The sequence below is a fragment of the Vibrio sp. JZG10 genome, from assembly GCF_054064075.1.
The window spans coordinates 1-57,671 of the sequence record NZ_JBSUGE010000012.1; the positions used below are offsets into that span (position 1 = coordinate 1).

The window sequence follows — 57,671 nt, forward strand, 5'->3', positions numbered from 1 at the left end:
AGTGTAATTTTCATGGTTCGTAGCATGATCCTGATTCTATCGAAAATCAAGCATCTTCAATGATCACGGGTATAGAATGTTACTATTTTAAGTTTATGGGTATTTGTTGATGGTAGCTATCGAGAGTTCAGTTGGTGCTGGTGGAGTTAATAAGAAAAAAGATGTAAAAATTGTTCAGATTTTGCTAAACAGTCAAGCTAAGGCAGGAACGCTAATAACCGATGGTTTGTGTGGTTCAAAGACAATCGGAGCAATATTTTCTTATCAAAGAACTATAATGCCAGGTTGGAAGCCTGATGGTAGAGTTGATCCGAATGGAAGAACTTTTCGCGAGTAATTAATGTATGTGCCTAAAAAAGAAAAGGAAAAACTTAGTAGTTCATTAATTGTACGCAATAAAAATGTTGAAATAGGGTCAAGGAACAAGTTGTCAACTACAGACTATTCTGTTAGCTATAAATCATCACTCTCTAGCGATAAAAGATTAGTAAGTAGTTATTCTATTAATGTTATTAGGTTGGCGTTAGCACAAGCTGGAATGAAGTGTGCGGTAATAACTAGTACATTAAGATTTCCTGAAGAGCAAGCGTCAATAATGTATAGAAACGCTAGAATTGATTTGAAAAAACAAAAACAGCTGTATGGTAAAAATGGCGATGATGTTCTTGATGTTTATAGTAGTAATTCAAAAAAAGATAAACATGAAGTTATAAGATTAATGAAAGAAAAAATAGAACTATTAGCTAGAGATGGTAAAAAGGTTTCAAAGCATTGTACAACTGTTGAGGACTATAAGAAATACAATGTTATTGATATTGGTGTTAATTCTACAAGAGCAGCTAATAGTGAGTTTTTTTCTGTTAAAAAGTTTACTGCTGTTTTGAAAGCATTAACAGAAGACGGATATATCAATAAGTTCATTGATGAAACAGGAAAGTCAAATAAATGTTGGCATATAGAAGTTGTCCCTAATGCAAAAAAAATTACGAGGTTTGATTGATGAGGGTGTCCAGTTGCATACTGATCTTTTGCTTGGCTTTAAGTCCATTTTATTCAAGTGCCAGTGATGAAATCTCTTTCATGCCATTGATCAAAGGCTCTTCTGCATTTTATGTCTATGAAGGGATTGATACAGATAGTGATGAGAAAGTAATAAGGCACTATTACACTTTTAGTGATGGAGACCAGTTAATATTTGAAAATAAATATTGTCTAATGAATAACTATGTGGTTAATTATCAATCAGAAAAGTTAAATTTAGATAAGCTAAAGTCACGAGTTGGTTTAATACTAGATGGTATTAAAGATAAACATCAATTAACAGTTAGCCCAGACTTTTTTTCAATATGGTTCTATGATAGTGAAAAACTTGAACTTGTGGTTGATTCAAAATTCTCGAGTATAGAGGTATCTGGAACACGGGAATATAGTAAAAATTCGGTGTTACATGAAATGATTAGTCTATATGTTGGTGTTGGAGGTGAGCCATAGGGGCATCGTTGGTGCGCATGTAACAAAGCATTTAAGAGTGATTCCCAAGGCTTGGCATTGTTCATTCCATCGTTGGGTTTTGTGTTTACGGTGGTTTGGTTGAGTTTCGTTGTAGCGCTGCTCACACCTTAATGCGGCGTTAGTACGGGTTTAGCATCAAAGGTCATAAGTTTTGGTGTTTATCTGTTTTGGCGTTCGTCTTTACACTTTTCAGTTTGTACCTTTCACGTTCTTTCCGGTGGCACTATATGCGGAGTGTTTGCTTTGATTTCAACGTTTACGGTTTCTAACTCTTAGCCTATTTCTTTAGCGCTTCTTCTCTTTCGTAGTTTTTACTGAGTCAGAATTGCCTTTCTTTGGTGTTGCCGTCGAAGTGCGAGGATCGAATCCTTTTTTAATTTGAAGCAAGTGAAAGTAGGGCAGTTCAGTGCGTTTTTCTTCTAGCCAACTTTCGTCTTTCATTCGGGGTAAAGTTTTGTGGCTGCCCGTCTCACTTCAGTGTTCAAAACCTTTCATATCATGCTACTTTTCAATATCTTGGAGTGCATAAATAGAAGTAGCGTATGTACTAACAAATTGCTTAAGAGTGATTCGTAACGCGTGGCATTCTTACTATGCGGTGGCTTATGGTGATTAAGGCACCGTGCGGTAGCTTTTGTATTGCGTTACTCACACCTTAGCAAGGCGTTAGTTGCCAACGAGAAAAACGGAGCTAAAACAAAATGTTTAGGGCTAAGGTCCAGTGCTTTTTGGCTCGGTTTTCGTATTTCAACTTCTAGTTGTTTGAGTTTGTGAAAACCGAACGTTGGTTTCTTTTGTGGTTGGATTTTCTATTTCAGAAACCGATTTATATGTTGAAAGTTAGCTGTGTAACATTGTCTGTCCAAAGAAGTTTTTTGGTGTTGTTAGCCCGTTTTCTGCGGCGTTGTATGTTCCAAGTGGTTTCAGTAACAGGCGCTTTGAAACTGCGCCTGATTTGAGTTTTACAAAATACGTAAAGGTCGTGTTGGCAAAGTGCTCATAAACTTCAAATCAAAGCCTTGGGTCTGGCAACTAACAAACTGTTCAAGAGGGATTCGCAACGCGTGGCATTTTTGCTATGCGTTGACTTTAGTGTTTAAGGTGGTGTGCGGTGGCTTCGGTACTATGTTGCTCACCCCTTAACAGGGCGTTATGCTCTAGGAGGTAATTTTGCGCGATTTATTCAAGAAAGTGGTTCTAATTAACCTCTCAGCGGCTCTTGTTGTTATCGCTCTAGCCCAGTTTGTTCCATTCTTTGCTACTACTCAGTTGGTCGACTTTCTTTTCTTTGTTGTCATCGTCATATGGGTTTTGGCGAAGCTAATGTGGGAAGGTGGAGTCTATAGTAAGACGACTCGGTTAGATGACCCTAGAACAGACAAAGTCTACAAAATGGTAGAAGGGCATGATTTCGAAAAAGACGAACGCGAGCACTATCAAATGAACTACCAGACAGGATTAGTTTTCTTCATAGCCGGTCTGCCAGCGTTTATTGCTTGTTTAGTCCTTCAATTTCTTTGAGTACGAGCATAACAATAAATTTAAGAGTGATTCACAACGCTTGGCGCTTTCACTTCACTTTAGCTTTGTGTTTACGGCACAATGGCTTAGGTAAGGTGTAAGCGTTGTTCACACCTTAATGCGGCGTTAGGCATGCAATGTTACCTTTAACTTATAGGTCAGATTTATGGGTTGGGCGAAAATAAAAACGATCATTATTATAGTTTTAGTCATCCTCGTATCAGAAGGGATTAGGATTTACACTGGGGTGCCTATAACAATACTTGATGTTGTGATACTACCTATAACATGTTCGCTAGTATATCTAATGAAATATTATAAATTTCCTTTTAGTAAAACATACAAAGATAGGGAGTCTCACCAAACACAAAATGCTTTTCAGCTAATTGGTTCCTTAGTTTTTACAGCTATTTTAGCGGTAATGGGCACGTGGGTAGCTTGGCTTGGAATTCAAGCCCCTCTGCAGTATTTCTCTGGTGTAAAAGTAGCTGCACATGGATATACGTTAATTCAAGTTGGTATTTTAATTACTTTATACAGTATATGGGGGGCACTTATTTTCCTATCCAGGCTAAATAGGCTACGCCATAAGTCTGCCTAACAAACTGTTTAAGAGGGATTCGCAACGCGTGGCATTTTCACTATGCGTTGGTTTAAGTGTTTAAGGTGTTATGCTGCGGCTTAGGTATTGCGTTGCTCACCCCTTAACAGGGCGTTAGCCATACAGTACAAATAGTTAATATTGGAGAACCCTAATGGAGTTAACAGGAAACCTTACATTAAGTCGTTGTCCGCATTGCTCGGTTGCATCGCCTTTACTAAAGTTAAGAGAAATTTTTGAAACGACAGATCAAGCGAATCGAAACGCCCGTACTTGGGGGACATATATATGCTAAAGTTGTGGTGGTGTTGTAACTGCTTGGGCTACGCGTGGGAGTCACACTGTTAGGGATAGTTTTCCTAAAATGCGCTCAATTTCCGACGATATCCCCGAAACTGCGAAAGCATATTTACAGCAGGCATCCGAGAGTCTACATGCGCCAGCGGGTGCAGTAATGCTTTCTGCAAGCGCTGTAGATGCGATGTTAAAAAGTAAAGGTCTCACTAACGGTAGTCTATATACCCGAATTAATACTGCTGCTGAACAGCACATAATTACAGAAGACATGGCAACTTGGGCACATGACGTACGTCTTGACGCTAATGATCAACGGCACGCAGATCAAAACGCTTCCCTACCTACAACAATCGATGCACAAAGGGTATTGGATTTTTCTATGGCTTTAGCTGAAATCTTATACGTGCTGCCTAGTAAGGTCGCACGGGGTATTGCGCAAGCTGAAAGTAGTAATGGCTAACAAACTGCTTAAGAGGGATTCGCAACGCGTGGCATTTTTACTATGCATTGGCTTTAGTGATTAAGATGGTGTGCGGAAGCATCGGTGTTGCGTTGCTCACCCCTTAGCAGGGCGTTATATGTCATTGTAGTTAATCAAAAATATTGGAGTATTATGCCTCAAGTAAATTAACGATTCCCGATACCGAAAGGGTAATTGAAAAAGGTAGCAATAGAGAAGTTATTCATGTGAATGACCCTCATGCATTAGTAAAGGTTGCTGGATATTTGAAGTTTAGTCATGCTTTAACTGACAAAAGTGAAGGCATTTACTTCAGAGGAGAAAGGAAAATTTACGGTTCTCTATCTCCAACAATATTTAGAAATGTCCATCAATCAAAATCAAAAGAGAATCGGATCGTTTCTGTTCGTAATGCTCTCAAGGAATTTAATGATAAGTGTCACATTTTCCAAGGCTTTGGAGAGTATGCTCATGAGCCATTGATTCAACATTACGGCGTTCATACTACATGGGTTGATCTTGTAGATAATTTTTGGATAGCGTTATGGTTTGCGTACCATCGAGCTAAAGGTGCTGGTGAGTGTGGGCAATATCTGCATTTTGAGAGGCGTATACCCTCAGAAGAAGATAAATATGCTTATGTTGTGTTAGTCGGTGTGGATATTCAGAGGCGAGATAAATTTAAGCCGGGTTATTTCCACGGTCCTAACACTGAGATGGTTGATTTACGTATGGCTGCACCATCTGTTTTCTTACGTCCGCACGCACAGCACGGTTTGCTTTTCAGATGTAAAGGTGTCAACAACGAGCGTCCAAATGATTACTCTAAACAAATTAGAGGGATTGTTAGGGTTAAGTTGTCCGACGCTCTTGATTGGTTGGGCGACGGCAAAATGGTTGGAACCCATTCTCTATTCCCGCCTCCGTTCTATGATAGTGGTTACCGTATTCTTATTGAAAGTGGAGCCAAAATCGATAAGCACATTGGTAGTATTGGTCTAGTGGGAGCTTAGACATATAACAATCTGTTTAAGAGTGATTCGCAACGCTTGGCATTTTTGCTATGCGTTGCGTTTAGTGTTTAAGGTGGTATGCGGTAGCTTCGGTATTGCGTTGCTCACACCTTAACAGGGCGTTAGCTTTCATGGCTATTACACACGAGTTTTAACTCCATCGTATATTTAATATCGACAATTAGGTCACTTGTTAGTTCGTAATTAATGTTCAGGTTTTGTTTCATCTGGAGTTAATTATGTTTCCGAAAGATTTTTACATCTTACCCGAAGAACTATTTAGGATTGGTAATAAGGAAACTCCCAAGCTATCGCATGTGAGAGCTAGGGATGTGGACACGATGCAGTTAAACGGTATAACGGTAATTATTGCTAATGGAAAGGGGAGCAGTGTGTTTGACAAGACTGGGATTAACCAATCTAATATGACGGGTTGGGTTTGGAGGTTTCCACCCAACACGCGCCCTCCTCAGGGGCTAAAGCTTGTAAACGATAAGCCACATCATTACGGTATCGCACCTGTCACAAATATGCCTTTAGATAAGTATAAGGGGTTACTGGAAGAGATGGCTTTGAAAGCAACAAGGGTGTTTAAAAAAGAGGGTAAAGTAGTTTGAGACGGATAACTTTAGATTTAGCATCTTCGGATATGAAATTAGTCCTAGAAGGTTTGGAGTCATTGGAAAAGCAATGGGCACATGTTTGTGAGAACTCTGACGATGAGGATGAAATATCAGACTACGGTAACGATCTGATTGAACTGAGGTTGCTCATTAAATCACTACGAAACGATGCTATAAGTGTATTTGGAGATAATGTGGTCAATTTTTCAAGAGACCTTCTCTAAAATAAAGCTAACAAACTGTTTAAGAGTGATTCGCAACGCGTGGCATTTTTACTATGCGTTGCGTCAGGTGTTTAAGGTATTATACGGGAGCATCGGTATTGCGTTGCTCACACCTTAACAGGGCGTTATGTTTACTTGTATTTCAATGGCTTAAATGTCTTAGGCTCTAGTTCTTTGTCCCTCTGGCTGTTCGTCCCTAGTAGACTCAGCAAATCCGCATTGTCGGTCTAAGTTCTTGAATTTCTCAGCTCGTAAAGCATACCAATATTCGTGGGTTGCTTCATTGTCAGGTCGTGGCGGTTGGCTTCGGGTTTAACTGGTTCAAAGTCGCTTTCAGGTTCATAACCAAGCAGCATTTCGGCTTGGCAGTTGCCTCGGCAATTATCCATTATCTTGCGCTTTGGTGGGAAAGATAGGGCGCTTGTTGTTGCTCGGGCGGGTTGCCTCATTGGGCAGGGAAGTGGAATTACTCGTTTTAGGTTGGTCGCCTTTGGTGCTCAAGTTAGTCTCTGCCTTGTGGTTTGCTTCAGAAAACTAGTTAGAAATGGCAGTTCTTTCTCAATTAAGTCAGTAACTTGTGGTAAAACATAACAAACAATTCAACAGTGATTCGCAACGCTTGGCGCTCTCACTTCGGGTTGAGTTTAGTGTTTACGGCGCAGTGTTTAAGTTCAGTGTATGCGCTGCTCACACGTTAATTGGGCGTTAGCTTTCTTTGGGAGAATAAAGTGAGTCAATATTTGATCGAACCAGAAGTTCCTGGGAGTTTGGGTGAAAATACTTTGGCAAATTTCGATTTGCATCCACCGATAATAGAAAAGCTACATTTTCAGTTTGATGGGTGGCTAGGTGATGATTTATTGACTTCATACTACCGAGATAGATATCAGTCTTTAGCGCAAGGTTCACGAAGTGGAGCATCACCACACTTTACTCGATATCACGCATCAGATTGCTAACAAAGCATTTAAGAGTGATTCGCAACGCTTGGCAGTTTCGCTTCGCTCAAGTATAGCCAAGCGTCGCTCACACCTTAATGCGGCGTTAGTTTGCAAGAGGAAAAACGCAGCTATATTGCAAGATCTAGCGGTAAAAGCTCAACGTTTAAATTGTCGTATCGGCGTTCAATTTCAGTGTTAATTAGCGTGGTCAAAATCCCCAATTGATATCGTTTCAACGGTTGATTTGTTCTTTGGTGCGGCGACTTTTGGGCTCACTGAGTCGAATTGTTTTGTTGAAAGTCTGCATTGTGAGATTGGTTTTCCAAAAGTGCTTTTTGGTGTTGTGAGTTCGTTTTCTGCGGCGTTGTTTGTTCCAAGTGGTTTCATTGACTAGCCGCTTTGAGACTACGCCTGACTTAAGTGCATCAAAGCACATAAAGTTTGTTGTTCGCAAAGTTTAAAATAACGTAAAATCAAACTTTTGGGTCTGCAAACTAACAAACTGCTCAAGAGGGATTCACAACGCGTGGCATTTTTACTGTGCGTTGATTTTAGTGATTAAGGTGGTTTGCGGCGGCTTCAGTATTGCGTTGTTCGCCCCTTAGCAGGGCGTTAGTTTGCAAGAGGAAAAACGCAGCTATATCGCAAGATCTAGTGGTAAAAGCTCAAAGTTGAAATTGTCGTATCGGCGTTCAATTTAGGTGTTAACTAGCGTGGTGAAAATTCAGAATTGGCATCGTTTCAACGGTTGATTTGTTTTTTGGTGCGGCGACTTTTGGGTTACCTGAGTCGAACTTTTTTGCTGAAACTCTGCTCGTTGAGTTTGTTGGTACAAAAGCCGATCTACTCGCTGAAATGTCGTTTTCTCTGGTGTGGTAAGTTCAATGTGGTTTCAGTGGCTTTGTTGAAAGTCCGCATTGTGAAATTGGTTTTCCAAAAGCGCTTTTTGGTGTTGTGAGTTCGTTTTCTGCGGCGTTGTTTGTTCCAAGTGGTTTCATTGACTAGCTGCTTTGAAACTACACCTGACTTAAGTGCATCAAAGCACATAATGCTTGCTGTTTGCAAAGTTTAAAATAACGTAAAATCAACTCTTTGGGTTTGCAAACTAACAAACTGCTCAAGAGGGATTCGCAACGCGTGGCATTTTTACTGTGCGTTGAATTTAGTGATTAAGGTGGTTTGCGGCGGCTTCGGTATTGCGTTGCTCACCCCTTAGCAGGGCGTTATAGCGCACGATAAAATTGAATATGGATGGTCATGGATAATATCGAAAAAGAGCTCTATCAAGCAGCAATAGAACTAGTAAATATGCGATATCCTTCTGGTTGGGGTGGAGCTGCGGCTGTTAGAACAGAGTCAGGAAAAATATTAACAAGCATTGCTCCTGATACTAAAAACGATGCTCTTTCACTATGCATGGAGGTGGGAGCGTATTTAGAGGCTCACAAACTCAATGAGCGAGTGACCCACTCATTATGCCTGTGTCGTGAGAGCGAGAACGATGAATTTCTAATCTTGTCACCATGCGGAGTTTGCCAAGAGCGCCTCGTCCATTGGGGTGGGGATGTCAAAGCAGCAATTACGACTCCAGAGAATGCATTGGTTTTCAAGACTATACGAGAATTAATGCCTCATCATTGGTCACTTGTAAACGGCAAAGCGCTATAACAAACTGTTTAAGAGTGATTCGCAACGCGTGGCATTTTTACTATGTGTTGGTTTTAGTGTTTAAGGTGGCATGCGGCGGCATCGGTATTGCGTTGCTCACCCCTTAACAAGGCGTTAGTACGGGATGGGCATCGAAGGTTAAAAGTTCAGCGTTTATTGGTTTCGTTTCCTAGCTTTGCACTTGACCGGGCGCGCCTTTCATGTTCTTTCCGGTGGCACTATATGCGGAGTTTCCGCTTTGGCTTCACCGTTTACGGTTTCTAACTTTTTGGCTATTTCTCTGGCGCGGCTTCTTTTGTGTGGTTAGTTTTTTAATCTTAAATTCAGTACGTTGGTGTGGTTGTCAAAGTTCGGTGACCGAATCCTTTGCTAATTTGAAAATCGCCGAAATAGGGCAGTTTGGTGTGTTTTTCTTATCGCCAACTTGTGTTTTGAGGTTGAGTTCTAGTTTTGCAGTTGTCTGTTTGACTTTAGCGTTTTTGCCTATAGTTTCGTGCTATATTTCAATATCTTGGTGCAAATCAAAAGGTTTAGGAACAGCGTACTAACAAACAATTTAAGAGTGATTCGGCACGCGTGGCATTTTTACTATGCGTCGGTTTTAGTGTTTAAGGTGGTATGCGGTAGCATCGGTATTGCGTGCCTCACACCTTAATTGGGCGTTAGCTTAACATTTAAGTTCTTGAACAAGGTAGTCAGGCAATTATGCTATTTATAAATTGCAATGTTGTGTGAAACTAAACAAAAAAGTAGTAAGCATATTTGTCTTCAAGTTCCAATAATTGTATTAAGCATTATCAAAATCTATATTGGAGGGTTTATGAGAGTACACAAATCAAAAATTGCCGCAGATCCAGTTAAGTACTACACGTATTTGATTGGTATGGAAAAGTACGAAGCTCGTATGAGGCAGGAGCCTAATGCAATTACAATTATTACAGGAATTGTACTTTATAGAGAGTTACCTAAGAACAAACAGTCCGAAGTTTTGAAGCTAATATTGGCTTTGAACGATGGCCAATTGAAAGCTTCACTATATGGTTTAGTTTCTCAAGTGGTTGCAAATCCATACTGGTTCTCATGGTCACTTTCTGATCGGGAGCTCAGAGAATTTTTTGATACCAACAAGGATGTGACTAATATATTGAAAGGTCTTGGCATAGACTTCTCGCTCCCTCTCACAGCAGCAGGTATATCAGCATTTTTGCTTTCATCAGCGCAACAAGGGGTAAAAAGTGCTTCCAAAGAGGTTGCGACTCAGTTGAAAAAGCAAGTTACAAGCTCACCAGTTGCGCAGATTGCAAATAGACTGGGAGTGACCAAACAAGTTGCAGGCAAAGCATCGGCAATCTTGGTCGTAATGGTTAGTGTAATTGCTTATCAAACACACTTAAATGCAAAAGATGCGCGGAAGGAGCTTCTTCGCAGAGGTCTACTTCAACCGGAAGATTTGTAATGCTAGTTTTAATACTAATAGTGATATTGTCATTGGCAACAATTCATTTCTCGCATGTGCTATTGATGCAGTATATGTTCTCTGAAGAAAAGTTATCGCCGAGTACTACTTTTCTTCGTCCATTATCTTTGTGTGTTATGGCTGCATGTGCTCAGTACTATATTCTTTCAATGATAACAGGCTACAATTTACCCGAGGTTGCGGGATTGGCTCTCGTGGCTACGAATGCATTCTTCTTCGTTGGTTTTTATTTTGCGTATAAGGCAAGAGTAAAAAGCCTGGAAAGTAAAAAGCACTCCTGAGTCTATATTAAGCTAACAAAGCATTTAAGAGTGATTCCCAACGCATGGCATTTTTCATTCCATCGTTGGTTTTTTTGTTTACGGTGGTAAGGTTTAGTTTCGTGGTAGCGTTGCTCACACCTTAATGCGGCGTTAGTTTGCAAGAGGAAAAACGCAGCTATATCACAAGATCTAGTGGTTAAAGTTCAAAGTTTAAGTTGTCGTATTAGCTTTCAATTTTAGTGTTAACTAGCGTAGTAAAATCCAAAATTGGCATCGTTTCAACGGTTGATTTGTTCTTTGGTGCGGTGACTTTGGGGTTAACTGAGTCGAAATTTTTTGCTGAAACTCTGCTCGTTGAGTTTGTTGGTACAAAAGCCGATTTACTCGCTGAAATGGCGTTTTCTCTGGTGTGGTAAGTTCATGTGGTTTCAGTGGCTTTGTTGAAAGTCCGCATTGTGAGATTGGTTTTCCAAAAGCGCTTTTTGGTGTTGTGAGTTCGTTTTCTACGGCGTTGCGTGTTCCAAGTGGTTTCAGTGACAAACGCTTTGAAACTGCGCCTGATTTGAGTTTTCCAAAATACGTAAAGCAAGTGTTGGCAAAGCGGTAATGCACTTCAAATCAAAGCTTTAGCTTAGGCAACTAACAAAGCATTCAAGAGGGATTCACAACGCTTGGCAGTTTGGGTTTGAATCGGCTTTAGTGTTTACGGCACAATGGGTTAGGTTGGGTGGCTGTGTTGTTCACCCCTTAATGCGGCGTTAGGCGAGGGAAGTCATGTATAGAATATTATTCCTCTTTTTATTATTGCCATTATGGTCAGTTGCAGCTGTAAATTTACCATCTGATTATGTTGGAATTGAAATATATCAATCTACAATTGATGACGTGTCTAAAAAACTCGGTAAATCTCAACTTCAAAGTATCCCATATGGTGACCATGAAAATGGTTATTGTTATGTTTCTGATAATGGTATTTATGCAGTTTTTAGTTCAGGTCCAATGGGAGCCCAATCCATTATTACCAGAATGAGTATTCATTTGGACAATCCAGGATTGAAATGTAGCGCAAGCAAGCTAGAGTTACCTACTTGCATTGGTGAATTTTGTTTAGGTGTTTCAAAAAATAAATCTGAAAGCCTTTTAGGAGGAGTTTTAGATCTTACAAATGATGGCAGTAATAGTTACGTGAAAAGCTTCTGGTTGACAAGGGAATTGACTGAAGAGGAAAAACAGAAGTTGAATTTATCTGAAGAAATGACTGTTGCTGATATTACCAACAACATTTGGTTCAAACTCGTAAATGAAGAAGCAATAGAAATTGGTGTTATAAAGTTTGAAACGTACTGAGTCGCCTAACAAACAATTTAAGAGTGATTCAGCACGCGTGGCATTTTTGGTATGCGGCGGTTTTGGGTGTTGAAGTGCCATGCGGCGGCTTGGTCATTGCGTGCTTCACACCTTAATTGGGCGTTAGCCGACTATCGTAGTTTCTAGGTATAAAAATGATTCCAATAAATAATTCAATTGTTTCCGGTGTGGCGTTGTCGGAAATTAATGGTGAAACAAAGATGCTTCTAATGAAGCGAGTGAAAGGTGGCTTTTGGTGCCATGTTGCAGGTTCAATGGAAGAAGGCGAGTTGCCTTGGCAAACCATCGTTCGAGAGTTTCAGGAAGAAACCCAGATTGAAGTGGCAGAACTGTACAATGGTCAATTCTTAGAACAGTTTTATGAGTCCTACTCGAACGTTATTGAAGTAATCCCAGTCTTTGTCGTTAAGTGCCGAGCGAATCAAGAGGTCGTTCTTAATCACGAACACACAGATTTTAAATGGTGCAGCTTAGAAGAAGCGTTAGAGTTATCGCCTTTTCCAACACAACATGCAGCATTCAAGCACGTTTGGGAGTATTTTGTAGGCAAGCCTATTAATGAGCTATGTCGTATAAAACTCGGCTAACAAAGCATTTAAGAGTGATTCGCAACGCTTGGCGCTTTCGCTTCGCTCAAGTATAGCTAAGCGTCGCTCACACCTTAATGCGGCGTTAGTTGCCAACGAGAAACTCGCAGCTAAAACAGAGTGTTTAGGTCTAATCGTTCGTGTACTTTACTCGATTCTGCACTTCGAACTTCGGGATCTTGGCTCGTGGGAATTGAGCTTCGATCTTTTCCTAGTTTGGTTTGCCATTTCAGAAGCTGATTTACTTGTTGAAAGTCAGCTTTGTAGCATTGTTTCTCCAAAAGGCCTTTTTGGGTGTTGTCAGTTCGTTTTATACGGTATTGCGTGTTCCAAGTGGTTTCAGTGACAAACGCTTTGAAATTACGCCTGATTTGAGTTTTTCAAAGTACGTAAAAACAGTGTTGGCAAAGCGGCAATTAACTTCAAATCAAAGCTTTAGGCTTGGCAACTAACAAAGCATTCAAGAGGGATTCACAACGCTTGGCAGTTTTGGTTTGAATTGGCTTAAGTGTTTACGGCACAATGGTTTAGTTTGGGTGGAATGCGTTATTCACCCCTTAATGCAGCGTTATGAGGCGTCGCTATTTAGCTTAGAGATTTATGATGAAAAAAGGACTAACTTATCTATTACCTCTGCTTCTCTTTGGCTGCTCAGCGCAAGTTGATAAGCTGAGTTACTTGAAAGTATGGGATGACAAATGGAAAGAGTGCGACAAAATTGGTAAACAAACGATATTAGATTTCCCCAAATCTGAATGGTTTGAAAGCTTGCGCCTGGACGATAAAAAAGAAGTATTCTTATACATTCACTTTCTTAAAGACTATGAGTGCACTCAAGCTGAGGCTAGTAATCTCAAGGCTGTATTAGATGAAGCAGACATCACTACTTTAAATGGAGTTTTAAAAGGCTTTATCCATTTTGACAAGCCAAGTGATTCAAAAATTAAGCATTTAGACCAGCGGCAAGTTGAAGTCATGTCTCGTGAAATCAGTAGTCCTTTTAATGCTTTAGCTACGGCTGAAAAAATGGGACTACTTGAACATCAGTGAGAGCGCACCTCATAACAAATTGTTCAAGAGTGATTCGGCACGCGTGGCATTTTTACTGTGCGTCAGGTTTAGTGGTTAAGGTGGTATGCAGAAGCTTAGGTATTGCGTGCCTCACACCTTAACAAGGCGTTAGCTGCTCACACTATGAGGTAATTTCTCTATAAAAACTATTAAGGAGTATTTGATTTGATCGCGCGTGCAGTGGTTCTTACTACCAATATCTGTTCTGAACTTGAACTCAAGGCTCATGTTCCTTTTGCTTGGCGCTTTTTCACCAATAAAAAAAGATTGATCAAGTACTATAAGAGTGCGTTAAAGACATTGCTTACCAGTCGTAAGGATGAGCTGAAATTTTACGCTCATCAAAAGTCCTTTTCTCATATGACATTATCGGTAGCTTTTTGGCACTATGATTTACATTGTAATGTATGGAGTAAAGAAGGCATGGATTTTGAGCGTCATCCAAATTGTTCTCCTAATCCCTTTATAATTCTCTCCGATTTTGAAGTGGGTAATTCAAATATCTCAAGGTTACGAGATATCTTTGAAGGTTGGTAAGTGCTGGGGTCTCTTGATGAAAGTGATGACGATGACAAAACTGAGTTTTTTATTAACCTTGCTCATGAAGCTCTAGCTGTTGCAATTCAGAGCAGAACGATAAAACCGTTGTTTTTGGAAATCTTTGCCGAAAATTCAAATATTGACGATGCTCTTTTCAACGAAAGAGTCCGAGTTAGAGATGAAGAAGGGCATGTTGATATTAATTTCTTAGATCTTATTCAACAACGCAGCTAACAAACTGTTTAAGAGGGATTTGCAACACGTGGCATTTTCACTATGCGTTGGTTTTAGTGTTTAGGGTGGCATGCGGCGACTTCGGTATTGCGTTGCTCACCCCTTAACAGGGCGTTATGTGAATAAGGGAAACTATGAGTTTTGATATCGCTATTTTAAGTCTTGAAAAACGAGTATCTAATTCGGAAGCTAGTGAAATTTACGCTGAGATACTTCAAGGAAATTGCAGTAATGTTGCTAAAAATACAGCAATAGAAGACCTTTATCGTGATTTAACAGCCAAACATCCTGAAATTGATGATATTCCGGACGACAAAGTTGATGACATTGATTTTTGTCCATGGAGTTGTGAGTTCGATAGATCTGCGGGCCATATAATCATAAGCTCAGTTTGGCCCAAGTCTGATTATGTGTATGAGTTTGTTCAATCACTCGCTGTTAAACATGAACTTGCCCTTTTTAACCCACAAGCAGAAGTAGTTGTATATCCTGATGGGTCTGATGGTGAGGAAGTTAAAAAGAAAATATGGTGGAAATGTTGGTAAATTCACATAACAAAGCGTTTAAGAGCGATTCCGCAACGCGTGCCAGTTTCGCTTCGCTCACAGTATGGCACGCATTACGTCACGCCTTAACGCGGCGTTATTGGAATTTAGATTTAGATATTTAACTTTAATGGAGTAAAAATGAAAGAAAAATCAATGCCTAAGGCGAAAAAACAGGAAGGTTTCACCCCTCATTATGTTGCAATAAATAGAGTAAAAAGGAGCTTTGAGCGTGCTAAAAATAGGCAAAGTGAAAGTTCCACTGAATTTGTAGAAGTCAAATAAAAGAGGAACGGTTTAAACATGGACGTCAAAGTATACGTAACTAGGGCTCTCAGTGAGGAAAGAAAACTTAACAAAGACCTAGATTTATTAATTCATGACTTTAAGCGTCACAAGCAAGGTCATCGGGTATCATATTTTGGTAAAGAAGTCCCATATCATAGACCAGCTCCTGCAGCAGAAGATGCTGGGTTAATGCATATTCATATACTAGATAAAGTTAAAACGCTAAAACTTGGCCATAGTAATACAAGTGATAGTGTCTTAATTTATACTGAGGGTGCTACAAGCATCAATACTTACTTTATAATCGATTTCTTGGTGGATGGTGCTCATGCGCAGGCGAGAAGGCCCGAGTATATGAGTTGGTTAATTGATAAGGCGGAAGCATTTAGGAATCAGAAATAATGAGTAAAGTTAAGATCAAAGCTACATGGTTTGAGGGTACAGAGCCTAGCGAAATTGGTGTCTACTTAGTTGCATTAAGACATCTTAGTGGTTTTGGCTCGTATGACTACTTATACTGGGATGGTAAATGTTGGTTGAATAAAACGACTTCTGATATTGTCGGCTGGTCGCCAGTATCTGACATACTGGCACAACTAGATGCTGGTTGGCCTACTGGTGACTTAGAAACAGATATAGAGTTTGAAAAATACAGGAAACAACATGGCGGTAAGTTTGATGATGATGATTTCATCGAAGTAGAGTAGCCCATAATAAATTCAAATAACAAAGCATTTAAGAGTGATTCCCAACGCATGGCATTTTTCATTCCATCGTTGGGTTTTGTGTTTATGGTGGTCTGGTTAAGTTTCGTGGTAGCGTTGCTCACACCTTAATGCGGCGTTAGCACTCAGAGTACCTAATAAGGATTGATATGTCTAAATCAGTAGGACTAATAATTCATTTCGATGAAGACCAAAGAAATTATTTACTTAGTGAAGTGCGAAGAGAGCATCGATTTTCTGATGCATTAAGTGTCAATGACTGGGAAATTAAACAGCTTCAAGTTGTACTGTTATCCTTTACTGGGCGCACTATTGATTTTGTAGCTTTAGCTACAAAAGGAAGTCGGGTAGTTACTGGAAAATCACGGGTTGAGTTTTCTGATTTAGTTGACTTGAACTCTATCCCAATTCGAGAAATAGAAGGGTTGCTATCTCCGAATACAAAGCTGCACTTTATGAAAAGTTCAACTGGGCGAGGAGGGCGACTACCAGAAAAAACGTGGTTTGAAACTATTGCGGCTATAAAAGAAATCCGCCCAGAATTGGTTAATGAGATAGAAAGGCTAATATCAATAACCACAGTTTCAAAGTACAGGTTGATAGGTGAAGCTGCAGAAACCCTAACTCAAGAGCGTGAGGCTTTAGGCGCAGCGCTTGATATCTTTAGTGGTCATAACGAGCTTAGGAAAGATGTTCTTCAGTCTTGGGCGCCTAACCTTGATAATGTAGAAAACTACGATGACGAAGTTATGGAAGCTGATTTAAACCTGTCTAAAGGTGGGGCTGTTTCCTTCCTCTCTGGTATTCCGGAACGCTATATCCAAGAAGAGTCTGCAATCCAACATGATCTATTTAATTGGGAAAATGAGAAAGCTTCTTTACATAACATGGGAGTCTCTAGATTCGAACAGGGAAGTAGAGTCTTAGAAGTTATCTATGCAAATAAAAATCCCTTAGAGCATACCTTAGGGGTTGACCTAATCTATTATAATAAGAGTTTTCACTCTTTTGTTCTAGTTCAGTACAAATTAATGAAAGAAAAAAATAATGTTGATGGTTTTTATTATAGACCTGATAAGCAACTAGATATAGAAATTGCTCGAATAGACGAGTTTCAAAATAAAGTGGAAATGAATTCAGTTATATCCAGTCATGAAGAGTTTAGGCTTAATCATGACGGCTTTCTCTATAAATTGGTCCCTAACAAGGGGTTGCATGCTGCGACCGAAAAATTAATTTCAGGAATGTATATAACTAACAGTTATATGAAATTTTTACTTGGTTCCGGTGGTCCCAAAGGTGAGCGAGGCGGGAGACTTATTACGTTTAAGAACTCACCAAGATATCTAACAAATACTGAGTTTTCTGGAATGGTAAATCGTGGCTGGATCGGTACTAGTTCGGCTCAAAGTAGCAGTCTTGCTCAATTAATTAGCGAGTTCCTCAACACTGGTCGAGCAATCATGGTGGCAGTTGAAGAGGATGCTGCTAGCAAGCAAAATCAGGCGAACACCTAAATACGTCTTTGTTTTGGCATTGCAGTTCTTAAGCCTGAAAAGGTTGGCCTCAGCCCTGTGTCTGGTTGGTACGTACCAGTTGTCGAGCCTTGTAGTCAAATTTTATTGAAAATAGTCAGTACTACATTGTTTGGGAAAGAGTGCTAACAAACAATTTAAGAGTGATTCAGCACGCTTGGCATTTTTGGTTTGGGTCTAGTTCAGTGTTTACGGTGGTCAAATTAAGTGTAGTGGTAGCGTGCTTCACACCTTAATTGGGCGTTAGCACTGGGTTGGCATCAAAGGTTAAAAGTGTCTGTGTTTATTGGTTTCTTTTCCTCTCTTTACACCTGTTCAAATGTGCCTTTCACGTTCGCTCCGGTGGTACTAGATGTGAAATTTTCGCTTTGCTTTTAGTGTTTACGGTTTCTAACTTTTGGGCTATTTCTCTGGTGTGGCTTCTTTGATATTGGGAAATATTTGGAAAAAGCTGCGTTTCTTTGGTGCTGCTGTTAAAGTTTGAAGACCGAATCCTTTGCTAATTTGAAAGCGATGAAAAAGGGTGGTTTGGCATGTTTTTCTTCTAACCAACTCGGGTTCTGACGTTGGTTTTTAGTCTGCCAGTTGTCCGTTTCGCTTCGGTGTTTTTAGCCACAAGTATCGTGCTATATTTCAGTATCTTGGCGTGTGCCAAAGGCTTTAAGGGCAGCGTACTAACAAACTGCTTAAGAGGGATTCACAACGCGTGGCATTTTTACTATGCGTTGATTAAAGTGGTTTGCGGCGGCATCGGTATTGCGTTGTTCACCCCTTAGCTGGGCGTTAGGTTAAAGGAGTTAACTTGGAATTATATCGAAAAATCAAAGCGATGCTTAGTAACCCTGTTGTTGGTTTGTTTCTCGCTATCGCGATTGCATATGTGTTTTATGCTATTGGTACTAAAACAATGGAGCTAAGTTACTCCTTAATCAAGCCCACAGTTATCTATAACTCTACAACTTCAGATTCTAAGTTAGAGATCAGTTGGAAGGGTGGTTCAATTGATAGCTCAATTGTTCAGCTTGATATCCCTATATGGAACAGTGGTGATCAATACATAGACTTTAATCAGGTATCGAAATCCAATCCCATTAGTTTCCATTTTCAAGATGATGATATAGAAGTTATTGACTCATCGATTCAAAACAAGTCACGTGAAAGTCTGGATGTAAAGTTAATCCGAGATGGTAACCAAATAACTCTTGATTTTGTAGGAGATGATGCACTCGAAGCAAAAGAAGGGTTCTTTATTTCAGTACTTTATTTATCAAAAGACGCGGATATGAAGCCTGTAATTGAAGCAAAGGGAAGAGTTAAAGGTATACCCGAAGGGATCACTGAGGGAACATGGACTCCGATTGATGATGGGAGATACTTACCAATTGGATTAGGGCTAACGTTTTTTTGGTTCGTTGGAATACTACTCTTTATTGCATCGGAACAGTTTTTTAAATCTATACCGTATTTCAGTGCTTTCCTTTATAGCTGGCTCATACCGTTAGTCTGCGCGATTTGCCTACTTTTCGGAGCATTATTTTTTTGGGCAATTGTTGTAGATATGTCTATGGGGCTAACTTGGAGACATTAACCTAACAAACTGTTTAAGAGGGATTCGCAACGTGTGGCATTTTTACTATGCGTTGAGTTTAGCGTTTAAGGTGATATGCGGCGGCTTTTGTATCGCGTTGCTCACCCCTTAACAGAGCGTTAGTTGCCAACGAGGAAAACGTACCTAAAGCAGAATGTTTAGGGCTAATGTCCGTGTGTTTTTGGCTAGGTTTTCGTATTTCAATTTCTAGCTAATTGGGTTTGTGAAAATCGTGCTTTGGTTTTTCTGTTTCAGAAACCGATTTATATGTTGAAAGTTAGCTGTGTAACATTGTCTGTCCCAAGGCGCTTTTTGGTGTTGTTAGCCCGTTTTCTACGGCGTTGTATGTTCCAAGTGGTTTCAGTGACAGGCGCTTTGAAACTGCGCCTGATTTGAGTTTCTTAAAACACGTAAAGCTAGTGTTGGCAAAGCGGCAATTAACATCAAATCAAATCTTTAGGTTTGGCAACTAACAAAGCATGCAAGAGGGATTCACAACGCTTGGCAGTTTTGGTTTGAATCAACTTTAGCGTTTACGGCACAATAGCTTAGGTTGGGTGGTGGCGTTGTTCCCCCCTTAATGCGGCGTTAGTAGGTCAGGATGAATAAACAAAAACTAAAGCATCTAATTCAGCAAGTTCCAGAATTGATCGAAACAGCTGAGATGTGCCAAGAAGTAGGGCTGCCAAACTACTATATTGCAGGCGGTGCTATTACCCAAATCATCTGGAATAGTATCGACAGGAAACCGCTTCTTGCTCAAGTTAAAGACTTTGATGTTGTCTACTTCGATAGATCTAACCTTGAAACTGAAGACGAGTTCAAAAATCGCATTGGCTCGCGGTTAAGTCATAGTGTTGACGTTGATGTGAAAAACCAAGCATTAATACATGAGCGCTATTCTAAGAAGTTTGGTTGTTCCATTCAGGCATATGAGCGAGTTGAACAAGGCATCGAGTCTTGGCTTTCTGCCTTTGCTATTGGTTTCACTCTAGATAGTGCAGGAAACATTAAATTGTTCACCCCCTATGGCTTAGATGATGCATTTAATATGTTGATTAAACCTAACAAAAAGGCAATGACAGAAACTAACTACAACAAAATGACCGATGGCTATAAGGCTAGGTGGCAGAAAGTACAGGTGCTCCCTTGGAGTTGACCTACTAACAAAGCGTTTAAGTCGGATTCCCAACGCTTGGCATTTTCGGTTTGCTTTGAAATTAGTGTTTACGGCACAATAGTTTAGGTAGGGTGGTAACGTTGCTCACCACTTAACGCGGCGTTAGGTGACTAATCAAAATTTAGCCTCCGAACCATGAAGCTAAGATTCGGAGGTAAAGGGAGTTACAGTTGTCCTAAGTCGATTTTTTTTGCAATTTCCTTCATCGTGTCAATCATTCCATGTTCAAATAATAGAGAGTCTGTAAATGTGTATGATTTACAAACTTTTCTTCCCTCAGGGAATCTATCTAATGTTATAAAAGCATATCCACCACCGCCTTCGCCATCGGCATTAAAAGCACGCCTTAGCTTTAACCGCTCACCATCTACAATACCTTCATCGTTGAATTTGCCTTTAGGCAACCCGCCTTCCGCTGCGGTTTTAAAAAACTTATCTTCTAGTGTGTCTAAGAACCACCGCAAGCCGTTTTTGGGAAACTCGATTTGGTAGTGCAACCATTTACTTTTTCCGGTTCGCTTGTTGGTAAAGTATTTTGCGGTTGCGAGGATGATGTAGTTATCAATCAATAGAAAGTAGAAGTTTTTTGTTGCTTCTTCATCATCCGGTACTGTTGCAATCAAGTTTGGGTCTAGAGATACCGTTAGTGGATCTATATCTTTAAATTGCTTCATTTTTTTCTCCTTTCCCGATGTTAATTCGCTTTATGGCTCCCGCTTTTTCTAACGTGCCCAGTGTTTGCGGATTTTTATCCCACGTAAAGGTTTCTGGAGGACCATATTCCTCGTTATCATCAATACAACCAAATGGGGTTGCTTCATATTCTACGTTAATGTCTTTGGTGAGGCCGTTGCCAAGAAAATGTTCGTTTGCACCTAAACCTTGTTCTATTTGGTGCCGGACATCGAGGGTGTCGGTCTGGCTCGGGGTAAAGCCAAGTACTTGGCAATATTCGATAAAGTCTTCCTGCTTTTTTAGCTTTATACCTTCTTCTTCGGCTGATACTTTGACTTGTTCATAGTATCGACTGAACTCAGGTGTCATGCATGGTGCAATTAAATCTCGGCTATCTTCAAATTCAGTGGACAATTCATACTCCGTAAACTCACTCATTCTCTAGTAGGTGGGAATAAAGCTATGCATATCGCCGATTTCATTGGCTTTTTGGTGGTCGATGAGCAATATGGTGTATTCGCAGTCGGGTTTATATTCAATTCCTACCGCATTGCAGATAGCTTCTGAGTCTGTATCGCCATGCTCAGCTTGAGTAAATGTGGTTGTCCAGTATTTTAGTTTGGTAACGCCTTCGGGCTTGTAGCCAATATAGCCATCATCCTCATTGTATTCGGACTCGATAATACGAAATAGCAGGGGCTCATTTTTTCCTTTCTGGACAATCTCTCTTTTGTCAGCAGTAGAGTACGCAGAACCCGGTAACGCCGCACCACCTTCACGAGCTGCATCGACATAAGGTTTGGCCTCTGCCAAACGCTGTTTTGCTTCATGGAAAGTCTTGGGTGGTGGTTGCTTATCGGCGCGATATTTATCACCAATTAAGACTGAGGGGTTGCCAATGACAATCTTGCCTCCGTGGCTCGTTGAGTCTCCCATTCTTGCTGCTGGCTTCCCGTTTATAAATACCGAGCCAGAACCTTTGCTTATGGAATCAGGAGGGCCAACACAGATGAGGCGGTCCCCTTTTCGAGCCGCAGGTAAGCCACCAATTTTTACATTGAGTGAACCAACGACTACAGGTCCACCCACATGCGGAACTTTAGCGGTGACTTTGGGGCAGATATGCATTGATGTTAATGTTGCAGCAGGTTTTCCCATAATAATTCCTTTTTGTGGGTTAGGTTGCATATCTTAACTCTGGTGGGGCGGCTATATGCAATGGTTGGTGTAATATTTGGAGTCAAGTCACCTAACAAACAATTTAAGAGTGATTCGGCACGCATGGCATTTTTACTACGCGTCAGTTTTAGGGATTAAGGTGGTATGCGGCAGCATCGGTATTGCGTGCCTCACACCTTAATTGGGCGTTAGTTGCCCACGAGGAAAAACATACCTAAAGCAGAATATTTAGGGCTAATGTCCGTGTGTTTTTGGCTAGGTTTTCGTATTTCAATTTCTAGTTATTAGGCGTTGTTAAAATCGTGCTTTGGTTCCTTGTGCGTTTCGGGTTCTCTATTTCAGAACCCGATTGGTTTGTTGAAAGCCCTCTCTGTTGCATTGTCGTTCCAAAAGGTTTGTTTGGTGTTCAAAGTCCGTTTTCTACGGCGTTGTAAGTTCCAAGTGGTTTCAGTGACAGGCGCTTTGAAACTGCGCCTGATTTGAGTTTACTAAAACACGTATAGCTAGTGTTGGCAAAACAGCAATCGACTTCAAATCAAAGCTTTAGGTTTGGCAACTAACAAAGCATTCAAGAGGGATTCACAACGCTTGGCAGTTTTGGTTTGAATTAACTTTAGTGTTTACGGCGCAATGGTTTAGTTTGGGTGGAATGCGTTGTTCACCCCTTAATGCGGCGTTATGTGAATGGAGTCAACCTTGAAAATATCAGTTGTCAAAAGTGGTCAGATTGGGGCTTACGAAGCTGAACTTAATGCTCATCTAAACTCCGTTTTTGGCCAAGATTCCATGTTCATTTTCAATCGTGAGCTCGTCTGTGCAATTCTCATTGAAGATGATAATCAGATTATCGCTACTGGTTTTGCTTATAGTCGTTTAATGAAGCAGGGCTCAATAAGCTTCAAAGGGGGCATAATTGGTGGTATTGCCATTACACCAAGTAAGCGAGGTTTGGGCTTAGCTAAAGTCATCGTGAAAGAACTCGATCGATGCTTAGTGTCTTTTGGGGTAACTCATTCTTTTCTCTTCGCTTATGAGCCAGATGTTTATCGAAGCTCAGGGTATTCGGAGTTAGTTTTGCCTATCCATTACTTCGACGTGCAGCAGAAAAATTGGAATCAGTTTGTCTACCGTGGAGGTATGGTTAAGTCTTCTTTCATTTCTACACATCGCAGTTTGTCTTTTTAGTCCTTTTGTGTTTTTCATTGTAGTATTTCAACTGCGTGAATTTGAACTTTCTAAACATCACTCAGATATCTGTATGGCTTTAGGTGGAGCATATGTCATTTCGACAATTGTGAGTGTAATTATAGTTTTTAATTACTACCTTGCTGATAGCCAGGAACCATACTATTGGTGGTTTGCAATGCCTTGGGCACTATTGGTCACTATTATTGTGTACATATTGAAAGTAGCGAAGGTAAAATTTGCCTAACAAACTGTTTAAGAGTGATTCGCAACGCGTGGGGCATTTTTGCTATGCGTTAGGTTTAGTGTTTAAGGTGGTATGCGGGAGCTTCGACATTGAGTTGCTCACCCCTTAACAGGGCGTTATACGATTAAGGAGAGAAATGAAGCCTGATTTACACGGAAGTAGAATCGTTTTGAGGTCAATTCAAACGAATGATTCTGATGATTTGTTTGAAATTTATGGTGATATTCAAACAATGGAATTTGCCTCAGACCCAGTTTTTACATCGAAAGATCTGATAGTTCAGATGCTAGAAAGCGTCGTCCAATTAGAAAAGTCGGGTGAATCGTTGGAATGGGCAATCTTAGAACAATCAACCAACAAAGTTATCGGAACTTGCGGTTTACATAGTTTTAGTTATTGCGGTCATTCATGCGAGATTGGATGCTTACTTAATTCATCATATTAGCGACAAGGTTATATGTTTGAAGCTCTCAGTTTATTATTTTCTCATGCAAAATCTGTGGGCATTGAAAGATTGTATGCAGATATTGATGAGGGTAACTTTCGGTCTCAAGCTTTGTTTAATAAGCTAGGTTTCAAAGCTAAAAACGGTCAGTTTCAGCGCTTGGTGTGAGGCATCGTATAACAAACTGTTCAAGAGGGATTCTCGATTTCATTATAAGCTATTGTTTTATATGTAGTATTATCTTGGTGTTACCATCTGGGGGAACATTGAGGGGAACTGCGAAAAATAACTCTTAATTGTGATTTAAATCACTATTTGTGCTTATTTTTGTTTCGGCTCTTCACCGAATAGCCTCTAAGCACAAAATGTGCTCATGAGGAGTAATTCAAGTTTGTGGAACTAATCTCAGGATTCAAGATACCTTTTAAGATAGCGCCCAAGTTTTTTTAAAGCGGGGTTCAAACACGTTAATTTGCCTCATTTCCTGCTGGTAACAAGTAAGAAGATCTTACCAGTTGCTTTCCAACTCAAAGCAACTCTTTAGTTGTTGCGTCCGTATATTCGGTTTCTTGATGAAGGAGCTTCCTTCTAGCCTTTGATGCTCGCACACCTACCGTCCTTATCGAGCTAGCAGCTTCTAGATCATTACATTTCGGACAGGTTTTTAGTAGCTTGGTTTTATCTTTTATACTTCATCATTTTGTAAAGTTATTGAATTTATTGCTGATCAATAAGTGAGCGATATGGTTTTGTGTTCGGTGTGCTCTGCTCCAGTGATACTGGGCGCTCAAATAAGCGAGTTACCATACATCAGTTAATTCATGTTCTACTAAATTAAAAAAACGCAACTCGGAACTGTGTAAAGGCGTGTCAGGTGTCGATCACGGCAAACTCACCTTTGCCCCTTTCCTTGTTTCGACTGATTCACCTTTCACTATTTGACTAACTTTTTCTCATGCAAGCAGAGTGTCTGTCGAAGTTTGGGACAGTTTCAAGCAAGACAAGGTCAGTGACATCTTTGCTGATCGATTGAATAGGGGGTGAACTGTACCATCAAGACTGGTAATAACTTATCTGCTCTGTAGGGACTGACATAATTTCTGATTAGACTAATGCAGGTTGTTGAATAGCTAGTTATAATTAAACAGCGGTTACAGCAGCTTACAGACAGTGTAATAGAGATGGAATTCAATACTAGTTACATGAGTAATCTCGTTACATAAGATCGTCGGCGTATCTTTGACTAAGATTGTAAAGTGTTTTTTGATGCTAAATCACACAATCGATAATACTCAACTCCTACTATGCAGTTGTAACGGGTATTTCTAATCAGTAGTTTTAATCAAGGTTGGTTAAAAAGGAGACATTCGGAATGAAACGACTTTTGGTCCATATTACCTCACTCACACTGTTGCTAAGTAGCTCTACTATCTTCGCTCAGAATGAAAGCGAGGTTACCCTATTTACTAACGTCAATGTATTTGATGGCGTACATGAGAATCTCATCCAGAACGCGAATGTAGTAGTCACAGGAAACCTGATTACTCAAGTATCTACTGAACCACTTGCTGTGGCTGGCGGTAAAATAATTGATGGTGGTGGTCGTACCTTGATGCCCGGGCTTACCGATGCTCATTGGCATGTAATGCACGCCCATATTGCAAGTATGCAGATCTTTGTGAATGACATTGGTTATTTGACACTGGCGGGGGCAGAAGGTGCCGAAGCAACGTTGATGCGGGGTTTTACCTCTGTGCGTGATATGGGAGGCCCTGTTTTTGGCATTAAGAAGATGATCGATGAGGGAAGATATATAGGCCCAAGGATCTATCCATCAGGGGCTTATATAACGCAGACCTCAGGGCATGGGGACTTCCGCTTTCCTACGGCAATGCCAAGAAAAGACGGCAGGGAACTTCTCGATGGGGAGATTATGGCTTGGACAGCCGTTGCAGATGGTGTTCCTGAGGTGCTGAGACGAGTGCGTGAAAATTTAATGAGAGGTGCCAGCCAGATCAAAGTCATGGCGGGAGGAGGAGTAGCCTCACTCAGTGACCCTCTGGATGTAAGGCAATATACTCTGGAAGAGATGAAGGCGGCGGTGGATGCGGCTAAGACTTGGAACACCTATGTAGCCGTGCATGCATACTCAGATTACGCTGTCCGTGGAGCACTGGAAGCTGGAGTTCAATCTATTGAGCATGGCAATATGATAACGGAAGACACCGCAAAACTGATTAAGAAAAACGGCGCATGGCTTAGCCTGCAACCACTGCTGAATGATGAAGACAGAATTCCATTTCCTGAAGATTCTTTTGAAAATCAAAAATTCTTAGCGATGACTGCAGGCACGGAAAAAGCTTATGAGTTGGCGAAAAAGTATGATCTGAAGCTTGCTTTTGGTACCGATCTGCAAAACGGTGCAGAGATCGCGTCAAAACAGGGCAAATCACTAGCAAAACTCACAAGGTGGTATGAACCTTGGGAAGTATTGAAAATGGCAACCAGCACTAACTACGAGTTATTCAAGATGTCAGGCCCAAGAGATCCATATCCTGGAGAGAATGGTGTGATAAAGGAGGGGGCATTGGCGGATATTCTTTTGGTGGATGGTAACCCACTTAAGAACATAGACCTGATTGCTGATCCTGAGAAGAATTTCGTCGTGATCATGAAAGATGGGAAAATCTATAAAAATACTCTCAATTAAGTAGATAGAGCATAGGGTTTAGCCTTGTCGGATGGGCAACCGAAGTCTTTTCGGCAAGGCAATTAATGTGCGACTTTTATCGGTGACATCATAGTCAAATTGAGATTGGAAATATGTATAAATTGTTTTGTTTGTTAATCGTGGGATTTGTGAATACCAACGTAGTTTATGCAGATGCAATAGAACAAATATCTTGGCCAGACTTAAGGCCTCAACTTACAGACTTCAATGATCCTTTTAAAAGCTTAAGCGAAATCCAATTGTATGAATTGTCGAGGGTTGCTAAATATGAAGAACAGTTAGCCAATGGAGTGCAACTTTCTCAAGATGCAAGTATTGAGTATACGGCAACTAGGGCTTCATTGATTGAGCAGAAAATCGATATCAACTGGCTATTGGCGATGAGAAAGGAAATTACCCAAAAACGTCGTGCAGTGGCTGAGTCGCTTAATACTACGCTTGATAACCAGAATGTTCGCATTGCGGGTTACTTACTTCCATTGAATTTTACGAATGACTTGGTAGATGAGTTTCTATTGGTACCAACTGTCGGAGCTTGTATTCATGTTCCGCCACCACCTCCAAATCAGATGATATACGTTAAATTTCCTAAAGGGTTTAAGTCAAGTGAGTTATATTCTCCTGTTTGGGTTGAGGGTCGATTAGCTGTTGGTAAAGGAAAGTCACATTTATATTTGTCTGATGGTGCGGATGATATCATGTATGGTTATAGCCTAAATGCGTCAGAAGTTGAGGATTATAAGCACTAGTAGTGATGTAATTTGTGAACTGTTTTCCACAAGTAGGGGCTCTACAAATATCGTTGACGGAAGTTGTTAAAGCAGCGAGTGAACGGCATCATCAAACTTAATCTGCACCAGTAAGTCTGAACATCTTACTAAGCGGTTTTGCCATACCTTAGATAATTCATGAAAAGCTAATATTTCTTTTTACTAAACTCATTTCTGTCCATCTTCGAGCCAGCTAGATCTGTGCTGGCTCATTTATGCCCCAAGACGTGTTTAGAGCGCATGAAACCAACATGAGATTTATTTGTGCAGCAAGCTGCTGCACAATTAGGAAATCGCCTGCTTCATCGAATGTCCAACAGGCTGTTGGACAAACTCCAACCCCAATTTTGCAACAGCCTGTTGCAAAAATCACTATGAAGCACTTCTGCCCCAAAATGATTTTGCGTAACAGTTTTATTAACTGTCGCTTTCAAAATTTGGATTACTTTAGTTTATGCTGAGAACCAAATGCAACTTTGAGCGTAATCGCTATAGGTAACAGGGCTGTGGATTCTATACATCAAGTTAGTGTTATCCTTCGCGCAAAGAATATTTGGTGAGATAGGTGTGGTTATTTTCGACTCTCATAGCGATTCATATCATGACCTTATCAAAATCAGCGATGTTGAACTAGACAATCTTAGGTGATGCGAGGATATTATTCGGTAACCCCTTTCATTTCAGGAACATCGAAGAGTATGACTGATACACATGTGGCTACTACACGCCGATTTTCCCCTCCTTCCGAAAAACACCTTGCGGATTCCGACTTTCTATCTTTTTGGGGAGAGCGTGAAACAGGAATACGGTGGGAAGATATCGATAGCAGTCAATGCGTCGTTGTATTGGGTGAGGGAAAGTGCGGTAAAACACATGAGTTTAAGCGACAACACCAGTTATTAAAGGCTAATAATCAGTTTTCATTCTTTGTGCCTTTAGAGTTGCTTCAGGATCATGATCTTCTTGACGTAATAACCGTTGAGGAAGAGCAGGATTTTGAACGTTGGCAAGATGCTTCCATGGATAATGCGGTCTTCTTTTTGGATGCTGTAGACGAACTTAAATTACGCCAAGGTACACTTCGTAAAGCTTTTAGGAAAATTAAACAAACCATAGGGAGTGCTCTTTCTCGTTCTAGGTTTTATATATCCTGTCGACCAAATGACTGGAATGAGGAGCTAGATTATGGAGCGCTTTCTTCATTAGTGGTTCAAGAGAGTCATCACGAGAATGAGACAGAAATTCTAGATGGTGAGAAGGTATTCACCACCATTATTTCTCGCAAAAGATCCAATGAGCGCAAGCAGACACATGATGATAAGTTGTCAAATGAACCTATCCAAGTGCTAACGCTGCTTCCCTTCACCAAACATGAAACTTTGGAGTTTGCTAGGTCGTATGCACCCAATCAAGCAGAAGCGTTCGAACATTATTTGGAAGAAAAGGAACTGTGGCACCTTTATCGTTTACCTTACGAAATTATTTCGGCTCTGAATCAGCTTATTGCTGAAGGGAAGTTAGGGAACCTTGAAGAGCAACTTCAATTTGGAATTAAGCAGAAAGTTCGAGAAGCCTCCGATAAAAAAAGAAACTCGTTGACTGAAGAAAAAGCGAACGAAGGCTCGGAGCGTCTAGCCTTGGCTCTTTTCATGATGAATCGGAGATCCATTCATTCAGAATTCTCCGCTAGTAAAATTGATGTTATTAATATTGGTGAGATACTCACCGATTGGACTTATGAAGAACGATTAGAGCTACTTGGAAAGCCTCTTTTCGATCCGACGGGTGTAAATGCGTTTCGATTCCATCATAGAGCTACTCAGGAATACTTAGCTGCCCAGCGCTTGAAGAAACTGAGAGAGCAAGGACTCAAGACAAGAGAATTATTTGGGCTGCTATTTTCAGATATAAAAGATGAGAAAGTTCTCATACCCAGTATGGAGCCTATTACGTCTTGGATGGCTCTGTGGTATCCCGACATTTATTCTGAAGTTAAAGTTCGAGCACCATCGTTAATGTTCCGTCAGGGTATCCCTGCATTGTTGCCGATTGAGTATCGCGAAGAGCTTGTTTGTAAATATGTTGAAAAATTCGCGAACAGTAGTACGTGGTGTGGCGCAGGTGTTGGTCATCCCGAACTAAAGCGTGTATCAACGCCTGAATTAGCCCCTGCTGTACGCGAACTATGGCAACAAGCTTATTTTGGATACGATACACGAGAGCTTCTTTTAGAGCTTATCTACTTGACGCCGATGCATGATTGTACTGATTTGGCATTGGAAGCTGTATTTGATGACGAATTGCCTTATCAACATAGATCATATGCGGCATGGAGTGTGCTTGAATTCGGAAGCATAGAACAGAAGCAAAAAATTGGAGAGGCAGTGATTCTGGGTGGGTGGCCCGAACGGTTGGTTCGCAACATCATATCTCACCTTATTCCAGAAGCTATTACGGAAGTCGATTTCTTAACTCTTGCCCAGACCCTAAAAGAAGTCCCCAACAATGTACATGGGTTAGGCTATGAGCTTTTTGAGGCCGTGAAATCAGGGTTACTAACAGTTGAGCAACGAATCAAGCTTAGGGATAGTTTTGCTCAATCCATATGGAGTAACCGTGAAGAAGACTGCCGAGTCTATCAAGCACACTCAAAGTACGATCACTTTGCTGACGCCGTAATTTATTCTTGTTTTGCAACAGTACCTTCAGATCCAGAGGATTATCAACAATGGGCATGGTGTCTCGCTATTGCTTTTCATTTTGGAGAGCGTCGAACCAGCATTATCGCAAGCTCTGAAACCAAGAATTTGCAGCATTTGTTGTCTAAAGAGACTGTACTAAGAGAGTCTTACTACTGGGCTTGTTTGAGTATTGTCGAAGAATTGGAAGATAACAAAAACTTCATTCACAGTGATTACTTAATTGATTACGACAACGTGCTATCTCCTTTTAGTAACAGTGATTTAGATTGGTTAATGAGTGCCTTTGTTAGCAATGGTTCTAAAAATAAAAAAGATGCAGCTTTTCAGAAGCTTATCCAGTTTGTAAAAGGTGGAGAAAATCCGAAATTGACGGAGGCTATGCTAGAGCAGGCATCTGATAATGATGAATACCTCAACGTACTTGACAGAGTGCTTAATCCGCCCCCAATGCAGCCAAGTGAATATGAAATTGAGAATCAAAAGCGGAAGTTAAAATATGAAGAGGATGAAGCTAAAAGAATTGATGATTGGCAGTCATGGAGAGAAGAAGTTTTAAGTAGTGAGAGCTTTCATTTAAATGATGATGTGAATAGCCATCGGTTTGCTAGACACTTTGTAACTAGGCTATTGAATACGTGACATAGCAATTTGCCATACTTGAATTAATTCATACGTTGCTAAGTTAGCAAAGTCACTGACTTGTTTTTGTCCATCAACGTGTCAGCGAAAGATCGGCTGGCAAATAACACGCAGGAAAAGGCAGTCAAGTTATCAAGGCTGCCTTGGAAATTTTAGTGTTCTAATTTAGTCCTAACTGTACGCATTTTGTAGCAAGGTCACCGTCTACTCGGGCATTGAGCTCTTTTCGAGCAATGGAGCCTAAATCTGAAAGAGTGGAGCAAAGCTCTCTTGTAGAGGCTTCACCTTTTTCTTTCACCGAAAACTTGTCTTGCAAGATCCTTACCAAAAGAAATTTAGACGAAATAATAACCTACTGCCACAGCGCAAATAGTACTATGTAATTGCGACATTTTTTTCTTGGTAAAGGTAGATTCCATATCGTCTTTAGCTATCTATAAAACTTGTAGTGAGTCAGCTTCACGCTTAATTTTGAATCCACTTTTTGTCAAGATTTCTATCTCATTTTTTCACATATTACTAACGATTTTCTTTTAGTTAGTGACGCATATTTCAAAATAATACTCGTTTCATACTTTACGCTTAACATGTAACCAAAAGCTGAACCTATCTCCATTTAGACTGTTTTCGGAATGACAGAACTTATCATTTGATGAAATTTTATCTATTCCAAGGTTGATTCTTAATTTTTGATTTTTTTAAGTGTTTTTTCTTGAAAAAAGAGCGACCTCAGAAGGAAAAGTGAACCATACTTATTTCATATGAAGGACTGAATTTGTAAATCTTCAGTTCATTAAACTAGGGGACAATTGCACTTGCTCAATTCTCCACAACGTCACTTTTTAGGCCTTGATTCTTTCTTACTGGCCCAATTTAGATTCAAGCGCCACCAGTGCCTTCTTCATTGCTTTGTAACCGGCCTGCATGGCCGCCATTCGTTCTGGTTCACCACCGAAATTCGCTAAACTAGGGTCGGGGGCAGAGGGTACGATGACAATATCCGCGCTATTAATTTCATCTTTCGTAACAATGCAGCTCTGTAACCAAAAGGAGCTGGCCATGGTGTCAATCGCAGTATCTTTTAACGGTGGGGGTATGCTACAGAATACATCCACCCCAATAACAATATCTGCGCCTAACTGCCGTGCAGCATACACTGGAACCAGTGACAGAATGCCACCATCAACCAAAATATCATCATTGTGATGTACAGGGATAAATACGCCAGGGACGCTGGAGGAGGTTTGTACCGCCTCACCTATGTCACCTTCAGTGAGCATGACCGCTTTCTTCTGGGTTAAATTTGTGGCAACTATGCCTGTGGTTATAGGGAGATCTCGTAAATCGTCGTACCCTGTTTGCTGGTTTACCCATTTGGCCAGGGCCTTACCTTCGATAAGTCCCGCGCGAGAGAGGCTAATATCGACGATGTCGTGTTCGCTAAATTCGAACATCTTGCGTTCTATATCCGGGTATTCGTTACTGCTGTATAGTGCAGCCGCAATTGACCCTACCGAAGTACCAGTGACGATATCGGCTTTGATGCCTGCTTCGTCCAGTGCCTTGATCACCCCGAGGTGCATCATGCCTCGAGATGCGCCACCACCAAAGGCGATGGCCAGTTTCGGTTTGCTACCTTGCGCATCTTCAGTCTTAATCGCTGCTGGAAAAACTTCCACTTCTGAAAACGTCAGTTCATTATACTGATTACCGCTAGCACAGCCGTATAATCCCCAAAACAGGAGAGGGACGATTAATAACCGAATCACTTTTTTTAAAGAATGGACGTTACTCATCAGTAATACCTAATTGTTTCAAATCCTGGTTATCCTGTCGTTCTGCATACTGCGCAATAACGGCGAACTGAGTATGTTCGATACGCTCTGACCAGATACGTTTTGGGATGTGGTTGAAGGTATCTGCATAACTCGGCGCTACTTCAAGTACTAACTTGGCAATGTTATCTAGATCCAGCGACTCTACAGATGCTGGTATGGTGAGCATAATCGCGGGAGATTGCGCGAGATACTGTAAGTTCGAGTTCTCTTTACCTAATAGCTCCGGTGTTAGTCGGTGGGGCGTTTGTATATCTCCTAGATCATAGTGACGTTGCAGAACCATGTATTTGTTTGGGATTGACTCGTGTGAGTTCCACCATTTACCGTCGACGGCGGCTAATACCAGTTTTGATTGAGATTTATCAACGACGCCAAGTTCTTGCAGACTTGCATTGAGAAGTAAGCTGACGTTTTGGTTGTATTCTCTTTCGCTCAGCATCTTATGTTGTTGAATGAGGTTAAGTACAATTTTAGCTCCCAACATGTTGGAGTAGAGGTCTTCAAGCGAGTAGGCTGAAATGGTTTCTGGCCAACCTGAAAAACTTGCGTAGCCGTGCCACTGGGCGATCTCGTGGGATTCAGCTTTGAAGTAGGCTAAGCGTGCGGCTAAATGAGCGGCCACAGACCACCTTTGTTCATCGGTTAAAGAAGATGCGTCGAACGAGGCCATCTCGACGTATCTTGGTCCTAATTCAGCAGGTAAATCAATGCGATGGGCTTGGCCTAAGTTGGCGAGTATCTCGAAAAATAAGCCCATGGTGTCATCGGCGGTATCGCGCACATGGGCGAGGTCGATAAAGCCACCTTTTTGCGTGTATAAGATCCCGTTATTTTCGCTGCCGCCATGACCCAATGCCGATGAGGATGACGGTGTGTAGTGATATATCCCGCTGGCAAACTTGTGCGGGCCTATCTCCTCAAGTTCGACAACGTTGCTCAGTCTGAAGAAGGGCACTGGAACTGGTCCAATTTTGACTTTCTGCATATCCCCAAAGGCACAACACGGGCGTACGTTCTGCGGTACGGTCAATTGAGGGTAGCGAGACTCATCCAAATACCAATTTTGATTGGTCGTCAGATCACCTGCGAGCATATCAGCGGCCTGATTCGAACTTGGCATCGCATGAATTGCCCAATTGTCGGACGAGCATCCAGCCAAGAAGGTACAAAGGGTGGCAGTGTAAAGAGATATAAAAAGTATACGGTTCATTTCAGTTAAAACGCTTCATTAATTGCAAAGTAAAATCCACTTTGATCGTTACCAAAGCCGATATCTAAACGCAGGTTAACTCGCTGCTTGATTTCAAATCGGTAGCCAACGCCGACAGAATAGAGCCATTCTTCTTGACCCAGTTGATCAAATTCTTCAGCCAGTGTGCCTGCTCCTAACCAGTACACTATGCCATGGCGCCCAGATAGCGGCTGCCGATACTCTACTTGGGAAATCAGCATATTTCTGCCGCGATATTGGCCTTGTTCATAGCCACGAAGAGCCTCAGCGCCTCCGAGCATTGCCATTTGATCCCAGCTCACGTCGCCGAAGTTGGATTCGGAGCGTATTTGCCAGGCCAAAACACCAGGAATTGACGATAGGGAACGATAATCGCTGTAATTAAGCCTCACACGTTCAAAATCATTATCTGAGCCTAATTCAGTGCTGAAGCGCTGGTATTCAAGCTCAATCAGTCTGCCTTTTGAGGCATTTAGGGCGAAGTCCCGAGAGTCATAAGTGAGGTTGAGCATGCCGCCAATATTTCGCTGCGTGCTAGGAAACTCCGCCAAATCATCACCTATCCAGGGGATGTGTGTATTTTCTTGTTTGGCGTTGGATGCTTCATTGTGGAAAAAGGAGAGCCCTATGCCTAAGTAGGTAAATGGTAATACACGCGTCATACCAGTGATTGAGGCGGAATAACTGCGTCGGTCATAATTAACTCGTTCATTGTGAATTCCTGCATCAACGCCCATACCATGAAATACATCGGGAGAATCCGTTAGTTCAGCGTCAACAAACAAGCGGTATTTATCGTTGTTTAAGTAGTTGGCATTGTTGATAGATACCCCATAAGCACCATTTATTGACCCAAAACCGTTAACGGTAATAGAGCTTGGTTGGGAGTCGATATCATTAATATCTGGCTTATAGAGCCCGACCGCCGATACGCCAATACCAAACTTTTTCTCTGGAGTATAAAAGGGGCCGGGCATGACACTCCAGTCGATGCCTTTTTCAGGATCGAACTGACCATCCGCGCCTAGTTCCAGCAATAAGTTCTCAAGCCACGCTTGATATTGCTGATAGCTTGTCAGTTCATGCATTTCTGACTTTTGCAAAGCCTCTTCGGCGAGAGTTGCTCCAGATAGCAATAGACAGATAATAGGAAGTAATCTTGTCATGCTTTCAATCCTAGAATCGACGACCTAATGAAAAGAATAAGGTCTCACGCTCCCCAAATCCGGCCTCCATCAATATCTCCCAGTCTTTGTTAAAGGCATATTGGAAACCAAGCACACTGTTCCAGTTCTCATCGGCACTTTGACTGACATTGAAGCCCGCATCAGGGCTCAAGTTTTCAACTAAGCCAAGTAGTTGCGGTGGTAGGTTTAAGCTTTTGAGGTCACCAGACAATTCTTGTTGAACATTTTGATACATGGCGCCAACAAATACGCGCAGTTCGCGTCCGCCATCGTATTGCCAGCGATATCCGACTCGAGGGGCAGCCACGAAGGTTTTAATATTGCCATCAATGGCGGCTATGCTGGTGTAGGTGTAGTTCATATCGAGTAGTGCGAACCAATTTCCCACACCGCCAGCTAATGTGGTGCCTGCTCCATAGGTTCCTCCGTCCATCTCTAACTCAAATGCGGCGCTATCCGGTAGCTCGTCACCCGCGGCATCGAGCAGCGAGCACAGAACTTTGTTTCCGATACCTTGCACGGAGGAAGTGTCGCAACTTAAAGCGTTAATTTTTGCTGTGCTCGTGCCTTGGGTATAACCAATAATTCCATAGATATTCATAAACGGGAAAATCCACACGTCTCCCCTTAGAGTAATATTGGAACCTTTAAAATCGGCGTGGTTAGCATCAATATCAAGTGCCTCAAGTACCGGATGTCCTGTTAAATCAATACTGTTGACCGTGATTGGATTGCTCATATCCATGTATGAAAGGGAAAGACCATAAGGTTTTGGCAGTGAATAGCCACGCTTTTCTGCTTCATCTCCCCAAATAGGGAAAAATGAATCTAGAGCAAAACTTAACTGGGTAAATAAAGTGGTTAAAAATACCAGTCCTATTTTTAATTTCACAATGGTCTCTCTTTAATATTCTAAATACCCATTTTCTAAAAATGTGTATGTGTTATTTCAAAATTTATTTTGATAATTCATTACATGAATAGCATGGCTATTAATATCGAGTTTCTAAACTCTGCGCACATTTTGAGGTTTACAAAACAGGTCAGAAAACAATTTGCCGATCAGAAGAATAATTAAAATATTCGTCAGCATTAAAATTGGTGTTTCAATTCTATATATTGGAGTCAGGTTTAACGCGCCGGAGGTCAGTACAACCAATAGATTAATCCCTAGAACTCGATGAATCAGCATTTTTGGTGTTGAAAATACCTCCCAAATTACTATCGTGTTGATGAAGTAAAATAACGCTAACTGCCATAGCTCAGTCATGAGTGGCATCAAAAACACGTACTCCAGTAGAATTACGGTTCCTGTGCCTATAACACCAAAGAAAGCATCTTTAAGTACGCTCGGTGGCATTGTCGGTAAGATGCAAGAAAAAGCCGCTGCGATCATCGGAAAAATAGAACCACCGGGTATTGGGAGATAAATCCAAACGAGCAATGATGTTACGAACATCGACACCCCGTGAAACACTTTACGTTTATCCTCTTTGATATGTTGGAAAAATGTTCGTTTTCCTTGGCGAAGTGATGAGTTAACGCTTTCTATTTTATCGCTATCTTTGACACCAATGAGCGAAGTTTGAGGCTTATCTACATAAAAGTTTTCTAACTGCTCGGTAAGAGCTTTCCATTCTGCACTGTTTGAATTTGACTTATCCCCTCGGTTTAGTAGTTTGTCTTGAATGTGAGTCAATTCGTTGACTCGCTCGAGCCAAGCACGTCGGTGCTGTCTGAGCCGATAGCTACCTTTTAACGGTAGGTTAAGCAGTTGATAAAGCTTGTTGATATTTCCTGAATTGGCTTCTAGCGCTTCAAGGTTAAAGTCGTGCTTATTTCTAAGAGCTTCTAGTAGCAATGTTCGACTTTCTTCAAACTGCTGAATAAATTTCTGCTCAGTATTTATTGGCCAAATGACTCGATAAACAACAGAGAATGTTATTACACCTAGAACTGTTTCTTGAAGTCGTAATATCGCGAAATGAAATATAGTTTGATCATCAAATTGACCCATACAAGCAACTAACGCACAAACCGTAAAGGCCATCGAAAATATGTAGCCATATTTCTCGTCACTCGACATGAAAATACACAAGCCAAGAAACAGAGTTAAAAAGCTCAAAAACAAAAATGGATCTTGAGGAAACGTACCAATTAAGAAAAGCGCATAAGCGATTCCGATGAGCGTTCCCCAAACGCGGTTGTGTCCTTTATGAATTGAGTGGGCAAAGCTTTCATTTAGTGCCATAACAGCAACCGCAATGGCCGCCCAATAAGGTTTTTCCCACTGAAACCATAGTGCAAGGCAAATAGCGACAACAATTGAGAGCGCGGCTTTTATTGCTTCTTTAGTCGATGAACTCAGCATGACCTTCACCTAATTAGTGTTTGATGATTTTTATCGATGCCGTCATGCCTACGCGAAGCTGCAGATCTTTTGGCATTTCATTCAATGTCACTTTGACTGGGATACGTTGAGCTAAGCGAATCCACTGAAAGTTAGGGTTCACTGTTGGCAGAAGGTCATTGCCTGTTATGCCATCTTTTTTCGCAATGCCAAAACCAATGCTTTTGATTTTGCCTTCTAACGCGACGTCATCATGCATGAGTAATGTCACGGTTGCGCGGTCGTTAGGGGCAATGCCCGCGAGGTCTGTTTCTTTAAAGTAACCTTCAATCCAGAAGCTATTTTCATCAATAAGGGCGACAACAGGGGAGTTTGCGACCACTTGAGAGCCCACTCGAACGTTTAGATTGGTGATGTAACCATCGGTCGGCGCGTAAACTTTGGTGAAGTCCAAGTTAAGCTGCGCTTCTTCAATGTTTGCTTTCGCTAGTTCAACATTTGCCTGCGCTGTTTGTACGGCATTATGTAAATTGCTAAGAGTTAACGCAGGTACCGCACCGTGCGTACGTTTCTCTAATTTTCGTGCTCGCTGTTCTTCATTTTGTGCCTTTGCTAGCAATGCAGTCGCTTGTTTCTGGTTTGCCAGTGCTTTGTGGTAAGACGCAACGTATGTGCTTGGATCAATCTCAAACAGCAAATCTCCCTTTTTTACTTTTGAGTTATCAGCAACATACACCTGCGTAACCTGCCCAGTGACTCGAGGCGTAATGGAGATAACATAGGCACTCACCTGTCCGTCTCGCGTCCATGGATTGTTTGTGTATGTTTGGTAGTGGGTGTAAAGCACAGTACCCGCGGTACACAACAAAATAAGGGTAATGAGATAACGTTTAATCACAGTGTGCTTTCCTCAAAAGATCGAAATAAATTGGCCAATAACGCCGGTAAAAATGACAATCAGACTTAGCTCTGCCAGTGCAGGGAATGCAACGTACTTATGTAGTCCGCATCTCGTTGCTAGCGAAGTCACCATCGTGGTCAGAACGTAAGCCAATCCGATGACTAAAAGCAGCGGCGGGAAATAGATTTCACCCCATACCAGCTCGTGCGGCATTGTGTTCATGAAGTTGTCTCGTTTGTCTTGGATGAGGCAAAGATAAGGGAAGAGATGAAAAGCAGATAATCGCATTTGTAGGACGCCATCCTACAAATGGTGTAAGTAAAATCTGAGCCTTGTTCTGCACCGAAAACCGAAGAGTGATGCGCTTGCTACTCAAAGCCTGAACAGTAGAGCTATTGCCAGCTCATCAATGTCATGAATGCACGTTTTTTGTTCATGTAAGACAATGAATCATTGAATCTTTGACTAAGCTTACTCAAGGGCAGTGTTCGTCGATTTGGCCGGAAACGATTAATGCCCTGACGATAAGCTTGTTCGGCGGTTGATGGGATGAAGTGTATGGATGAAAGCAATTTAGAAATTGAGTTAGCTGAAAGGATTACTTCTGCCATGGTTGGAGATTTATGGGAGAAAGCGAACGACATTTTGGAGTCTTATCCCGACTCTCCCATCGTGGTGAATGCCAGCAACTTAACTTTTGTTGATATATCAGGTGTCGCTTTTTTATCTGATTTACAAACTCGCTTTCGGCCTCCTGGCGCTGAAATCTCAATTATTGGCCTTAGTGCTAGCTTGGCCGAACTTGTCCCGCCATCAAATATCGAGAATGCACCCCAAATACCTCGTGGAGAAGATGGTTTTTTCGAACGTGTGGGAAACGCTACGCGGGAGATGCTTGTCTATGTCGGTTCTGTGGTTCGATTTATCAAAGAATGTGTATTGGTTTTTAAATTAGGGATAAACCGAAGAAAAAACGTTAACTGGACCACGGTTTCAAATATCGCTACGAGGGCAGGCGCTGATGCGGTTCCAATCATTTTGTTAATTGGTTTTCTTATGGGGGTCATCATTGCTTTTGAAATTGGTCTTGTTGCTCAACAATTTGGTGCAGTTCTCTTTGTTGCCGATGGAATTGGCATTTCGATGTTTAGAGAGCTTGGTCCACTAATGACTGCCATTGTTTTTGCCGGTCGAACGGGGGCTGCGTTCGCGGCGGAAATTGGGACTCAGAAAGTGAATGAAGAGATCAACGCGCTGCACACTTTCGGGATCTGTCCGGTCGAATTTCTGGTTATCCCGAGGATTTATGCTTCAGTCCTCGTTCTGCCTCTACTTACGGTACTTGCCGATATTATTGGGGTTTTGGGTGGTGCTCTTGTTTTACTAAAGTTCGATATCAGCTTTGTTCAGTACTATCACCAGCTTTTAAACGCGCTTTCCGTTTGGGATTTGTTCTTTGGTTTGATCAAAGCCACCACATTTGGATTCATTATTGCTGTCATAGGTTGTGAAAGGGGATTAGCCACAGGACAAGGCTCGACCTCGGTAGGTTTAGCAGCGACCAGCGCGGTGGTAAGCAGCATCATCTGGATTGTTGTCATTGATGGTTTTTTTACCGTGTTGCTGACCTAAGGAAGCTGGATGAATTTGAAATTAGATAACCAACAAACCGATGATGCAGTTGTAGTCACGGGATTAAAAATGGGATATGGCGATAAGATCCTGCTAGAGAACGCTTCTTTTAACGTCAAGCGTGGTGAAATCCTCGTGATTTTGGGCGGTTCAGGATGTGGTAAGTCCAGCTTAATGAAGCACATTATCGGTTTGTATGCGCCCATATCTGGCGATATTTACATTAATGGTAAAAGTATTGTTCATGCTGGTGAATCAGAAAAAGCGTCAATACAACGAGAACTGGGCGTCATGTATCAAAGTGGCGCTTTGTTTGGGTCGTTAAACATATTGGAAAATGTTCGTTTCCCATTAGATGAATTTACCGACCTTGGTTTGATGGAAAAAAACAAAATTTCTCGAACATTATTGGAGCTATTGGAAATGGGGCACTCCGCCGAGCTGATGCCAAGCCAGCTATCTGGTGGAATGTTAAAGCGTGCGGGGATTGCAAGGGCAATGGCAATTGGCGCAAATATTCTGATTTTAGATGAGCCCTCAGCGGGTTTAGACCCGATCACCGCCGCGAACTTAGACCAAACCATATTAAATTTAAGAGAGAGTTTAGGGTACACGTTCATTATTGTTACACACGAACTGCAAAGTATTTTCTCCATTGCGGATAGGGCAATCATGCTCGACCCAGTGTCTAAAGGCATTATTGCGGAAGGTTACCCTAAAGAGTTACGAGATCAAAGTATGGACATGAGAGTTCGCCAGTTTTTCAACCGGCAACCCGACGTACTAACAGAAGAAAGTGAGCTAAGTAATGGATGATTCAAAAAGCAGTTACAAGTTAGGGTTGTTTGTCGTCTCAGCATTGGTCTCGTTGTTTGTTGTCCTATTTATTTTGGGTGGTCGGTCTTTGTTTGCACCGAAGATAATTGTTGAAACTTACTTTGACGAGTCGGTTTCTGGCCTTGAGGTTGGGGCGCCTGTACGTTTTCGAGGAATCACGGCAGGAGAAGTGGTTTCGATAGAACTGTCTGATGCCCTTTATGAAGCCGCAGTACCAAGAGAAAATCGAAAATCGTATGTTGTCGTACGCAGCGAAATTACTGGGGCGAAGAGAACAATCGAAGAATGGAACAGAAGCATTGAGATTTCCATTGAGCGTGGTCTTAGGGCGACGACACAATTGGCCGGAATTACTGGCCAGCAGTATTTGTCATTTGACTACACGTCAATGGATGAAGGGTTAAGTTTTAACTGGAAGCCAAATTACCCTTATGTGCCGTCGACAAAAAGCTCCGCGGGTAAGATTGTCTCAGGGATACAGAGTTTAATCGCTCGCTTGGATGAGGCGGATATCAATACTCTTGTAGCAAATATCAACATGTTAATCGAAACGCTCAATCAATCCATTAGCGCGCTCGATGCTGATGCTCTGAACGCACAGTTACTAGCGTTATTGATTAATTCGAATCAAATGGTGAAGAGTGTAGATGGTGTTATTTCGGATCCTGAAGTGAAAGAGATTGTTTCTTCCTTAGCGCAAATCAGCAAAAGCCTAAACTCTTCGCTCAAAGACAAAGGCGACATCAATAAGTTAATAAAAGATTTAGATCGAGCTGCGGTCAGGTTGGATGTGATCATGGCAGACAACCAATCAGATATTAATTACGTCATCAAAGACTTGAGAGTAACAGTCGAGAATTTGAAAAGCTTTTCTGAAACTTTGAAGAACCAGCCATCCAGTATCATATTTAGTTCTGAGCCCGAGAAATTAAAAATCAATTGATGTACGAATACCATTAACCCAAATTAAGTGTGGTCAGATATGAATAGAAACAAATATGTTCTGCTGCTTTGTAGTCTTCTTGTCTTGTTTGGCTGTGGCATGAGTCAGCCTGCAGATAGCCCAAAGAATTACGCCATTGTCGCTGATTCGCCCGTCAAAACGTATTTTGAAAAATATGAAATGATACTGATAGATAGCGTGCGTGTAGAAAGTCCGTTCAACAATACTCAAATGGTATTCCGACTGTCCGATGTCAGTTTTGAAAGCGATTACTACAACCGCTACATCACTGAACCTAGTGCGATTATCGAAAATCAAATACCAACTTCGCTTACCCGCGCAGGCGTGGTTGGGAGTATTGTTCCTTATAGTGCAGGCGTGGCCACCAACTTAATCCTGAAAACCGTGGTGACCAAGTTGTTTGGTGACTTTAGAAAGGATCAAACACCAACAGCTATAATGGAAATACAATTCATCTTAGTGGATAGCTCTAGTATTCGTCCGACCATTATCTTCGATAAAACAATTGCCAGCAAAGTGGCGTTGTCCGAAAAAACGCCGGAAGAATTAGCGAAAGGACTAGGTATCGCTCTGACCAATATTTTTGAGGAGTTGGCAGAAGAAATTAGCCATAGATAGAGCGGGCATGTAAGTTCATTGTAATGGGATAGCATCTTCTGAGTCCACGCGTTGGCGAGGGTTGTTGATGATTAGAGAAAAAGAAATCTACTCATACATCGTGGCTTTCATAGCCATGCTTGCGATGTCGATTGCCATCTATTTACTCGCCAGTGAAGATAATGCTGAAAACACAAGAGTGTTCAATCGAGAAAACTTTGTCGAAAAGGAAATCGAGCTCAATCCCAAGAACTTTTCAAACACTCATAAGATTGATGTAGAAATTGATAAGGTTAATTTGGAAATTGTCAAAATGTCCTCGGATTTAGAGCGAATGAGTCTCGAGTATGCAGAGCTTGTCGAGGAAATGGAGGTAATAAAAAGCAATCTGGATTGGCTGAATAAGACCACGGCATTCGGTGCTTATACAAGAGTCATGCTCCAAGCGTTGCCCCAAACCATCAAAATGGAAAGTCTGCAAGACTACCGCTCGCAAGTTAACATTCGAACTTATGAGATTACCAAGGCCATACGGGCAGTTAGCCAGTCTCAAGAAGAAAGGCTAATTGCGACAGAGCGTATTGATTTAGAGAAGCTTCAGCAGTTAAATTCGTTATATAAGGCACTTTCAAATCAGATAGAGACATTGATTGTTGTTTCTGGTGATTATTCACTTGCTCTGGCAGAAGCCAGAGATTTTCTTAAAGAGCGTCAAGTCTGGACTTATAGTAACGCACCAATTTGGAAAAATATTTTTAACCTAGACACCAAAAAGCTATTTGGTGTGACATCCCCAATCCGTTTCATCACTCAAAATATTGAGTTAGATAAAGTTCGAATTTCACTTATCTATTTGGTCGCATTCACAATGATATTACTTTTTTTAAATCGTTGGTCGAGATTAAAGCTCGATCTTGTCTCCCAACGACAAAAAAAGGTATTTGGCAATCCATTAAAGGACAGTTTTTCTAACAGCATCATAGTGTTAGCTATTACGTTTGTTGCATCTTCAATTCTACCGGTGTTTTTCTTCACCTGTGTGTGGTTCCTCGACTTCAACTGGGTGCGTTATCCATCAATTTTGTATGATCAGATAATGATCGCCAGTTGCGCGCTTTTGTGGAGCGTAGGGTTTCTTTATCATTTGAGTCGAAAGCAAGGAATGCTTGAGTTGCATTTTCGCTGGTCTAAGGAAATGTGTCATACCATTCACCATCGAATTAGAATAATCATGTTTCCTTTGCTGATTACGCTGGTTTGCTTCTACTTTTTCCGTTTAACTGCGCAAGAAAATGATGCTGAAATTCTACGAATCCTTTATCTGCTGGTGGTTGGCCTGCTGTTTGTACTTTACAAAAGCGTTTTAAATCTTGGGGATGTGAATGATCATCTGCCTGCTTTCTTCCAATCGGGAGTGGGCTTTTTTGTTATCTACTACTCACTTCTAGGTTCATTCTTTGTTGTTATCGGCATGGCTATGCTGGGTTTGTATGTGGGGTCGTGGAAGATACTCGTCCTTCAGCAACTCAACGTGTTCGCACTTATCGGCGTATTTTTGGTTTATCAGCTAGGTGAGCGCTGGTTGATTCTGGAGCAGAGACAACTGAGCTATCAGCGTTTTCTTGCTAAGCGGGAGGAAAAGATAGCTCGTGAAAACGAGGGGGGATTTGAAGAAGCATCAGTATTCGACATTGAAGAGCAGGGGTTAGATAAGGAGTCCATCAGTGAACAATCGATGACGTTACTGAAAGGATTGAGTTTGATCTTATTGGTCACCGTTTTATCGACGGTATGGACGAGCCAGTTAGAGTTAACCAACTGGATGGATGATGTTGTTTTGTGGCAGGTGACACCATCTTCGGGTGGTGGCGTTGAAGCGGTCGATATTACTTTAAAGTCACTAATGTACGCTTTGCTGACTTTGGTCATCTCAGTCGTGAGCATTAGAAATATCCCAGGCCTTCTTGAATTGTTAGTTTTGCGTAGGATGAACCTGTCTCCTGGTACAGGTTATACAATCACTACTTTGCTTAGGTATATCATATTGATGCTAGGTATTGTCATCGTGTTTACAACGATAGGCATAGAGTGGGAGCGCTTGCAATGGCTCGTAGCTGCGATTGGTGTGGGGTTAGGGTTTGGCTTGCAGGAGATATTTGCCAACTTTATTTCTGGCCTCATATTACTCTTTGAGCGCCCAATACGAATAGGTGACACAGTCACCATTAATGAGTTGTCAGGTACCGTCAGTAAAATTCAAACTCGTTCAACCACCATCATTGATTGGGACAACAAAGAGATTGTCGTACCTAACAAAGTTTTTATCACAGATAAGCTGATAAATTGGTCATTAACGGACTCGGTCACAAGGGTAGTGATTCCAGTTGGTGTGGCCTACGATTCCGATATCGAACTGGTTGAAGAGCTATTGTATAGGGCAGTAGAAGATACACCACTGGTCTTAGGCGTTCCCGCTCCAAGCGTGTATTTTCTTACTTTTGGTGATAGCAGTTTAGAGTTCGAGCTTCGATTTCACATCAACTCCATTGATGATCGTTTACCAACATTGCATTTGGTGAATAAGAAAATTAATCAACTCTTCAAAGAGAATCGTGTTGAAATCTCTTACCCTCAAATTGATGTTCACATGAAGGATGCAGATCAGAAAAAGCGCTGACTTGTAACACTTCGGTGCATGCATATGTCACCAGTTCCCAAAGGTGATGAGCTCTGCGAGCGAAGCTTTTGATGGTTGTCTATTACGTCCTTATGCGATGAAACCGTTTGTAGGGTTAGGTCCTACATAAGCGATTGGTTGAGGTAACGCTTTTCGATAATACTGACCATATCAACGAGCACTAATCCAATTCACTTCCTATTGAAAAGGAAAATGGACATGACAAAACATTCAAAAATTTTCGCTGGCGTCGCTTCAGCAATTGCCCTTACTGCGGGCGTTGCAGCTTGGGCGGCAGGCGATCAAGACTTTAGCTCAATGCAGATGAAAGGCGTGGAGCAAATCGAAGTTAAGGTCGACTTAGATGGGGCAGCAAAACGCCTATCAAAAGCGGTGCAATTCCCAACGATTTCCAATCAAGATCGCAGTGATTTTGATGAGCAGGCTTTTAACGATTACCACAACTTTATTGAGCAATCTTACCCGCTTGTACACAAAACGTTGAAGCGTGAAGTTGTGGGCGACCCTAGACCGTTTAGCCTGATTTATACGTGGGAAGGCAAAAATCTGGCATTACCGCCAGCGGTATTTATGGCACACCAAGACGTCGTCCCAGTTGCCGAAGAATCGCGTAGTCAGTGGAAAGAAGAACCATTCTCTGGCGCGATAAAAGACGGCTACATCTGGGGGCGCGGTGTACTCGATGATAAAAACCAGATTCATGCGATTCTTGAAGCCGCGGAGATGAAAATCAAAGAAGGCTTTCAGCCAGAACGAACAATATTGTTTGTCTTTGGTCACGATGAAGAAGTCGGTGGCCCAGAGGGAGCCAAACATGCTGCCGATATCATTGAGCAGCGCTACGACAAGATTGCATTCGTCATCGATGAATCTGCGCCGCTTGTACCGGGCATTTTCCCTGGGATTCGTGAAAATACCGCGTTGATTGGCATTGCACAAAAAGGATTTGTGAGCTTAGAAATCGCGATTAATGCAGTGGGTGGGCATTCATCACAACCGCCAGCGGAATCCAATATCGTTGCTCTTGCAAAAGCGGTGACAAAAGTAGAAGAGGCGCAATTCCCGTACAAAATTCACGACGCGATACGTTATCAATATCGATACATAGGGCCTGAACTGCCGGAAGAGCAACAACCGATGTATAAAGCGGTTGCTTACGGGAACAATGATTCTATCACTGAGTTAGAGCAGAAGTTCTTGGATGTTATGTCCAAAAATCAAGTAACGCGAGCCATGCTGCACACCACAACGGCGGTAACCATGTTTAATGCGGGCATTAAAGACAATGTCTTGCCACCAGCCGCGACAGCAGTGGTGAACTTCAGACCGATGCCTGGTGATACTCCGGAAGTGATCATTGAACATGTGAAGAAAGCCATTAACGATGACCGTATTACGGTTCGTGATATCTCTGCTTCAACGCCTGCAACCAACGTTGCGGACCCTAGTTCTGATGGTTACAAAATTCTTGAGAAATCAATACGTCAAACTTGGGGCAATGACTTGATTGTTTCGCCTTTCTTCGTGATAGGTGGCTCGGATTCGAAGCATTTCCAAGCTCGTGATTTTGCGCCAGATGTTTACACGATTACGGCAATTCAGTTGGAGAATACAACAGAGTTTGAAGGTTTCCATGGTGTGAATGAGCGCATCCGTGTAGACGAATACGGCCGTTCAATTGGTTTCTTCTACCAGCTTATGGATAACCTCGATAATTTGTGAGAACACTTGATAGCGAGGGATTCGAGCGTAATTGCTATGCCGAATACTCAATGAATAGATGTAAAGCAAAGTAATGTAGGCATAGCGATGAAAGGTATCATTTCAATTAAAACTTACGGCGTAGGTAGGCATTTAAATAGCAGCGTGACCGGGTTTCCTGTTCAACGAATGGGGTTGGACATATGGCCAATCCATGCTGTTCAAAATGCACAACAAACACAAGACCATGAGGTGTTTGTCGGTAGAAGCCTTGTCGATGAATTACTAACGTTGACGGATGGTGTAGAAAGCCTCCGTCAGCTATCTGAATGTGGCGCTGTAATTGCGGGTTATCAAACGGACTCAAAGTTCCGCGATTCAGTTTGTGAGTTGGTTACGCGAGTTAAAGAGGAAAGTCGCCAAGTACTTTATGTCTGTCACCCAGAGCTAGCTGAGCCTATCGCGGATAAAGAGTCTCACGCTCCATTGTTTGAGAGTCTGATGCCAATGGCCGACGTGATTGTATCGAGTAAGAACGTGCTGGAGCAGTTTACAGGAGTCAAGATTAGTAACGTTGAATCAGCGACGCAGGCTTGCCAAAAGGCCCTCGAAATGGGGCCGAAGCTCATCCTTGTGACAAATATTGAGCTTGAAGAACACTTCACGATGATGCTAGCGACACCGAAATCTATCTATATAAGTCAAAGGCCGATGCTAGATTTTGAGACGCCACCTTCTGGTGTTGAGGAGTTAACAGCGGTGGTGTTTACGACCTGTTTAGTAAAGCGTATGTCTCCGGTTGCAGCGTTACGTCATACCAACAATGCGGTGTATGGCGTACTTGAGTTGACTTATGACAATGGGAGTTCGGAGCTAGAAACGATCTCTGGCCAGTATGAGTTTGTTGAGCCTACGTTTGATTTCCCTGTCAAGAAACTCATGGCACTCTCGATGGTATAGAAATCTGGAATAGTAAACGGCGAGGCAATAAACTGATCGATTGTCACATCTCACTCATTTCTAAGGACACGACGGTGAACGATAGTGATATTTTGAGTAAGTCACTGAACGTGGGGGAATAACATGACGTTTAACTTTGAGCAGCTGTTGGCATTTGTCACTGTGTATGAAGAATTATCATTTAGTAAAGCAGCCGTTAAGCTCAATAAGCACCGAACGACAACGGGGCAAGTCATCAGCAATCTTGAAGATCAGTTGGCTATCACTTTATTTGACCGAGTAGGCCGTTCTGTTGAGCCTACCGAAGATGGTCACTTGCTTTATCATTACGCCAAGAAAACAGTTGAACAGGCGAGGATATTTGAAAACATCGCACTGAGCCTTTCTTTCGGAGGTTTGGAGCGTGTGGTGATTGCTTATTCGAGCTTTATGCCGCCTTCTGCTTTGTTCATGATTCGCAAACAATTAGCGAAAGATTTTCCGACCATGCGTGTTGAGTTATTAGTGCGTGATCGCGCTGAAATCAAGCGCGGTATTGTTGATGGCTCAATCCACTTTGGATTAGTTAATGTGCACGAAAGTAGCGCGATGCACAGCATGGACTCGGTTTTTTTAGGCCACGTCGAGTTCGTTCCTTATGTTCAAGCTGGTGGACGGTTAGCGAAATTAGATCAGAACTCGGTTGTTGACGCGATGGTGACCGAGAGACAGTTCATTCTAAAATCGTTAGTTGATGAAGGTTTAAAAGAGAAATTCATATTTTCAGCTAATAATGAGCAAGTGGATCAACTCTCGGTTGTGACACAGATGGTCAAGGAAGGGCTAGGATGGGCATGGTTACCTAAAGCACTAACAAAGCCGCAGTTCAAAGTTGAAGGTATTGAACCTGTCACTCTTGATTTGATGCTGGAGGGTATGAAACTACCTCTGTCAATGTGGTGTCCACACGCGAAATACCTCAAAGAAATCAAAGCTTCAATACTGAGTGCGATACATAACCATGTTGAGTCATACGACAGATAGCAAGTTTCACGAAAAAAGCCAGCACTAGGCTGGCTTGAATAGCAACTAGGACAGCTGACTATTATAAGTAGTAATGTGCATCAACAACCCATTTGTCTTTAATATTACGACCGTTTTCGTCATTCAGATCAAACTGGTATCCTGCAAAACCGACGAAGTTAGAGGTAAAGTTGTATTTTGCTTGCAAAGCCATTTCTTCACGGGTTGTTTCAGTTTTATCGCCCTTAAACGCTTTACCTTCAACCATTGGATAGTTGATGCTTAAGTTTAAGCTATTTGGAAGTGCGTAAGTGATCCGCACCATAAGTTTTGGACACCGGTTAAGTGAGTACAATCACTAACGAGGTGAACCATGAACAATAAGAAGAAACGTAATATCCATTCACCTGAATTTAAAGCCGAAGTCCTGAAGCTAGCAGAGAAAGTGGGAGTAGCGTCGGCAGCAAGGCAGCTCTCTTTACATGAATCCCAAATCTACGGGGGCGGAAGATCTCGAAGAAAAGACACCAATACTAGCCAGCGAGAGCAAGAGCTAGCCGCTGAGGTTGCCAAGTTCAAAAGGCAGTTGGCCGAGCAAGCAGAAGAGCTAGCAATTGTAAAAAAGGCCGCTGTACCTACTTCGCGAAAAATCTAAAGTAGATTGCTATTAATTTATGCTCGAACACCTGCTGTGCTTTAGTGTTATCCGCATGGTTAAGGCGTTCGGAGTTTCTCGAAGTGGGTTTTATTAGTGGATTAAGCATCGCCAAAAGACCATCCAGCGCGAGACAACCCGCCAAGAGCTTGATGCAAAGGTCAAAGATGCTTTGGACAACAGTAAAGGTCGAGATGGTTCGAGGCGCATCCAGAAAGAACTGGCTGAGAACGGTGATAGCCATAATGTTAAAACAATTGCACCCAGCTTGAAGCGTCAGGCTTTAACGCCGAAAGCGGCACGGAAGTCTAAGTGTACAACAGACAGCAAGCATAAGATGCCTGTAGCTCCGAACTTGCTAGCTCAGGACTTTAATGCAACGACTCCGAATCAAAAATGGGCGGGTGATATCACGTATCTTGCCACAAGCGAAGGTTGGCTGTATTTGGCTGTCATCATTGACCTTTACTCGCGACAAGTAATCGGTTGGTCAATGGATACGAGGATGACGGCAACTCTGTTCCGTCGGGGGTTCCCTTCGTTGTTATTGTTCATAGTGATCGAGGTAGCCAGTATTGCTCGAAAGATTATCGAGACCTAATAACTGCTTATAATATACAGCAAAGTATGAGCAGAAAAGGAAACTGCTGGGATAATGCGTGTGTTGAGAGCTTCTTCCATTCGATGAAAGTGAAGCGCTCCAATACGAACCGATCATGACCAGAGATGAGATGTGTCAAACGGTCTTCGAGTACATTGAGGTTGATTATAATCGGACGAGAAGGAACAGTGCTCTTGGGTATCTAAGCCCAGTTAACTTTGCACAGCAAAATGTCGCTTAATGAAGTGTCCAGTCTGGTTGGAGCAGATCATCGAAGCGAGTACTGGCTTACTGCGCATTGGTTATATCGGGGATCACCTGGAGACAAGCACTAGTTAAGCATCACAGCGGGTAAGTGTTTGTTGTGATTTTTGAGAATCATGACTCGAATTTTTGTAATTTCTGTTTGAACAAATATTTCTGGTAAATTCACGGTACTAATTGATATTCTGTTACAAATTTACGAAAAATATGCGCCTAATCTTACGGGCGCATTTTGTTGTCCACTTGTTACATATTAGCCGATTTGGATCTGTGTGCCAACAAAATAAGTCCACAAAAGGTTGCAGTTCGACATCTTGGAATAATGAGTAAAATAAACTATGTCTCAAACAGAAAAATCATCAAGAAAGTTAAGTATATACATCATAACGTTAGTCCTAGTTGCGTGGTTATATAGCGTGTGGTCAGATCGCGTAACACCGATCACAAGCATTGCTCGAGTGCACTCTTATCTCGTAAGAATTTCTCCAGAGGTATCAGGGAATATTGTTGATGTTAATATTAAGAACAATCAAATTGTGCGAGCTGGTGACGTGCTGTTTAGAATTGACCCGAGAAACTATGAGCTTAAAGTGCGTGAGGCTCAAGCTAATCTGGCGATAACTGGCCAGAGTCTTGGGGCGAATACCGCCGCAGTCGAGGTGGCTCAGGCTAAAGTCGTTGATGCGCTAGCGGCAAGAAATAATGCGAGAGAGCAGGCTGCACGCGTTTCTGAATTGGCGTCTCGAGGCGTTCTCAGTAAGTCCGAGCGCGATAATGCCATTGAGGCGAGTTCTCGAACTCAAGCATCACTTGAGGCTGCAGAGGCGTCCCTTGTCCAGGCTAAACAAAACCTTGGTCCTCAAGGTAATAACAACCCACAAATATTGGCAGCTATGGCTCGGCTTGAACAGGCGCAGTTGAATCTACAAAAGACGTCTGTCATCGCGCCATCTGACGGTATTGTAACTAACCTGCAGCTCACGCTAGGTCAACCTGCGACTGTTGGCGCACCGATGTTAACTTTCATTGATCCTAGAGAGATTTGGATCTCAGCGTTAGTGCGTGAAAACTCATTGGAATACATCAAGGAAGGTCAAACAGTTAAAGTAGTACTAGATTCCCTTCCAGGCCGTGTCTTGGAAGGTGAAGTCTATAATGTGGGTTGGGGAACGGGCGACAGCAATAACATCGATGCAAACACCGGTTTTATCCGTGCCGATACCAAGTCATTGAATGCTCAACGTTACCCTGTGAATATTGTATTTAAGGGCGTCCCACCAAATATTCGCTATGGCTCACAAGCTACAGTGGCGTTTTACACTGAACAAAGTTCGCTAGGGGAATGGCTGGCGGGAATATGGATGAGAATTGTAAGTGTATGGACTTATGTTTCGTAGCAGCGTCAATCCCGTACTAAAAATAGTCTTTGCGCCAATACTACTGCTTTTCTATCTAAAGTACATTGGTCAACCCTTGCCTATGCTGGGGCCTATGTTTGTTGTTATATTACTGACCACATTGCCTTCGAACCCGCCATTAAAGGTGATCCTTCAGCTACTTGTTGTGGTGTTGTTTGTTAGCTTTGTTGTTGTGTTTTTCGCGAGTATGTTCTCAGACACTCCTACCGGATACCTTCTGTTTTGCTGGTCGTTATTTTGTTGGAGTTACTACCGAAGTCATACTAACCCGCAAGATATCATTTCTACGTTGACGCTGATCGTCGTAGTCATTGTGACAGTGCTAAGTAAGCAAATGGAATATCCAATTTCCGGTGTTCCTGTGGTTATATTTCAGGGATTATTGATAGCAATGGTGGTGACTTGGTTCAGTCACCTGTTGTTTCCTGGCGAGCAGACGGAGATTGAGCCAGATGAGGGCGTGAAAGGAGGGGAGGCTCACCTCGGATTAGCGATTTTCAAAGCGACTGCAATGTATATTACATTGGAGACTTTGATTGGTGTAGGCAGCTCTCAAACCATGCTGATCGCAATAACCATTAGCAGTATGATCAAACTGCCCATGGTGACCGCACAAAGAGAATTTGTGTCGCAACGGCTGGTGACTACCGCAACAGGTATGTTATTCACGCTACCAATCATGTTTCTTTATGCTTTTGGTGCGCCAAACTGGGTGGTTTTGGGGATTACGCTATTTTTGGGTATCCAGTTGGCTTGTTACGCAATGCGACGTCAGAGTCATTCAACAATCTATCAATTGCTATTCACTAATTTCACAATTATTACTTATCAGATCATCAAACAGGAAGGGATTGATTCTTTCTCTTCGGGATTTACACGATTAGTCTCGATCGTGGTTGCCATTTTTATCGGCGCATTGATCTTGAGGTTGATCAAGTATCGCGTTGAAATGGTTGAATGAGGAAAATAGCCAGTCGCGGTAATTCGGCATTGGTTCCGTTTGTCGCGGCGGTCTTAACGACCATTACGTGGTACCGTGCTATAAATGCATTTTGATTTTCATCCCGTAAACGTTTATGTCTGTTTGCCTTTGTTACGGAAATCGAATGAACTAAATCAGAATCTTACGACCAGATTAGGGGTATTCATCCACTGACTTTGATTTTATGCCGAAGCCTCGCTACAAACCTAATAACTGGTACAAGTACAATAACTCCTTGCTCAACAGAGGTTCACTCACGTTTTGGATTGACGAAGAGGTCACAACTGAGTGGAAACAATCTAAACAGGATAAACGTGGTAGACCAAGATTGTTTAGTGATCTCGCTATCACGACTGCTCTCATGGTAAAGCGCGTTTTTTCCTTACCTCTACGGCGCTACAAGGCTTTATCGACTCTGTTTTTAGATTGGCGAATGTCCCTTGTCCCCCACTATACTTCCGTTAGTCGCCGAGCTAAGGGTGTAGAGGCTAATTTCAAAGCCTCATCAAGAGACGCTATCCAACATCTGGCTAACATGCAACTTGGCTCAATTGTGCGGTGAGGGCGAATGGAAAGTGAAAAAGCACGGAACTGATGGTAAGCGTCGAGTCTGGAGTATACTCCATCTTGCTGTTGATACTGACACTCATGAAGTTATAAAAGTGTTCGGCGACGATTGGCAAACCATGCCACATAGCTTTGAAGCGATACAAGATAAGTATACGAGCAAGCTGCAATGACGCTACGAGAAATCATCGACAACAAGGCATCTAGCTCAAACACCGACGATGAAGAGCGAGAGAAGGAAGAGCGCTTTGGTACGGTTATTGACTTCTCAAACTTCTTGCTTCATGTGTTAAAACTAATAAACACGGAAGAGAACGTTTCGTTAGATGATAAGAAACTGATCGATTCATTTGTTTCTAAAGACGATGGTTTGAGAGTTGGTGCCAAAGATTTTGTGTATGAACTGCTTAAGTACCGAATTCTATTTGATAGCTACATAATTAAGCCTGATCAACACGATGAAAAGCGTAAGTGGAGTTTGTTAAGGCTAAATGCTTATAAACATGGTAATAATCTAAGTCCTGATTATCCAAATGCCTTTAGTAGCGACCAGAACGAAAAGATTCGCATGATCTTGGCAATGTTCCATGTATCATATCCAGCCTAGTGTATAAGCGTTGGCTAAATGACGCTTTAAGCTCCTTGAGTAGAAATACGACACAGGATGCGGGATTAATTGTTGACGTTCAGGTGTACTTAGCTGAGTTGGAACGCTTAAGTGAACGTTATTTTAAAGAAATCACAGAAGGTAAAAGATTAGCATATAGTGAAGAAAATCCAGGAGTATTGCATCGAGGAACTGGTGTTCATAACTTCATATTTAACCGACTAGACTACCTACGGTGGAAGCGTCTATCAGACAATGAGTCGTTTGATGGTATAGGTAAAAAAGAGCTTGGAAAGCACTTTGATGATTTCCAATTTTCATTCCGAACCTCTGTTGAACATTACTTCCCACAAACCGATCCATCGGGTGCGAGAAAAATGAAGGATGTTGATCGCTTTGGCAATTTGTGCCTCATCTTACCAAGCAGTAATTCAAGGCTTACCAATTACTCTCCGCAAGATAAGAAGAAATTCTATCAAGAGAACAATCGTGCAGAGAGCTTAAAACAAGCGATAATGATGAGCTACGACGCGTGGGAACCTGAAGGGGTGGGGTATGAGAATATCCTTAACCATGAAGCTGAAATGATTAAAGTTCTGTGTAATCAGTAGCAATAAGTGAGGCTCTCTGAGCCTCACTTTTCTAACTACCGAATGTCTGTTGAACGATAGGGTTCTTTTCATGCTGAGTTGTTGCCAGTTCATCCAAAGGTGTAATCGAGAGGTTAAACTTATTTTGAAAAGAATACTCGAAGACAGTCAGTATTAGATGATAAAACAAGTTGCTTATCTTACTGGATGCAGTGTAAATCCCCCGTTCGCACTCATAAATAGCTCTTACAGTCGCTTTGTCACGGGTTGAACGTATACGCTTTGCATATTCAAACCAATACTCCATTTGTGATTGCTGAGCAGCTTCATGAGCACGAGAAAACGAGAACAGCAGGTAACGATACTGCTGATGCTCGTATTCCTCTAGTTGTTTCTTGAGTTTATCAGCGTGTTCAATCGCCTGTTTCCGAATCGTCTCAAAATGAATGATGGCTTGATCCACTTCAATTTTGCACTTGTTGTAATTGGTGCTTTCAAGGCATGAAGCGTTCAGTACGCCATTTTGAATCAGTTTACCTAATGTATACTTATTGCCACTTCGTAGCGAGGATGCTGCAAAGCGATATTGATGAAATCGATAAGCAATACCTTTAAATCGAGAGTTTGTTTTGTCTGGTATTAGCTCTATTTCAATTCCTTTTTTGAGCAATGCCATTTCAAACAGAGTCAACGAGCAAGAGGGCTGCAAAGTACGAATTGCAGTATCAACTTTTCTTCTCATCATACGAATCACCGTTTTCTCTTTTTCGCCTTGTACATCAGTGTCGTAACTTGAGTGGAGTTCCCCTGAGCTTTGTAATGCTTGTAACCCTAGCGTAACTTCTTGCTCCCTCATGATTTCTTGGGCTTTGAGGTGCGATTGCCAGTTAGAAATGATTTTTCCAGTAAGTAAATCAGTCGTAGACGCTACAATATGGACGTGTTCATTGTCGGTATCGGAGTGCTTAAAAACGATATAACGAGCATGCTCATATCCTAAATGGTCCATCAGCTTCTTAATCGTGTTTCGCCATTGGGTTAGGGGTAACTGTTCCCCCTCTGCGAGGGAGACAACAAAATGGCGGAAGGGTTGTTTCGTATTAGGGTTAGCTAGGTGAGCGCTTTGTAGTTCAGTAATCGCACGGCTCCAATCAATGTCTCGGGCATCTTGGTTTCTTGCATTCAGGGGAACCGAAGCGATTTCGTTGGCGCAGATAAACTGCGATGTTCCCCCGAGTTCGTCACCCTTGGAGTGACTTGAAGAATACTCGACCAACAGCGTGACGTCGTCATTTTGCTTGGCGACATATTGAACTAATTGCGTAGCATCATGCACCGTTTGTTTATCATTCTTACATTTCAATTCCTCAAATATCATCACTGGCGTTCTCTTGTTCAAGTTTGCGACGGTAAAGCTCACGTAACGTACGGCTGTCCAAAAATTGCATGGCCAACAGCTCGGCGGTTTGAGAATTATGAGCGTCGATAGCTAGATTTCGGGTGAGTTGTAAATTCTGTTTTAGTTCATACAGAGCATCACCCAGTTGACGGGCTATTTCGTGGTCGTACGCAGGGTTACCTTCGTCAATGAGTGACTCCATCACTGTGGCGATGCGCTTTGTTTGCTTAAAGTACTCTGTGATTTCATCACTGCGTTGAGGTTTGACTGTGAGTTTTTGAGTTATGACATCTCTCAGGAACCGACTAGCGGATTTATAGTTATAGCTATGCATGACTTCAAGAAACTGTTGGTATTCGCTTTCTGTTAGATTGGTTTTCACTGCTTTGCAATACAGCTCTTTGTCACTTTTTCGTTGTTTTTTAAAATTCGCCTGAACGATACGAATTAACTTGCGTGCATTCATCAGCTCATTTTTATCGGCGTCATTGGGATGTTGGTGGAGATATAAAGCGTGAGAAAGCTCTGAAATAAAGGTTTGGTGTGAAGCGATGGCTACCCCAGATTCAATCGGCGAGGGTAACAGTCCTGCGAGTAGTGTAGTCAACTCATCTGCTGAATAGCTGTGACTTTCAATGAATGCCGATAGTATTTGTTTATGTTTTCTAGATGTGCAGCGAATAACAGCCGCTGCGACTGTATTTATATTAATGTCCATTTTTTAATTCTCTATTTGTTATTTTAATTATTTAGAGTGTATTGTTTTTAGCGATAACGCCGAAGGCTGTTATCGCAACCCTACTAAGTAGGGCAAGTTTTCGTGCGTTTATTTGGAACAAATAAGAACGAGCGATATCAGCTTGTTACTATTTTTGTTCTATCTGTTTTTATTATAACAATATAATTTATAATATTAAATGTGCTTATTTAAATAAGTAGAATATATTTTGTGTGATGGCTGGTGTAGTATGGAGTTTAACTGGGGAATATGATTGGGAATCTGTCGCATGCGACAGGGAAAGTGCGCGTTACGGCATCGAAAGTGACCTTTGCGACAAGGAATTTGCGCCGCACTCTCACTACGTCTCAGCCGCTTTTACGCCATCTCACTGAAAGTCAGTAGGTAGTTGTCGGGACAGATGTTATATGATTTAAGTTAAGAAGTAATAAAAAAGGAAGTGTATTATTGATGGCTGAGTTAAATGAAAATAAAGGATGTACTTGTCATTTATTTATTTTGATTACTTCGCTTGGTTATATTGTGTGATATTAAATATATGGTGTGTATATATTTTTTGCGTTTTTAAATATATAGGTTTTGTATATTTCACTTCATGAAATTAATGCGAAAAAGTGATTGCCTTTTACTTCTAAATACGAATATTATATTTGCAACGACTCCTGTAGTCATAAAAAAAAGAATAAACGGAGGCGTCCAATGACGCTTATACACCCAATTAACCAATTAAAAATAGAAAAAAAAGTCGATGTATTAAAACGCGTTGGCTTATCCCAAGCCACGCTTCACAGACGTATAAACGATGGCACATTTCCGCCCGCAGTGCAACTGGGTCCCAAGGCAGTGGGATTCATGTCGCATGAAGTCGATGCATTTCTTATTGCATGCGCTTTGGGAGAAGATAAAAAGCGAGTTGTATCTGAGCTTCTTGCGCAGCGACAAGCGCTTAAACAAGCGAATCCGTTATTGCAGTACATGAACTTTCAATAATCTATCTTTTAGTTCTGTGCATACGTTGCACAGAGCTTGCTCAACTTCAGTGGTAATTGCAAGACTTTCAACGACTTTTGCGCTCAATCTGAGGAGGATAAAAAACTCTTGACATTAAAGTGCAGGC

The 57,671-nt window shown here is 41.8% G+C and carries 56 protein-coding genes and 4 pseudogenes; 45 read left to right on the forward strand and 15 right to left on the reverse strand.

Going from position 1 to position 57,671, the window contains the following annotated elements:
- The first annotated feature begins 109 nt into the window (after positions 1-109).
- From ACWYVB_RS13865 to ACWYVB_RS13875, 3 genes are read left to right on the forward strand one after another with little or no spacing between them, the layout of a single operon-like run.
- Positions 110-337: a peptidoglycan-binding domain-containing protein gene (locus ACWYVB_RS13865; protein ID WP_457529203.1), complete on the forward strand. Its 228-nt coding sequence runs from the start codon at positions 110-112 to the stop codon at positions 335-337.
- A 3-nt stretch (positions 338-340) separates the two neighbouring features.
- Positions 341-1,000 carry a hypothetical protein gene (locus ACWYVB_RS13870; protein ID WP_457529205.1) on the forward strand — a complete coding sequence of 220 codons (660 nt, stop codon included), beginning with the start codon at positions 341-343 and terminating at the stop codon, positions 998-1,000.
- 32 nt (positions 1,001-1,032) lie between these two features.
- Complete coding sequence (locus ACWYVB_RS13875; protein ID WP_242657439.1) at positions 1,033-1,491, forward strand: hypothetical protein; 459 nt, start codon at positions 1,033-1,035, stop codon at positions 1,489-1,491.
- A 306-nt stretch (positions 1,492-1,797) separates the two neighbouring features.
- On the opposite strand, the gene ACWYVB_RS13880 is transcribed toward ACWYVB_RS13875, so the two are convergent.
- Positions 1,798-1,953: a hypothetical protein gene (locus ACWYVB_RS13880; RefSeq protein WP_258659112.1), complete on the reverse strand. Its 156-nt coding sequence runs from the start codon at positions 1,951-1,953 to the stop codon at positions 1,798-1,800.
- A gap of 729 nt (positions 1,954-2,682) precedes the next feature.
- On the opposite strand from ACWYVB_RS13880, the gene ACWYVB_RS13885 reads away from it, so the two are divergent.
- From ACWYVB_RS13885 to ACWYVB_RS13905, 5 genes are all read left to right on the forward strand, one after another.
- Positions 2,683-3,033: a hypothetical protein gene (locus ACWYVB_RS13885; RefSeq protein ID WP_268980044.1), complete on the forward strand. Its 351-nt coding sequence runs from the start codon at positions 2,683-2,685 to the stop codon at positions 3,031-3,033.
- Between the two features lie 307 nt (positions 3,034-3,340).
- The gene (locus ACWYVB_RS13890) at positions 3,341-3,634 is read left to right on the forward strand and encodes a hypothetical protein (RefSeq protein ID WP_124009144.1); all 294 of its coding nucleotides are present in this window, start codon (positions 3,341-3,343) and stop codon (positions 3,632-3,634) included.
- Between the two features lie 364 nt (positions 3,635-3,998).
- Complete coding sequence (locus ACWYVB_RS13895; protein WP_226977465.1) at positions 3,999-4,391, forward strand: DUF4145 domain-containing protein; 393 nt, start codon at positions 3,999-4,001, stop codon at positions 4,389-4,391.
- Between the two features lie 143 nt (positions 4,392-4,534).
- Entirely contained in the window at positions 4,535-5,404 is an 870-nt protein-coding gene (locus ACWYVB_RS13900) for an FRG domain-containing protein (RefSeq protein WP_268980045.1), read from the forward strand.
- A gap of 239 nt (positions 5,405-5,643) precedes the next feature.
- Positions 5,644-6,021 (forward strand): Tse2 family ADP-ribosyltransferase toxin, encoded by a 378-nt coding sequence (locus ACWYVB_RS13905; RefSeq protein WP_140279730.1) that lies wholly within the window; start codon positions 5,644-5,646, stop codon positions 6,019-6,021.
- 457 nt (positions 6,022-6,478) lie between these two features.
- Here the strand turns inward: ACWYVB_RS13905 and ACWYVB_RS13910 are convergent, their stop codons facing one another.
- On the reverse strand, positions 6,479-6,640 hold the full coding sequence (locus ACWYVB_RS13910; protein WP_182035368.1) for a hypothetical protein: 162 nt from the start codon (positions 6,638-6,640) through the stop codon (positions 6,479-6,481).
- A gap of 339 nt (positions 6,641-6,979) precedes the next feature.
- On the opposite strand from ACWYVB_RS13910, the gene ACWYVB_RS13915 reads away from it, so the two are divergent.
- The 17 genes from ACWYVB_RS13915 to ACWYVB_RS13995 all read left to right on the forward strand — a co-directional run bounded on the left by ACWYVB_RS13915 (position 6,980) and on the right by ACWYVB_RS13995 (position 20,240).
- Positions 6,980-7,210, forward strand: a complete 231-nt coding sequence (locus tag ACWYVB_RS13915) for a hypothetical protein (RefSeq protein WP_256955180.1) — start codon at positions 6,980-6,982, stop codon at positions 7,208-7,210.
- A 1,239-nt stretch (positions 7,211-8,449) separates the two neighbouring features.
- On the forward strand, positions 8,450-8,860 hold the full coding sequence (locus tag ACWYVB_RS13920) for a cytidine deaminase (protein ID WP_069505786.1): 411 nt from the start codon (positions 8,450-8,452) through the stop codon (positions 8,858-8,860).
- An 820-nt stretch (positions 8,861-9,680) separates the two neighbouring features.
- Positions 9,681-10,316 carry a hypothetical protein gene (locus tag ACWYVB_RS13925; RefSeq protein ID WP_074191359.1) on the forward strand — a complete coding sequence of 212 codons (636 nt, stop codon included), beginning with the start codon at positions 9,681-9,683 and terminating at the stop codon, positions 10,314-10,316.
- A gap of 523 nt (positions 10,317-10,839) precedes the next feature.
- Positions 10,840-11,016 carry a hypothetical protein gene (locus ACWYVB_RS13930; RefSeq protein ID WP_268980054.1) on the forward strand — a complete coding sequence of 59 codons (177 nt, stop codon included), beginning with the start codon at positions 10,840-10,842 and terminating at the stop codon, positions 11,014-11,016.
- The gene (locus ACWYVB_RS13935; RefSeq protein WP_395197078.1) at positions 11,010-11,207 is read left to right on the forward strand and encodes a hypothetical protein; all 198 of its coding nucleotides are present in this window, start codon (positions 11,010-11,012) and stop codon (positions 11,205-11,207) included. Before ACWYVB_RS13930 ends, ACWYVB_RS13935 begins: the two co-directional genes overlap by 7 nt.
- A 167-nt stretch (positions 11,208-11,374) precedes the next feature.
- The gene (locus tag ACWYVB_RS13940; RefSeq protein WP_268980050.1) at positions 11,375-11,947 is read left to right on the forward strand and encodes a hypothetical protein; all 573 of its coding nucleotides are present in this window, start codon (positions 11,375-11,377) and stop codon (positions 11,945-11,947) included.
- Positions 11,948-12,102: 155 nt separating this feature from the next.
- Positions 12,103-12,555, forward strand: a complete 453-nt coding sequence (locus ACWYVB_RS13945) for an NUDIX hydrolase (protein ID WP_256955182.1) — start codon at positions 12,103-12,105, stop codon at positions 12,553-12,555.
- Positions 12,556-13,155: 600 nt separating this feature from the next.
- Positions 13,156-13,605 (forward strand): hypothetical protein, encoded by a 450-nt coding sequence (locus ACWYVB_RS13950; RefSeq protein ID WP_258506769.1) that lies wholly within the window; start codon positions 13,156-13,158, stop codon positions 13,603-13,605.
- A 186-nt stretch (positions 13,606-13,791) separates the two neighbouring features.
- Positions 13,792-14,163, forward strand: a complete 372-nt coding sequence (locus tag ACWYVB_RS13955; protein WP_457529212.1) for a hypothetical protein — start codon at positions 13,792-13,794, stop codon at positions 14,161-14,163.
- Positions 14,164-14,400, forward strand: coding sequence for a hypothetical protein (locus ACWYVB_RS13960; protein WP_457529214.1), 237 nt, complete (start codon positions 14,164-14,166; stop codon positions 14,398-14,400).
- Between the two features lie 134 nt (positions 14,401-14,534).
- Complete coding sequence (locus tag ACWYVB_RS13965; RefSeq protein WP_074191368.1) at positions 14,535-14,945, forward strand: hypothetical protein; 411 nt, start codon at positions 14,535-14,537, stop codon at positions 14,943-14,945.
- Positions 14,946-15,086: 141 nt separating this feature from the next.
- A complete protein-coding gene (locus tag ACWYVB_RS13970) occupies positions 15,087-15,230 on the forward strand; it encodes a hypothetical protein (protein WP_213901585.1) in 144 nt (47 codons plus the stop codon).
- 18 nt (positions 15,231-15,248) lie between these two features.
- Positions 15,249-15,635, forward strand: a complete 387-nt coding sequence (locus tag ACWYVB_RS13975; protein WP_074191369.1) for a type II toxin-antitoxin system YafO family toxin — start codon at positions 15,249-15,251, stop codon at positions 15,633-15,635.
- A complete protein-coding gene (locus tag ACWYVB_RS13980) occupies positions 15,635-15,940 on the forward strand; it encodes a hypothetical protein (RefSeq protein ID WP_074191370.1) in 306 nt (101 codons plus the stop codon). The genes ACWYVB_RS13975 and ACWYVB_RS13980 overlap by 1 nt, the downstream gene beginning before the upstream one ends.
- A gap of 167 nt (positions 15,941-16,107) precedes the next feature.
- Positions 16,108-17,475 (forward strand): hypothetical protein, encoded by a 1,368-nt coding sequence (locus ACWYVB_RS13985; RefSeq protein ID WP_074191371.1) that lies wholly within the window; start codon positions 16,108-16,110, stop codon positions 17,473-17,475.
- 820 nt (positions 17,476-18,295) lie between these two features.
- Complete coding sequence (locus ACWYVB_RS13990) at positions 18,296-19,081, forward strand: hypothetical protein (RefSeq protein WP_074191372.1); 786 nt, start codon at positions 18,296-18,298, stop codon at positions 19,079-19,081.
- Positions 19,082-19,682: 601 nt separating this feature from the next.
- A complete protein-coding gene (locus tag ACWYVB_RS13995) occupies positions 19,683-20,240 on the forward strand; it encodes a nucleotidyltransferase family protein (RefSeq protein WP_457529217.1) in 558 nt (185 codons plus the stop codon).
- Between the two features lie 185 nt (positions 20,241-20,425).
- Here the strand turns inward: ACWYVB_RS13995 and ACWYVB_RS14000 are convergent, their stop codons facing one another.
- From ACWYVB_RS14000 to ACWYVB_RS14010, 3 genes and pseudogenes are all read right to left on the reverse strand, one after another.
- Positions 20,426-20,935 carry a hypothetical protein gene (locus ACWYVB_RS14000; protein WP_045595538.1) on the reverse strand — a complete coding sequence of 170 codons (510 nt, stop codon included), beginning with the start codon at positions 20,933-20,935 and terminating at the stop codon, positions 20,426-20,428.
- Entirely contained in the window at positions 20,922-21,350 is a 429-nt protein-coding gene (locus tag ACWYVB_RS14005; RefSeq protein ID WP_268980052.1) for a hypothetical protein, read from the reverse strand. The genes ACWYVB_RS14000 and ACWYVB_RS14005 overlap by 14 nt, the downstream gene beginning before the upstream one ends.
- A gap of 459 nt (positions 21,351-21,809) precedes the next feature.
- Positions 21,810-22,094: pseudogene (locus ACWYVB_RS14010) on the reverse strand (PAAR domain-containing protein); the annotation flags it as partial.
- Between the two features lie 717 nt (positions 22,095-22,811).
- Here ACWYVB_RS14010 and ACWYVB_RS14015 point away from each other — a divergent pair.
- The 5 genes and pseudogenes from ACWYVB_RS14015 (at position 22,812) to ACWYVB_RS14035 (ending at position 30,834) form a co-directional block, all read left to right on the forward strand.
- A complete protein-coding gene (locus ACWYVB_RS14015) occupies positions 22,812-23,300 on the forward strand; it encodes a GNAT family N-acetyltransferase (RefSeq protein ID WP_457529220.1) in 489 nt (162 codons plus the stop codon).
- A gap of 383 nt (positions 23,301-23,683) precedes the next feature.
- Positions 23,684-24,160 (forward strand): annotated as a pseudogene (locus ACWYVB_RS14020) (GNAT family N-acetyltransferase).
- A gap of 1,204 nt (positions 24,161-25,364) precedes the next feature.
- Positions 25,365-26,702 carry an amidohydrolase family protein gene (locus ACWYVB_RS14025; RefSeq protein ID WP_457529221.1) on the forward strand — a complete coding sequence of 446 codons (1,338 nt, stop codon included), beginning with the start codon at positions 25,365-25,367 and terminating at the stop codon, positions 26,700-26,702.
- Between the two features lie 149 nt (positions 26,703-26,851).
- The gene (locus tag ACWYVB_RS14030) at positions 26,852-27,472 is read left to right on the forward strand and encodes a DUF3299 domain-containing protein (RefSeq protein ID WP_180767794.1); all 621 of its coding nucleotides are present in this window, start codon (positions 26,852-26,854) and stop codon (positions 27,470-27,472) included.
- A 719-nt stretch (positions 27,473-28,191) separates the two neighbouring features.
- A complete protein-coding gene (locus ACWYVB_RS14035) occupies positions 28,192-30,834 on the forward strand; it encodes an NACHT domain-containing protein (RefSeq protein ID WP_140050377.1) in 2,643 nt (880 codons plus the stop codon).
- Positions 30,835-31,694: 860 nt separating this feature from the next.
- Here ACWYVB_RS14035 and ACWYVB_RS14040 read toward each other — a convergent pair.
- From ACWYVB_RS14040 to ACWYVB_RS14070, 7 genes are all read right to left on the reverse strand, one after another.
- On the reverse strand, positions 31,695-32,630 hold the full coding sequence (locus ACWYVB_RS14040; RefSeq protein ID WP_140050378.1) for a patatin-like phospholipase family protein: 936 nt from the start codon (positions 32,628-32,630) through the stop codon (positions 31,695-31,697).
- A complete protein-coding gene (locus ACWYVB_RS14045; RefSeq protein WP_457529224.1) occupies positions 32,623-33,792 on the reverse strand; it encodes a DUF4056 domain-containing protein in 1,170 nt (389 codons plus the stop codon). The genes ACWYVB_RS14040 and ACWYVB_RS14045 overlap by 8 nt, the downstream gene beginning before the upstream one ends.
- Positions 33,793-33,887: 95 nt before the next feature.
- The gene (locus tag ACWYVB_RS14050) at positions 33,888-35,069 is read right to left on the reverse strand and encodes a BamA/TamA family outer membrane protein (RefSeq protein ID WP_457529226.1); all 1,182 of its coding nucleotides are present in this window, start codon (positions 35,067-35,069) and stop codon (positions 33,888-33,890) included.
- A 10-nt stretch (positions 35,070-35,079) separates the two neighbouring features.
- Positions 35,080-35,982, reverse strand: coding sequence for a hypothetical protein (locus ACWYVB_RS14055; protein WP_457529228.1), 903 nt, complete (start codon positions 35,980-35,982; stop codon positions 35,080-35,082).
- Positions 35,983-36,096: 114 nt separating this feature from the next.
- A complete protein-coding gene (locus tag ACWYVB_RS14060; RefSeq protein WP_457529230.1) occupies positions 36,097-37,461 on the reverse strand; it encodes an FUSC family protein in 1,365 nt (454 codons plus the stop codon).
- Positions 37,462-37,474: 13 nt separating this feature from the next.
- The gene (locus tag ACWYVB_RS14065; RefSeq protein ID WP_015296643.1) at positions 37,475-38,338 is read right to left on the reverse strand and encodes an HlyD family secretion protein; all 864 of its coding nucleotides are present in this window, start codon (positions 38,336-38,338) and stop codon (positions 37,475-37,477) included.
- A 12-nt stretch (positions 38,339-38,350) separates the two neighbouring features.
- Positions 38,351-38,563: a DUF1656 domain-containing protein gene (locus ACWYVB_RS14070; protein WP_005454886.1), complete on the reverse strand. Its 213-nt coding sequence runs from the start codon at positions 38,561-38,563 to the stop codon at positions 38,351-38,353.
- Between the two features lie 336 nt (positions 38,564-38,899).
- Here ACWYVB_RS14070 and ACWYVB_RS14075 point away from each other — a divergent pair, with 336 nt between their 5' ends.
- The 8 genes from ACWYVB_RS14075 (at position 38,900) to ACWYVB_RS14110 (ending at position 48,753) form a co-directional block, all read left to right on the forward strand.
- On the forward strand, positions 38,900-39,973 hold the full coding sequence (locus ACWYVB_RS14075) for an ABC transporter permease (RefSeq protein WP_025624181.1): 1,074 nt from the start codon (positions 38,900-38,902) through the stop codon (positions 39,971-39,973).
- A 9-nt stretch (positions 39,974-39,982) separates the two neighbouring features.
- Entirely contained in the window at positions 39,983-40,789 is an 807-nt protein-coding gene (locus ACWYVB_RS14080; RefSeq protein ID WP_025551466.1) for an ABC transporter ATP-binding protein, read from the forward strand.
- Positions 40,782-41,753, forward strand: coding sequence for an MlaD family protein (locus tag ACWYVB_RS14085; RefSeq protein ID WP_140050397.1), 972 nt, complete (start codon positions 40,782-40,784; stop codon positions 41,751-41,753). Before ACWYVB_RS14080 ends, ACWYVB_RS14085 begins: the two co-directional genes overlap by 8 nt.
- Before the next feature lie 39 nt (positions 41,754-41,792).
- Positions 41,793-42,392: an ABC-type transport auxiliary lipoprotein family protein gene (locus tag ACWYVB_RS14090; protein ID WP_065778972.1), complete on the forward strand. Its 600-nt coding sequence runs from the start codon at positions 41,793-41,795 to the stop codon at positions 42,390-42,392.
- Positions 42,393-42,459: 67 nt separating this feature from the next.
- A complete protein-coding gene (locus ACWYVB_RS14095) occupies positions 42,460-45,048 on the forward strand; it encodes a mechanosensitive ion channel domain-containing protein (protein WP_140050396.1) in 2,589 nt (862 codons plus the stop codon).
- 219 nt (positions 45,049-45,267) lie between these two features.
- Positions 45,268-46,791: a M20 family peptidase gene (locus tag ACWYVB_RS14100; protein ID WP_457529236.1), complete on the forward strand. Its 1,524-nt coding sequence runs from the start codon at positions 45,268-45,270 to the stop codon at positions 46,789-46,791.
- A gap of 87 nt (positions 46,792-46,878) precedes the next feature.
- Positions 46,879-47,730: a pyridoxal kinase gene (pdxY, locus tag ACWYVB_RS14105; protein WP_029844131.1), complete on the forward strand. Its 852-nt coding sequence runs from the start codon at positions 46,879-46,881 to the stop codon at positions 47,728-47,730.
- Positions 47,731-47,853: 123 nt separating this feature from the next.
- The gene (locus ACWYVB_RS14110) at positions 47,854-48,753 is read left to right on the forward strand and encodes a LysR family transcriptional regulator (protein WP_457529239.1); all 900 of its coding nucleotides are present in this window, start codon (positions 47,854-47,856) and stop codon (positions 48,751-48,753) included.
- Positions 48,754-48,814: 61 nt separating this feature from the next.
- Here ACWYVB_RS14110 and ACWYVB_RS14115 read toward each other — a convergent pair.
- Positions 48,815-49,048 (reverse strand): annotated as a pseudogene (locus ACWYVB_RS14115) (porin); the annotation flags it as partial.
- Positions 49,049-49,105: 57 nt separating this feature from the next.
- Between ACWYVB_RS14115 and ACWYVB_RS14120 the strand changes: the two are divergent.
- From ACWYVB_RS14120 to ACWYVB_RS14145, 6 genes and pseudogenes are all read left to right on the forward strand, one after another.
- Positions 49,106-50,229: pseudogene (locus tag ACWYVB_RS14120) on the forward strand (IS3 family transposase).
- A 361-nt stretch (positions 50,230-50,590) separates the two neighbouring features.
- Positions 50,591-51,649, forward strand: coding sequence for an HlyD family secretion protein (locus ACWYVB_RS14125; protein WP_140050344.1), 1,059 nt, complete (start codon positions 50,591-50,593; stop codon positions 51,647-51,649).
- Positions 51,639-52,631 (forward strand): DUF2955 domain-containing protein, encoded by a 993-nt coding sequence (locus ACWYVB_RS14130; RefSeq protein ID WP_140050345.1) that lies wholly within the window; start codon positions 51,639-51,641, stop codon positions 52,629-52,631. Before ACWYVB_RS14125 ends, ACWYVB_RS14130 begins: the two co-directional genes overlap by 11 nt.
- 205 nt (positions 52,632-52,836) lie before the next feature.
- A complete protein-coding gene (locus tag ACWYVB_RS14135; protein ID WP_140050346.1) occupies positions 52,837-53,214 on the forward strand; it encodes a transposase in 378 nt (125 codons plus the stop codon).
- 174 nt (positions 53,215-53,388) lie between these two features.
- Positions 53,389-53,826 (forward strand): hypothetical protein, encoded by a 438-nt coding sequence (locus ACWYVB_RS14140; protein WP_257880408.1) that lies wholly within the window; start codon positions 53,389-53,391, stop codon positions 53,824-53,826.
- A gap of 35 nt (positions 53,827-53,861) precedes the next feature.
- Positions 53,862-54,437, forward strand: coding sequence for an HNH endonuclease family protein (locus ACWYVB_RS14145; protein WP_257880409.1), 576 nt, complete (start codon positions 53,862-53,864; stop codon positions 54,435-54,437).
- 31 nt (positions 54,438-54,468) lie between these two features.
- Here ACWYVB_RS14145 and ACWYVB_RS14150 read toward each other — a convergent pair whose 3' ends face one another.
- Together ACWYVB_RS14150 and ACWYVB_RS14155 are read right to left on the reverse strand one after the other, a co-directional pair.
- On the reverse strand, positions 54,469-55,794 hold the full coding sequence (locus tag ACWYVB_RS14150; RefSeq protein WP_140050356.1) for a relaxase/mobilization nuclease domain-containing protein: 1,326 nt from the start codon (positions 55,792-55,794) through the stop codon (positions 54,469-54,471).
- Positions 55,784-56,533: a chromosome segregation ATPase gene (locus ACWYVB_RS14155; RefSeq protein WP_140050347.1), complete on the reverse strand. Its 750-nt coding sequence runs from the start codon at positions 56,531-56,533 to the stop codon at positions 55,784-55,786. The genes ACWYVB_RS14150 and ACWYVB_RS14155 overlap by 11 nt, the downstream gene beginning before the upstream one ends.
- Positions 56,534-57,253: 720 nt before the next feature.
- On the opposite strand from ACWYVB_RS14155, the gene ACWYVB_RS14160 reads away from it, so the two are divergent.
- Positions 57,254-57,544, forward strand: a complete 291-nt coding sequence (locus tag ACWYVB_RS14160) for a helix-turn-helix transcriptional regulator (protein ID WP_065871663.1) — start codon at positions 57,254-57,256, stop codon at positions 57,542-57,544.
- The last annotated feature ends 127 nt before the right edge of the window (positions 57,545-57,671 follow it).

Coding starts and splice junctions, on each gene's coding strand:
- ACWYVB_RS13865 (WP_457529203.1), top strand. CDS start 110: ATGGTAGCTATCGAGAGTTCAGTTGGTGCTGGTGGAGTTAATAAGAAA.
- ACWYVB_RS13870 (WP_457529205.1), top strand. CDS start 341: ATGTATGTGCCTAAAAAAGAAAAGGAAAAACTTAGTAGTTCATTAATT.
- ACWYVB_RS13880 (WP_258659112.1), bottom strand. CDS start 1,953: ATGAAAGACGAAAGTTGGCTAGAAGAAAAACGCACTGAACTGCCCTAC.
- ACWYVB_RS13890 (WP_124009144.1), top strand. CDS start 3,341: ATGAAATATTATAAATTTCCTTTTAGTAAAACATACAAAGATAGGGAG.
- ACWYVB_RS13895 (WP_226977465.1), top strand. CDS start 3,999: ATGCGCTCAATTTCCGACGATATCCCCGAAACTGCGAAAGCATATTTA.
- ACWYVB_RS13905 (WP_140279730.1), top strand. CDS start 5,644: ATGTTTCCGAAAGATTTTTACATCTTACCCGAAGAACTATTTAGGATT.
- ACWYVB_RS13910 (WP_182035368.1), bottom strand. CDS start 6,640: ATGGATAATTGCCGAGGCAACTGCCAAGCCGAAATGCTGCTTGGTTAT.
- ACWYVB_RS13920 (WP_069505786.1), top strand. CDS start 8,450: ATGGATAATATCGAAAAAGAGCTCTATCAAGCAGCAATAGAACTAGTA.
- ACWYVB_RS13925 (WP_074191359.1), top strand. CDS start 9,681: ATGAGAGTACACAAATCAAAAATTGCCGCAGATCCAGTTAAGTACTAC.
- ACWYVB_RS13940 (WP_268980050.1), top strand. CDS start 11,375: ATGTATAGAATATTATTCCTCTTTTTATTATTGCCATTATGGTCAGTT.
- ACWYVB_RS13945 (WP_256955182.1), top strand. CDS start 12,103: ATGATTCCAATAAATAATTCAATTGTTTCCGGTGTGGCGTTGTCGGAA.
- ACWYVB_RS13950 (WP_258506769.1), top strand. CDS start 13,156: ATGATGAAAAAAGGACTAACTTATCTATTACCTCTGCTTCTCTTTGGC.
- ACWYVB_RS13965 (WP_074191368.1), top strand. CDS start 14,535: ATGAGTTTTGATATCGCTATTTTAAGTCTTGAAAAACGAGTATCTAAT.
- ACWYVB_RS13970 (WP_213901585.1), top strand. CDS start 15,087: ATGAAAGAAAAATCAATGCCTAAGGCGAAAAAACAGGAAGGTTTCACC.
- ACWYVB_RS13975 (WP_074191369.1), top strand. CDS start 15,249: ATGGACGTCAAAGTATACGTAACTAGGGCTCTCAGTGAGGAAAGAAAA.
- ACWYVB_RS13980 (WP_074191370.1), top strand. CDS start 15,635: ATGAGTAAAGTTAAGATCAAAGCTACATGGTTTGAGGGTACAGAGCCT.
- ACWYVB_RS13985 (WP_074191371.1), top strand. CDS start 16,108: ATGTCTAAATCAGTAGGACTAATAATTCATTTCGATGAAGACCAAAGA.
- ACWYVB_RS13995 (WP_457529217.1), top strand. CDS start 19,683: ATGAATAAACAAAAACTAAAGCATCTAATTCAGCAAGTTCCAGAATTG.
- ACWYVB_RS14000 (WP_045595538.1), bottom strand. CDS start 20,935: ATGAAGCAATTTAAAGATATAGATCCACTAACGGTATCTCTAGACCCA.
- ACWYVB_RS14025 (WP_457529221.1), top strand. CDS start 25,365: ATGAAACGACTTTTGGTCCATATTACCTCACTCACACTGTTGCTAAGT.
- ACWYVB_RS14035 (WP_140050377.1), top strand. CDS start 28,192: ATGACTGATACACATGTGGCTACTACACGCCGATTTTCCCCTCCTTCC.
- ACWYVB_RS14040 (WP_140050378.1), bottom strand. CDS start 32,630: ATGAGTAACGTCCATTCTTTAAAAAAAGTGATTCGGTTATTAATCGTC.
- ACWYVB_RS14045 (WP_457529224.1), bottom strand. CDS start 33,792: ATGCCAAGTTCGAATCAGGCCGCTGATATGCTCGCAGGTGATCTGACG.
- ACWYVB_RS14050 (WP_457529226.1), bottom strand. CDS start 35,069: ATGACAAGATTACTTCCTATTATCTGTCTATTGCTATCTGGAGCAACT.
- ACWYVB_RS14060 (WP_457529230.1), bottom strand. CDS start 37,461: ATGCTGAGTTCATCGACTAAAGAAGCAATAAAAGCCGCGCTCTCAATT.
- ACWYVB_RS14070 (WP_005454886.1), bottom strand. CDS start 38,563: ATGAACACAATGCCGCACGAGCTGGTATGGGGTGAAATCTATTTCCCG.
- ACWYVB_RS14075 (WP_025624181.1), top strand. CDS start 38,900: ATGGATGAAAGCAATTTAGAAATTGAGTTAGCTGAAAGGATTACTTCT.
- ACWYVB_RS14080 (WP_025551466.1), top strand. CDS start 39,983: ATGAATTTGAAATTAGATAACCAACAAACCGATGATGCAGTTGTAGTC.
- ACWYVB_RS14085 (WP_140050397.1), top strand. CDS start 40,782: ATGGATGATTCAAAAAGCAGTTACAAGTTAGGGTTGTTTGTCGTCTCA.
- ACWYVB_RS14090 (WP_065778972.1), top strand. CDS start 41,793: ATGAATAGAAACAAATATGTTCTGCTGCTTTGTAGTCTTCTTGTCTTG.
- ACWYVB_RS14095 (WP_140050396.1), top strand. CDS start 42,460: ATGATTAGAGAAAAAGAAATCTACTCATACATCGTGGCTTTCATAGCC.
- ACWYVB_RS14100 (WP_457529236.1), top strand. CDS start 45,268: ATGACAAAACATTCAAAAATTTTCGCTGGCGTCGCTTCAGCAATTGCC.
- pdxY (WP_029844131.1), top strand. CDS start 46,879: ATGAAAGGTATCATTTCAATTAAAACTTACGGCGTAGGTAGGCATTTA.
- ACWYVB_RS14110 (WP_457529239.1), top strand. CDS start 47,854: ATGACGTTTAACTTTGAGCAGCTGTTGGCATTTGTCACTGTGTATGAA.
- ACWYVB_RS14125 (WP_140050344.1), top strand. CDS start 50,591: ATGTCTCAAACAGAAAAATCATCAAGAAAGTTAAGTATATACATCATA.
- ACWYVB_RS14130 (WP_140050345.1), top strand. CDS start 51,639: ATGTTTCGTAGCAGCGTCAATCCCGTACTAAAAATAGTCTTTGCGCCA.
- ACWYVB_RS14135 (WP_140050346.1), top strand. CDS start 52,837: ATGCCGAAGCCTCGCTACAAACCTAATAACTGGTACAAGTACAATAAC.
- ACWYVB_RS14140 (WP_257880408.1), top strand. CDS start 53,389: ATGACGCTACGAGAAATCATCGACAACAAGGCATCTAGCTCAAACACC.
- ACWYVB_RS14150 (WP_140050356.1), bottom strand. CDS start 55,794: ATGATATTTGAGGAATTGAAATGTAAGAATGATAAACAAACGGTGCAT.
- ACWYVB_RS14155 (WP_140050347.1), bottom strand. CDS start 56,533: ATGGACATTAATATAAATACAGTCGCAGCGGCTGTTATTCGCTGCACA.
- ACWYVB_RS14160 (WP_065871663.1), top strand. CDS start 57,254: ATGACGCTTATACACCCAATTAACCAATTAAAAATAGAAAAAAAAGTC.